General features: G+C 72.9%; 55 protein-coding genes (1 of these 55 cut by a window edge). 27 read left to right on the top strand and 28 right to left on the bottom strand.

Annotated features, from left to right (window positions below; translation table 11 throughout):
• The 9 genes from GMA12_RS09635 to GMA12_RS09595 form a co-directional block, all read right to left on the bottom strand.
• A protein-coding gene (locus GMA12_RS09635; RefSeq protein WP_156269312.1) for a hypothetical protein crosses the window boundary here: on the bottom strand, positions 1-56 show its 5' end (the start). The gene continues 676 nt to the left of window position 1, outside the view; the window shows 56 of its 732 coding nt (coding positions 1-56); it begins with the start codon at positions 54-56; the stop codon falls past the left edge of the window.
• A 26-nt stretch (positions 57-82) separates the two neighbouring features.
• Positions 83-808 carry a DUF5058 family protein gene (locus GMA12_RS09630; protein WP_156269311.1) on the bottom strand — a complete coding sequence of 242 codons (726 nt, stop codon included), beginning with the start codon at positions 806-808 and terminating at the stop codon, positions 83-85.
• Positions 809-887: 79 nt separating this feature from the next.
• Entirely contained in the window at positions 888-2,135 is a 1,248-nt protein-coding gene (locus GMA12_RS09625; protein ID WP_156269310.1) for a M20 family metallo-hydrolase, read from the bottom strand.
• Between the two features lie 291 nt (positions 2,136-2,426).
• A complete protein-coding gene (locus GMA12_RS09620; protein WP_156269309.1) occupies positions 2,427-3,494 on the bottom strand; it encodes a LacI family DNA-binding transcriptional regulator in 1,068 nt (355 codons plus the stop codon).
• A 115-nt stretch (positions 3,495-3,609) separates the two neighbouring features.
• Positions 3,610-4,185 (bottom strand): GIY-YIG nuclease family protein, encoded by a 576-nt coding sequence (locus GMA12_RS09615; protein WP_156269308.1) that lies wholly within the window; start codon positions 4,183-4,185, stop codon positions 3,610-3,612.
• Between the two features lie 234 nt (positions 4,186-4,419).
• A complete protein-coding gene (locus GMA12_RS09610; RefSeq protein WP_156269307.1) occupies positions 4,420-4,983 on the bottom strand; it encodes a hypothetical protein in 564 nt (187 codons plus the stop codon).
• A 76-nt stretch (positions 4,984-5,059) separates the two neighbouring features.
• Positions 5,060-5,851 carry a carbon-nitrogen hydrolase family protein gene (locus GMA12_RS09605; protein WP_156269306.1) on the bottom strand — a complete coding sequence of 264 codons (792 nt, stop codon included), beginning with the start codon at positions 5,849-5,851 and terminating at the stop codon, positions 5,060-5,062.
• 26 nt (positions 5,852-5,877) lie between these two features.
• Entirely contained in the window at positions 5,878-7,230 is a 1,353-nt protein-coding gene (locus GMA12_RS09600; RefSeq protein ID WP_156269305.1) for an APC family permease, read from the bottom strand.
• Positions 7,231-7,240: 10 nt separating this feature from the next.
• On the bottom strand, positions 7,241-8,119 hold the full coding sequence (locus tag GMA12_RS09595) for a carbon-nitrogen hydrolase family protein (protein WP_156269304.1): 879 nt from the start codon (positions 8,117-8,119) through the stop codon (positions 7,241-7,243).
• A 74-nt stretch (positions 8,120-8,193) separates the two neighbouring features.
• On the opposite strand from GMA12_RS09595, the gene GMA12_RS09590 reads away from it, so the two are divergent.
• Positions 8,194-8,988 (top strand): FadR/GntR family transcriptional regulator, encoded by a 795-nt coding sequence (locus tag GMA12_RS09590; protein WP_156269303.1) that lies wholly within the window; start codon positions 8,194-8,196, stop codon positions 8,986-8,988.
• Between the two features lie 101 nt (positions 8,989-9,089).
• On the opposite strand, the gene GMA12_RS09585 is transcribed toward GMA12_RS09590, so the two are convergent.
• The 7 genes from GMA12_RS09585 to GMA12_RS09555 all read right to left on the bottom strand — a co-directional run bounded on the left by GMA12_RS09585 (position 9,090) and on the right by GMA12_RS09555 (position 17,464).
• Positions 9,090-9,497 (bottom strand): PIN domain-containing protein, encoded by a 408-nt coding sequence (locus tag GMA12_RS09585; protein WP_162459701.1) that lies wholly within the window; start codon positions 9,495-9,497, stop codon positions 9,090-9,092.
• Between the two features lie 507 nt (positions 9,498-10,004).
• Entirely contained in the window at positions 10,005-12,641 is a 2,637-nt protein-coding gene (locus GMA12_RS09580) for an ATP-binding protein (protein WP_156269301.1), read from the bottom strand.
• A complete protein-coding gene (locus GMA12_RS09575) occupies positions 12,638-13,777 on the bottom strand; it encodes a metallophosphoesterase family protein (RefSeq protein WP_156269300.1) in 1,140 nt (379 codons plus the stop codon). Before GMA12_RS09575 ends, GMA12_RS09580 begins: the two co-directional genes overlap by 4 nt.
• A 339-nt stretch (positions 13,778-14,116) precedes the next feature.
• Entirely contained in the window at positions 14,117-15,058 is a 942-nt protein-coding gene (locus GMA12_RS09570) for a sugar kinase (RefSeq protein ID WP_156269299.1), read from the bottom strand.
• Complete coding sequence (locus GMA12_RS09565) at positions 15,055-15,690, bottom strand: bifunctional 4-hydroxy-2-oxoglutarate aldolase/2-dehydro-3-deoxy-phosphogluconate aldolase (RefSeq protein WP_156269298.1); 636 nt, start codon at positions 15,688-15,690, stop codon at positions 15,055-15,057. The genes GMA12_RS09570 and GMA12_RS09565 overlap by 4 nt, the downstream gene beginning before the upstream one ends.
• A complete protein-coding gene (locus GMA12_RS09560) occupies positions 15,687-16,442 on the bottom strand; it encodes an SDR family oxidoreductase (RefSeq protein WP_156269297.1) in 756 nt (251 codons plus the stop codon). Before GMA12_RS09560 ends, GMA12_RS09565 begins: the two co-directional genes overlap by 4 nt.
• A complete protein-coding gene (locus GMA12_RS09555; protein ID WP_162459700.1) occupies positions 16,439-17,464 on the bottom strand; it encodes a zinc-dependent alcohol dehydrogenase in 1,026 nt (341 codons plus the stop codon). Before GMA12_RS09555 ends, GMA12_RS09560 begins: the two co-directional genes overlap by 4 nt.
• Positions 17,465-17,618: 154 nt before the next feature.
• On the opposite strand from GMA12_RS09555, the gene GMA12_RS09550 reads away from it, so the two are divergent.
• The 7 genes from GMA12_RS09550 to GMA12_RS09520 all read left to right on the top strand — a co-directional run bounded on the left by GMA12_RS09550 (position 17,619) and on the right by GMA12_RS09520 (position 23,644).
• Positions 17,619-18,635: a TRAP transporter substrate-binding protein gene (locus GMA12_RS09550; protein ID WP_206064670.1), complete on the top strand. Its 1,017-nt coding sequence runs from the start codon at positions 17,619-17,621 to the stop codon at positions 18,633-18,635.
• Positions 18,635-19,168 (top strand): TRAP transporter small permease, encoded by a 534-nt coding sequence (locus GMA12_RS09545; RefSeq protein ID WP_156269296.1) that lies wholly within the window; start codon positions 18,635-18,637, stop codon positions 19,166-19,168. Before GMA12_RS09550 ends, GMA12_RS09545 begins: the two co-directional genes overlap by 1 nt.
• The gene (locus GMA12_RS09540) at positions 19,165-20,472 is read left to right on the top strand and encodes a TRAP transporter large permease (protein ID WP_370831014.1); all 1,308 of its coding nucleotides are present in this window, start codon (positions 19,165-19,167) and stop codon (positions 20,470-20,472) included. The genes GMA12_RS09545 and GMA12_RS09540 overlap by 4 nt, the downstream gene beginning before the upstream one ends.
• Positions 20,473-20,493: 21 nt before the next feature.
• Positions 20,494-21,327, top strand: a complete 834-nt coding sequence (kduI, locus tag GMA12_RS09535) for a 5-dehydro-4-deoxy-D-glucuronate isomerase (protein WP_156269295.1) — start codon at positions 20,494-20,496, stop codon at positions 21,325-21,327.
• A 7-nt stretch (positions 21,328-21,334) separates the two neighbouring features.
• On the top strand, positions 21,335-22,132 hold the full coding sequence (locus tag GMA12_RS09530; protein WP_156269294.1) for an IclR family transcriptional regulator: 798 nt from the start codon (positions 21,335-21,337) through the stop codon (positions 22,130-22,132).
• A 159-nt stretch (positions 22,133-22,291) separates the two neighbouring features.
• The gene (locus tag GMA12_RS09525) at positions 22,292-22,936 is read left to right on the top strand and encodes a maleylpyruvate isomerase family mycothiol-dependent enzyme (protein ID WP_156269293.1); all 645 of its coding nucleotides are present in this window, start codon (positions 22,292-22,294) and stop codon (positions 22,934-22,936) included.
• Between the two features lie 69 nt (positions 22,937-23,005).
• Positions 23,006-23,644, top strand: coding sequence for an HD domain-containing protein (locus GMA12_RS09520; RefSeq protein WP_162459699.1), 639 nt, complete (start codon positions 23,006-23,008; stop codon positions 23,642-23,644).
• A gap of 102 nt (positions 23,645-23,746) precedes the next feature.
• On the opposite strand, the gene GMA12_RS09515 is transcribed toward GMA12_RS09520, so the two are convergent.
• Positions 23,747-24,817, bottom strand: a complete 1,071-nt coding sequence (locus GMA12_RS09515; RefSeq protein WP_162459698.1) for a GAF domain-containing protein — start codon at positions 24,815-24,817, stop codon at positions 23,747-23,749.
• A 178-nt stretch (positions 24,818-24,995) separates the two neighbouring features.
• Here GMA12_RS09515 and GMA12_RS09510 point away from each other — a divergent pair, with 178 nt between their 5' ends.
• From GMA12_RS09510 to GMA12_RS09500, 3 genes are all read left to right on the top strand, one after another.
• Positions 24,996-26,804, top strand: a complete 1,809-nt coding sequence (locus tag GMA12_RS09510) for a flavin-containing monooxygenase (protein ID WP_156269291.1) — start codon at positions 24,996-24,998, stop codon at positions 26,802-26,804.
• A 145-nt stretch (positions 26,805-26,949) separates the two neighbouring features.
• The gene (locus GMA12_RS09505) at positions 26,950-28,044 is read left to right on the top strand and encodes a DUF8462 domain-containing protein (protein WP_162459697.1); all 1,095 of its coding nucleotides are present in this window, start codon (positions 26,950-26,952) and stop codon (positions 28,042-28,044) included.
• A gap of 98 nt (positions 28,045-28,142) precedes the next feature.
• Complete coding sequence (locus GMA12_RS09500) at positions 28,143-29,114, top strand: CapA family protein (RefSeq protein ID WP_156269289.1); 972 nt, start codon at positions 28,143-28,145, stop codon at positions 29,112-29,114.
• A gap of 9 nt (positions 29,115-29,123) precedes the next feature.
• Here the strand turns inward: GMA12_RS09500 and GMA12_RS09495 are convergent, their stop codons facing one another.
• A complete protein-coding gene (locus GMA12_RS09495; protein ID WP_156269288.1) occupies positions 29,124-29,945 on the bottom strand; it encodes a hypothetical protein in 822 nt (273 codons plus the stop codon).
• A gap of 641 nt (positions 29,946-30,586) precedes the next feature.
• Between GMA12_RS09495 and GMA12_RS09490 the strand changes: the two genes are divergently transcribed.
• Positions 30,587-30,790, top strand: a complete 204-nt coding sequence (locus tag GMA12_RS09490; RefSeq protein WP_156269287.1) for a hypothetical protein — start codon at positions 30,587-30,589, stop codon at positions 30,788-30,790.
• A gap of 246 nt (positions 30,791-31,036) precedes the next feature.
• On the opposite strand, the gene GMA12_RS09485 is transcribed toward GMA12_RS09490, so the two are convergent.
• From GMA12_RS09485 to GMA12_RS09465, 5 genes are all read right to left on the bottom strand, one after another.
• Positions 31,037-32,002, bottom strand: a complete 966-nt coding sequence (locus tag GMA12_RS09485; RefSeq protein ID WP_156269286.1) for a 5-oxoprolinase subunit C family protein — start codon at positions 32,000-32,002, stop codon at positions 31,037-31,039.
• Positions 31,986-32,894 carry a 5-oxoprolinase subunit B family protein gene (locus GMA12_RS09480; RefSeq protein ID WP_162459696.1) on the bottom strand — a complete coding sequence of 303 codons (909 nt, stop codon included), beginning with the start codon at positions 32,892-32,894 and terminating at the stop codon, positions 31,986-31,988. Before GMA12_RS09480 ends, GMA12_RS09485 begins: the two co-directional genes overlap by 17 nt.
• Entirely contained in the window at positions 32,891-34,291 is a 1,401-nt protein-coding gene (locus tag GMA12_RS09475) for an acetyl-CoA carboxylase biotin carboxylase subunit (RefSeq protein ID WP_162459695.1), read from the bottom strand. Before GMA12_RS09475 ends, GMA12_RS09480 begins: the two co-directional genes overlap by 4 nt.
• 3 nt (positions 34,292-34,294) lie before the next feature.
• Positions 34,295-34,534: an acetyl-CoA carboxylase gene (locus tag GMA12_RS09470; protein WP_156269285.1), complete on the bottom strand. Its 240-nt coding sequence runs from the start codon at positions 34,532-34,534 to the stop codon at positions 34,295-34,297.
• A 64-nt stretch (positions 34,535-34,598) separates the two neighbouring features.
• Complete coding sequence (locus tag GMA12_RS09465; RefSeq protein ID WP_156269284.1) at positions 34,599-35,351, bottom strand: 5-oxoprolinase subunit PxpA; 753 nt, start codon at positions 35,349-35,351, stop codon at positions 34,599-34,601.
• Between the two features lie 179 nt (positions 35,352-35,530).
• Here GMA12_RS09465 and GMA12_RS09460 point away from each other — a divergent pair, with 179 nt between their 5' ends.
• Positions 35,531-37,246, top strand: a complete 1,716-nt coding sequence (locus tag GMA12_RS09460; RefSeq protein WP_156269283.1) for a purine-cytosine permease family protein — start codon at positions 35,531-35,533, stop codon at positions 37,244-37,246.
• A 68-nt stretch (positions 37,247-37,314) separates the two neighbouring features.
• Positions 37,315-38,238 carry an aminoglycoside phosphotransferase family protein gene (locus tag GMA12_RS09455; RefSeq protein ID WP_156269282.1) on the top strand — a complete coding sequence of 308 codons (924 nt, stop codon included), beginning with the start codon at positions 37,315-37,317 and terminating at the stop codon, positions 38,236-38,238.
• A gap of 73 nt (positions 38,239-38,311) precedes the next feature.
• Here GMA12_RS09455 and GMA12_RS09450 read toward each other — a convergent pair whose 3' ends face one another.
• Complete coding sequence (locus GMA12_RS09450) at positions 38,312-39,268, bottom strand: AraC family transcriptional regulator (RefSeq protein WP_156269281.1); 957 nt, start codon at positions 39,266-39,268, stop codon at positions 38,312-38,314.
• Between the two features lie 125 nt (positions 39,269-39,393).
• Here GMA12_RS09450 and GMA12_RS09445 point away from each other — a divergent pair, with 125 nt between their 5' ends.
• Complete coding sequence (locus GMA12_RS09445) at positions 39,394-40,338, top strand: helix-turn-helix domain-containing protein (RefSeq protein ID WP_162459694.1); 945 nt, start codon at positions 39,394-39,396, stop codon at positions 40,336-40,338.
• A 183-nt stretch (positions 40,339-40,521) separates the two neighbouring features.
• Here the strand turns inward: GMA12_RS09445 and GMA12_RS09440 are convergent, their stop codons facing one another.
• Complete coding sequence (locus GMA12_RS09440; protein WP_156269279.1) at positions 40,522-41,154, bottom strand: hypothetical protein; 633 nt, start codon at positions 41,152-41,154, stop codon at positions 40,522-40,524.
• Positions 41,155-41,521: 367 nt separating this feature from the next.
• On the opposite strand from GMA12_RS09440, the gene GMA12_RS18900 reads away from it, so the two are divergent.
• The 5 genes from GMA12_RS18900 (at position 41,522) to GMA12_RS09415 (ending at position 45,274) form a co-directional block, all read left to right on the top strand.
• A complete protein-coding gene (locus GMA12_RS18900; protein WP_162459693.1) occupies positions 41,522-42,139 on the top strand; it encodes an excalibur calcium-binding domain-containing protein in 618 nt (205 codons plus the stop codon).
• Between the two features lie 41 nt (positions 42,140-42,180).
• Positions 42,181-42,888: a class F sortase gene (locus tag GMA12_RS19285; protein ID WP_162459692.1), complete on the top strand. Its 708-nt coding sequence runs from the start codon at positions 42,181-42,183 to the stop codon at positions 42,886-42,888.
• 74 nt (positions 42,889-42,962) lie between these two features.
• On the top strand, positions 42,963-43,724 hold the full coding sequence (nagB, locus tag GMA12_RS09425) for a glucosamine-6-phosphate deaminase (protein WP_162459691.1): 762 nt from the start codon (positions 42,963-42,965) through the stop codon (positions 43,722-43,724).
• Positions 43,725-43,978: 254 nt separating this feature from the next.
• Positions 43,979-44,485, top strand: a complete 507-nt coding sequence (locus tag GMA12_RS09420) for an excalibur calcium-binding domain-containing protein (protein ID WP_156269275.1) — start codon at positions 43,979-43,981, stop codon at positions 44,483-44,485.
• Positions 44,486-44,722: 237 nt separating this feature from the next.
• Entirely contained in the window at positions 44,723-45,274 is a 552-nt protein-coding gene (locus GMA12_RS09415) for a DUF6264 family protein (protein ID WP_156269274.1), read from the top strand.
• An 87-nt stretch (positions 45,275-45,361) separates the two neighbouring features.
• Here the strand turns inward: GMA12_RS09415 and GMA12_RS09410 are convergent, their stop codons facing one another.
• Positions 45,362-46,567 (bottom strand): MFS transporter, encoded by a 1,206-nt coding sequence (locus tag GMA12_RS09410; protein WP_370830994.1) that lies wholly within the window; start codon positions 46,565-46,567, stop codon positions 45,362-45,364.
• Between the two features lie 92 nt (positions 46,568-46,659).
• On the bottom strand, positions 46,660-48,192 hold the full coding sequence (locus GMA12_RS09405) for a GntP family permease (protein ID WP_162459689.1): 1,533 nt from the start codon (positions 48,190-48,192) through the stop codon (positions 46,660-46,662).
• A gap of 323 nt (positions 48,193-48,515) precedes the next feature.
• Between GMA12_RS09405 and GMA12_RS09400 the strand changes: the two genes are divergently transcribed.
• Positions 48,516-49,286: a FadR/GntR family transcriptional regulator gene (locus GMA12_RS09400; protein ID WP_156269273.1), complete on the top strand. Its 771-nt coding sequence runs from the start codon at positions 48,516-48,518 to the stop codon at positions 49,284-49,286.
• Between the two features lies 1 nt (position 49,287).
• Positions 49,288-50,064 (top strand): SDR family NAD(P)-dependent oxidoreductase, encoded by a 777-nt coding sequence (locus tag GMA12_RS09395; RefSeq protein ID WP_156269272.1) that lies wholly within the window; start codon positions 49,288-49,290, stop codon positions 50,062-50,064.
• Positions 50,065-50,178: 114 nt separating this feature from the next.
• Here the strand turns inward: GMA12_RS09395 and GMA12_RS09390 are convergent, their stop codons facing one another.
• Positions 50,179-50,634, bottom strand: coding sequence for an Lrp/AsnC family transcriptional regulator (locus GMA12_RS09390; protein ID WP_156269271.1), 456 nt, complete (start codon positions 50,632-50,634; stop codon positions 50,179-50,181).
• A 124-nt stretch (positions 50,635-50,758) separates the two neighbouring features.
• On the opposite strand from GMA12_RS09390, the gene GMA12_RS09385 reads away from it, so the two are divergent.
• The 5 genes from GMA12_RS09385 to GMA12_RS09365 form a co-directional block, all read left to right on the top strand.
• Complete coding sequence (locus GMA12_RS09385) at positions 50,759-52,189, top strand: DUF6421 family protein (protein ID WP_156269270.1); 1,431 nt, start codon at positions 50,759-50,761, stop codon at positions 52,187-52,189.
• A gap of 3 nt (positions 52,190-52,192) precedes the next feature.
• Positions 52,193-52,870 carry an SDR family NAD(P)-dependent oxidoreductase gene (locus GMA12_RS09380; protein WP_156269269.1) on the top strand — a complete coding sequence of 226 codons (678 nt, stop codon included), beginning with the start codon at positions 52,193-52,195 and terminating at the stop codon, positions 52,868-52,870.
• A gap of 1 nt (position 52,871) precedes the next feature.
• Positions 52,872-53,945: a threonine aldolase family protein gene (locus GMA12_RS09375; protein ID WP_156269268.1), complete on the top strand. Its 1,074-nt coding sequence runs from the start codon at positions 52,872-52,874 to the stop codon at positions 53,943-53,945.
• Positions 53,946-54,114: 169 nt separating this feature from the next.
• Positions 54,115-55,536: an NAD-dependent succinate-semialdehyde dehydrogenase gene (locus GMA12_RS09370; RefSeq protein WP_156269267.1), complete on the top strand. Its 1,422-nt coding sequence runs from the start codon at positions 54,115-54,117 to the stop codon at positions 55,534-55,536.
• Between the two features lie 109 nt (positions 55,537-55,645).
• Positions 55,646-56,002 (top strand): amino acid permease (locus GMA12_RS09365; RefSeq protein ID WP_442354866.1); only part of this gene is annotated, 357 nt, incomplete at its 3' end.

The raw sequence follows: 56,002 nt of genomic DNA, 5'->3' as shown, positions 1-56,002 counted from the left end.
GTGGTGCGGTCGTAGGCCGCGTAGGCGGCGGTTGCTGAGCTGGTGGTGGTGGCCATGGGAGCTCCTGGGGTCGCGACGGGAGTCAGGCGGCGGGGCCGAGGCCGGCGCCGTGGGCGAAGTAGGCGACGATCAGCCCGACGATGATGGAGAAGCCGAGGCCCCACTCGCGCAGCCACGGGGCGTTCAGACGCTTGGTGAGGACCAGGCACACGGCCATCACCAGCGCCGAGGTGGCCACGGTGATGATGTGCACGCTGCCCTTGGGCAGCTCGGCGACGCCCAGGGACGCGAACGCCGCGAGCAGGGCCGCCGAGGGCACGATGGCCATCAGGGCGGGGTTCACCGACCGCAGCTTGGTGTCCCCTCGTTTGAGCATGGGCGTGAGGATCAGGGTGGCCACCATCCACAGCCCGCCCGAGAGGCTCATGGCCATGAACGCGACGGCGAAGACCTCCGGGGTCCAGCCCGCGCCGCCGAGCTCGGCGTCCATCGTCCCGGCGGCGAGGTTGGCCGAGGAGGTCTCGGTCGCGGCCGAGCCGACGAGGCCGATGCGCACGAGCACGGCGGGCGCGCCGAACAGCGGCAGCAGCGCGATGGCCACGACGACCACCGCGAGGGAGGGGCCGATCGCGGCGATGCCGCCGGACTTGAAGGAGCGGCGCAGGTCCTCCCGGGTGAACCCGAGGTCCGCCCCGGCGGTCCGGGCGGCGCGCACGTAGATGACGGTCTGCAGGATGATCACGGCGAAGACGCCGAGGGCGCAGACCCACAGGAAGGGGAGGTTGACGTACTCGGACAGGGGTCTCATGCGGGTCCCTCCAGAACGGGATGACGGAACGGGGGCTCGAGGGTCGGGACGGGTGGGTCCTCCGGTGCGGGGTGCGCTGTCACAGCCGGGCGGTGTCGAGGGCGCGGAGGGTCTCCGCCAGGACGTGGACGCCGCGGCCGATGTCCGGGGCGTCGGTCCACTCCTCGGGGCAGTGGCTGCGGCCGTCGCGGGAGGGCACGAAGATCATCGCCATCGGCGCGAGCGAGGCCAGGTGCACGGCGTCGTGGGTGGCCCCGCTGGGCACGGGGCGCCAGGAGTAGCCCAGCTCCGCGGCGGTCGCCGCGACGAGGTCGTAGGCGCGCGGATGGGCCTGAACGATCTCGTTGTCCGAGGTCCAGTCGAAGTCCACGTCGACGCCGTATCCCCGGGAGGCGCTGAGGACCTGTTCGCCCAGGCGCCGCTTGGCCCCGGTCAGCCACGACCGGTCGATGCTGCGCAGCTCCCCGGAGACGTCCACCGCGCTGGGCACCACGTTGGGGGAGGAGGAGCGGTTGCGCACGTGCGTGGTGGTGGCGACGCCGGGGGCGCCGCACCCCTCGCTGCGCACGGTCAGGACGGCCTGGGCGGCGGCGACCATGGCGTCGTGCCGATCTGCGACCGGGCGGGTGCCGGCGTGGTCCTCGCGGCCGGCGAAGTGGGCGACGAAGCGCTCGATCCCGCAGATCGAGGTCACCACGCCGATCTGGGTGCCCTCCTTCTCCAGGGTGGGTCCCTGCTCGATGTGCAGCTCCACGTACCCGTGCAGCGGCCCGGGGGCCGTGCGGGCGGGGTCGAGCAGGGCGGAGGGGTCGAGGCCGAAGGCCTCGTAGGCGCTGCCCAGCGACCGCCCGGCGGCGTTGCGCCGGTTCAGGTCGGCGGCGGTCAGCTCTCCCGCCATGGTGCGGCTGCCCAGGCAGCTGAGCCCGTACTCGTTGGACTCCTCGCCGAGGAAGTCGACGACGAGCAGGTCCCGGCTCAGCGGCGTGCCGGACTCGCGGATGCTGCGGGTCGCTTCGATCGCGCCGAGTACGCCGACAACGCCGTCGAACCGGCCCCCGCCCTCGACCGTGTCGGTGTGGGAGCCCGTCATGAGGGCCGGGGCGGAGGAGTTCGTGCCGGCCAGCCGGCCGACGAGATTCCCGGCGGCGTCCCGGTGGACCTCCAGACCCGCGTCCCGCATCGTCGCGGCGACCCACTCGCGGGACTCCCGGTAGGGCTCGCCGAAGACCTGCCGGGTCCAGCCCGGACGTTCCTCGGAGCGCAGCCGGGAGAGCTGGCCGATCTGCTCCTCGACCCGCTGGGTCGCCTCCACCACGTCGAACGGCATCCAGGTCCTCCCTCGTCATCGGGGGTCTCGGCACGCCGGTGGGGAACGGCGCCGCGCCGGAGGTCTCCGGTGGTGCCCGCTCCCGGCGGCGTGCCGGTGGGCGGCGGCTCCTCCCGGTCTCGCGCCGGTCGTGGTCCGCCGCGGTGGTGCCCGGCGGGACGTCCCGCCCGGCGGCCGCCGCGGAGGTGAGCCGTGCCACGAACGCTATGGGGTGGGACGGGCCGGGTCAACGGTTTTCGCAATCGATTGCATTTTCGTCGTCGAGGGAAGTGCCCTCGACAGCAGCAGAATTCAGGCGCCGGGAGGCGCGTCCGGCCCGGTCAAGAGGCCGGGTCCGCCGGTCGAGGCGCGCACGAGCAGTTCGACGGGCATGACCTGAGAGGTGGGCCGGCCGCCGGCCATGAGCTCGAGCAGGGCGGTGGCCGCGGCGGCGCCGAGCTCCTGCATGGGGCTGGCCACCGTGGTCAGGGGCACGGACATCACCCGGGCGAGAAAGACGTTGTTGAACCCGACCACGAAGACGTCCTCCCCGGGGCGGGCGCCGTGACGCACGTACTCGCCCAGCACGCCGACGGCCGCGGCGTCGTTGACGGCGAAGATGCCCCGCGGAGGGTGGGGGAGCGCGAGCAGCCGCTCGGCCATCCCGAGCCCGTCCTCCGCGAAGAGGCCGCCGTGGAAGATCAGCTCCGGGTCGACCGCCCGGCCGGCGGCCCGGCAGGCGTCGAGGAAGCCGTCGACCCGGTGGATCAGGTTCTGGGCGTGGTTCATGGCGCCGTAGACGGCCAGCGGCCCCTCGACCCGGGCCAGGAGGTGCTCGGCGGCCATCCGCCCGCCCGCCCGGTCGTCGATGGTGATCGAGCGGTAGCCGCGCCGGGGCCGGTTGAAGAGGATGCAGGGGATCCCGGCGGCGCGCACGCGCGCCAGGAACGGCGAGCCGATGACGGCGTCGCCGACCAGCACGCCGTCCACGCGGCGCTGGAGGGCGATCTGCAGCTTGGCCAGCTGCACGTCGGGGTCGTCGCCGGTGGCGAGCACGACGCACTGGTAGCCGGCGGCCTCCAGGGTCTCCTCGATGCCCTCGTACATCAGCGCGAGCACCTCGTCCCGCAGCCGGGGGATGAAGACCGCGATGAGGCGGGTCAGGTTGGTCCGCAGCGCCGCCGCGGCGAGGTTGGGGCGGTAGTCGAGGGCGCGCGCGACCGCCCAGATCCGCCGGGCACGCTCGGTCCGGGCGCCGTCCTCGCCCCGGCGGAGCGTGCGGGAGACCGTCGACGGGTCCACCTCGGCGGCGCGGGCGACATCGGCCAGCGTCGGGTGCTTCGGCCCTCGGGAGCGGTGCGTGCTGGGGGTTCTCGGCACGCTCCGAGTGTAAGTGGTGAGCCGCCGGGCCGGCGGACTGCCGTGCGGTCCGTGTGGTCGTCGCAGCTGCTCCGGGACGCGGGGCTGGTGGCCTGCGGCGTCTCGTGCGCGGAGGTCAGGAACGCCGCGGCAATCCCTCGCGGAACGTCTCCTTCAGCGCGGTCAGCCGAGCGCCGTGATCGGTGCCGTCCGTGTTCAGCACCGGCCGGTGCTCGGCGATCCACCGCCGCTCCAGCGCGTCCACGTCGTCCTTCGTCGCGCAGACCGCCCAGCCGAGGAGCAGGTGCTCCTGCATCCAGGTCGTGAGCCGCTGCTCCTGCGCCTCCTCGAGGACCACCCTGCCCCGCCCGTCCAGGGCCGCGCCCTCCCGCCAGGACGGGTCTCCCGGCAGGAGGACGGCCAGCAGCGTGCGCCGCAGCGCCGAGGACCGGGTGCGCCGCAGGTGCTGGCCCACGATGCGCTGGTGCAGATTGCGGCGGGCCCGGCCCACGTAGAGCAGCTCGGCCCGGCCGGAGGCGTGCACCAGCCGCGGTACGTCCGGCAGCTGCCGCAGGCCCGCCGCCTCGGGGGTGGGACAGCGGGCGGTGTCCAGCCACCAGGAGTAGACGCCGCGCTCCCGGCCCGGCTCCGCCTGCAGCGGGGCGCTGAGTGGGAGGTTGGGCAGACTGAAGTCAGCGGGCTGCGTGCTCACGCGTCCTCCTCCAGCTCTCTCGATACAGCAGGTCCAATTCCTGCGCCACGTCTGTCTGCGGGGGCAGGACAGCCTCTGGCCGGTAGTTTGCGGATGCAATTTCCACTCCGACTCTAGGGGCAGTGTGCGGCATGACGCGGTGGGCGGCGCATTATTTTTTTGAAGTAGAAGTAGTGGCAGATATTCCGAAGGCCGTGCTGCCGCAGGGTGGAGCCGGGGAGGCGGCTGTCACCCTTACGGCCGCTGGCGGTGGTGGAGGATCAGCAGCCGCGCGTAGCCGTCCGTGAGGCGGTCGATGAGGTCGATCTTCAGGTACTCGTCCTCGGAGATCCGGCGCACGGTGTGCAGGGAGGCGCCGTCGAACGCCACGGGCGGTGGCAGCTCGCCCGGGCCGCCGGGCGGTTCCACCTCCAGCCGCCACGCGCCCAGGTCCTGGTGCGGAGTGGCGTCGGGGCCCGGTGTGCGCGCCCACAGCCGGCCGTCCGTGCCCACGACCAGGCCGCGGACGACATGCCATCCCTGGCCGCACCGGACCCCGGAGAGTGCTCGGCCGATCAGGGGATAGGACCGGGCGCCCCGGGGGAAGTGCACCAGGCGGGCCGGCTTCAGGCCCTCTGCGCGCAGCAGCTCGCTCGCCTCGACCCCGACCTTCCGCACCTCGGCCAGTGCCTGCTTCAGATCGGCGTTCCGGGCCTCGGCTTCCCGGGAATCAGCCTCGGGGCGGGCGCGACCGTGCGACGTCGGCTCCTGCGATCCCGTGGCCGCCGCCCGGGAGCGCGGTTGGTCCTCGATGCTCATGTCCGTCCCTCGTCTCCGTGGCCACGAGTCTAGGTGAGCCACCTCACGCGGGTGGTGCTCCGGACCCGAATGCGCGTCATTCGACGGTGGGAAGCCGCCGCTGCGCGGCCGTGGGGAAGCGCTGCCGTGCCGTGCTGATCAGCTCCGGCAGGATCTCCGCCACGGCGAGGGAGGGCCCGGTGCCCAGCTCGGCCACGGTTGCGCCCAGGGGGTCGACCACGAGGGAGTGCCCGATCGAGATCGGCTCTGCCTGGCACGACCCGACGACGTAGGCCCCGTTCTCGATCGCCCGCGCCGTGGACAGGGCCTGCCACTGCCGCAGCTTGTGCTCCCCGGGGACCCATGCCGCGCAGCTCAGCAGCACCTGCGCACCGGCGTCGGCCAGCGCCCTGGCCAGCTCCGGGAAGCGCAGGTCGTAACAGGTCAGCAGGCCGAAGCGCAGCCCGTCGACGTCGAAGACCACCGGTTCCGGGACGGGCGCCGCCTCGATGAACCGGGACTCCGCGTAGCCCTGGGCGTCGAATAGGTGGATCTTGCGGTAGCGCGCCAGCCGCCGCCCGTCGGGTCCGTGGACCACCAGGGTGTTGTGCGCGCGCCCGGGCGCGGCGGAGGCCTCGACCACGCCCGCCACCACGGTCACGCGGTGGCGGGCGGCGAGGCGGGCCAGCTCGGTGCCCACCGGACCGTCGAGCGGCTCGGCGACCTGCGGGAAGGTCTCGTCGACGGCCTTCTTCAGGTAGGTGGCGTACTCCGGCAGCACCACCATCCGGGCGCCGCGGCCGGCGGCGTCCTCGACCAGACCCGCGATGGCAGCCAGGTTCGCGCCCACGTCCGGGCCGGACCGGAGCTGGCCCACGGCGATCCGCATTCCGTCGTTCCTTCCGCAGCAGTGAGTCAGACGACCTCGTGGGTCACCTGCTGCTCCGTGGCGGCCATCTCCGGTGGCGCGACGCGGAAGCCGCGGGTGACCACGGCCAGGGCGATGATCCCACACACCAGCCAGACGGAGCCCAGCGTCAGGGCGTTCGCGTCGAGCTGGGACAGCAGGAAGGCGCACACGAGAGCGCCCCCGGCGGGCACCACCACGTAGCTCAGGACGTTGAGCCGGCGCCCGGCGCGGCGTTCGCGCACGAAGTGGAAGATCACGGCGAGGTTCACCAGGGTGAAGGCGGTAAACGCCCCGAAGTTGATGAACGAGGTGGACGTCGCCACGTCCAGGAAGATCGCGATCAGCCCCACGGCGCCGGTGATGACCAGGTTCAGGACCGGGGTGCGGAAGCGCGGGTCCAGCCGGCCGAACACGCCCTTCGGCAGCACCGCGTCCCGGCCCATGGCGTAGAGCAGCCGGGAGGCGCTGGCCTGCGCGGCGAGGCCGGAGGCGAACTGCGCGACGACGAGACCGGCGAGGAAGACCGCCCCGAACAGCTGGCCGCCGATCTGCAGGGCGATCTGGGACGCGGCGGAGGCGGCGTCCTCGAACCGGCCACCGGGGTGCACCAGCTGCGTCACGTAGGAGACGACCACGAAGATGCCGCCGCCGATCAGGGCGATGAGCATGATCGCCCGCGGCATGTTCTTGCGCGGCTCGACCGCCTCCTCGGTGAGCGTGGTGACGGCGTCGAAGCCCAGGAAGGAGTACGCGGCGATGGCGGCGCCGGCCGTGACCATCCCGAGGTCGGAGGTGCTGTTGAGGAACGGCTCGGCGCTCACCAGGCCGCCCGGCCCGGCCGCGGAGACCACGGAGCCGATCGACAGGACGACGAAGAACGCCAGGACCAGGAGCTGGAAGGCCATCAGCACGTAGTTGGCCTTGTCCGCGACCTTGATCCCCAGCACGTTGAGCACCGTGGTGATGACGACGAACCCGAGGATCCACGCGGCGAAGGGCACGCCGGGGAACTGGGCCCCCAGGTAGGAGGCGCCGATCAGCCAGATGACCATGGGCAGGAAGAGGTAGTCCAGCAGCACCGCCCAGCCGACCAGGAACCCGGCGCGGGAGTCGATGGAGCGGCGGACGTAGGTGTAGGCGGAGCCGGCCACGGGGTGGGCCGCGGCCATCCGCCCGTAGCTGTGCGCGGTCAGCAGCATCGCCGCCAGGGCCACGAGGTAGGCCGCCGGCGCGGCCCCGCCGGAGGTCTCGGCGATGACGCCGAAGATGCCCAGCACGATGATCGGGGTGAGGTAGGCCAGTCCGAAGAGGACCAGCGAGGGCAGCCGCAGCGTGCGGGTCAGGGTCGTCGTTTCCATGCTGGTGTCCTCAGGGTGTGAAGGGTCGTGGAGTCCAGGTCGCCGGATCCATCCGGCCCCCGTAGACGGGAAGTTCGATGGGGGTCTCGCCGGCGCGGAACTGGGACCACATGCGGTTGATCCCCTCCGTGCCCTCGGCCCGCACGCGCTCGACGTGCGTCAGGTCCAGGTCCGCCGCGAGCAGCTCCGGCCGGTCGTCGGCGGAGGACGCCAGGACCCGGCCCTCCGGGTCGACGATCAGGCTCTGCCCGGCGCCCACGGGACCGGCGCAGTTCACGCTGACCATGAACACCTGATTGGTGATGGCGTTGGCCTGGGCCAGCACCACCTCCTGGCGCCGGTCCGGGGTGGTGGTCTTCACGACGTTGAGCACCACCTCGGCGCCCATCCAGGCCAGCTGGCGGGTGACCTCGGGGAACCACGCGTCGTAGCAGATGTTCAGCCCCAGCCGCCCGACGCCGTCGATGTCGACGGTGGTGAAGCGGTCGCCGGGGTCGTAGGGTTCGTGCGGCCGCCAGGGGAAGACCTTGCGGTAGTAGCCGGCGAGCTCGCCCTCGGGGGAGAGCACCAGCTGGGTGTTGAACAGCTGGCCCTCCGGGCCGCGCTCGCAGACGCTGCCGGGCACCAGCCAGATGCCGAGGTCCCCGGCCAGCTGCCGGAGCTCCCGGGTGCGGGGACCGTCCAGCGGCTGGGCGCTGTCCTGCAGGGCCTCGGTGCGCTGCAGGTCGGGGTCCCCGTCCCCGAACAGGTGCAGCTCCGGGAAGACGACCAGCTGGGTGTCCGGGCGGGTCCGGAGGATCTCGCCGACCTCGTCGGCGAAGGCGGACACCGGTTCACCGATGAGGCGCGGGGCGGCCTGCGCAGCGACCAGGGAGAGCGTGCGGTGCATGTGGGGTCCGATCTGGTGGGTCCGGGTACGCGGGCTATATTAGATCTGAATGATCCAATAAAGGAAGGGGCGCGATGTCGAGCCGTACAGTGGACGGCGTGGCCCACGACGACGCACCGGCAGACACCCTCGGCACCGGGGTGCTCGGCGGTGTCGCACGGCGCAACGCCATCGACGCCGTGCGCCTGCGGATCGGCATGGCGATCTCGCTGGGCATGCTCCAACCGGGAGAGCGGCTGCCGGACCAGGAGGAGGTCGCCCGCGGGCTCTCCGTCAGCCCGATGACCGCCCGGCGGGCGCTCATGAGCCTCGCCGACGACGGCGTGCTGGTCCGGCGGCGCGGGCGCAGCGGCGGCACGTTCGTCGCCGACCAGCCCTGCGCCGAGGCACTGCGCCGGCTCGTCGTCCCCGCCGCCGAGACCGTGGAGGTGCACGGCCTCATCGACCGCCGCCTGCTCATGGAGTGCGCGCTGGCGCACTTCGCCGCCCTCCGGGCCACCGACGAGCACATCCGGCACCTCGACGAGCTGACCCGCCGGATGGCGGAGGCGCAGAGCTGGTCCGTCTACCACCAGGCCGACGACGAGTTCCACCGCGCGGTCGCCGAGGCCGCCGCCGTCGGCAACGCCGCGGCGGAGTACCTCACGGTGCTCGAGCAGCTCTACGGCTACTTCATCCCGTACCCGATAGACCAGCTGCACCTGGCCAACCACGACCACATCGGGCTGGTCCGGGCTCTGGCCGCCCGCGACTGCGGAACGGCCGTGGACCTCTCCCACCAGCACGTGGACCGGCTGCACCGGACCATGTTCGTCGGTCTGCTGGAGGCGCACCGGAGCGCGGACTCCACCGGGAACGCCCGCCCGTAGCGGCTGCGGCTCACATCTCGATCCGGCGCCGCTGCTGCACGGTAGGCACCGTGCTGTCAGCGAGAACCTCAGGTCGCCTGGCACGGTACCGGGCGCACCGGTTACCGCTTCGCCACCTCCACCAGGCCGGTCAGATGCTTGAAGTCGTCGGTGTTCCGCGTGACCAGGGTGAGTCCATGCACCATCGCCGTCGCCGCGATCATCCTGTCGATGACATTGCTGCGGTGCGATGCGCCGTTCCTGACCGCTTCCTCGACCACAAGGCCGAACGCCAGGGCACATCGATCGTCGTAGGGGATGCCGGCGCCGAAGGTGGCTCGAGTCCTCGCGAGCTCGTTCTCCCGCAGCGCCTTCTTCGCCCGGTCCCTGATCATGGCGGACACACCCATGTGCATCTCCGACAGGGACAAGGAGCTGATGGTCAATCCGGTGAACCCGCTCAGATCAGGGGTCTCCTGCCCCGGATCCACGAGAGCGATGAGGATGTTGGTGTCGAGCAGTCCCCTCACGGGCTTTCCCAGGGATCGTGCGCCACGACGTTCTTCCGGTCTTCCGCGAGCTCCTTGCCCCAGCCGGTGCTCTCCGGAGACGGAGACATGAGGCGGTACACGTCCTCAGGGCTGACTTCCCGCGGTTGCTCATTGCCCAGTGCCTGCAGGGCCGCCTTTCCGAGAGCAGGTGGAAAGGAAGGACCGGGCCGGGCGGCCGGCTGAGACGTCACCACGTACGTCTCCTGATCGGGGCGTGCCATTCGCAGCCGTCGAGCAACGCCCGAGGTGAGGACACGGGGTGCCTTGGACCCGTGCGAACGACGCTGCAGACTGCCTCGCTTTGGCTGACCTCGATCCAAGCTCACGGCGGCCTTCCTCTCTGGTGGAAACTGGAAGCACTCACGACTTACCTGAAGAGCGTAGAGATACCGGCTGGGACGCACCAGGGCAATCGGTGCCGAGAGAGATCTCATCCGGACCGATCGGCCCAGTGGCAACACGGGTCCTGGCGGAGCCGGGGTCGGCTCACATCTCGATCCGCCGCGCCTCCCGCAGGTTCGCGAAGCGCTCGGGGTTGGAGGTCAGCACGATCACCTGGGTCCGCTCCCCGGCGGTGGTGATGGCCGAGGCCAGCCGGCGCAGCCGCTGCGGATCGGAGTGGCCCAGGGCGTCGTCGAGCAGCACCGGCACCCCGTCCTCCGGGTCCACCAGCAGGGCGGTGGCGAGCCGGATGAGGATCACCAGCTGCTCCTTGGCCCCGGTGGACAGGGCGGCGAAGGGCAGCCAGTCGCCGTCGAGCTTGCGGTGCTCCACCTCCAGGGTGCCGCTCACCTGGACCTCGAACTCCGGGCCGTAGACCGCCCGGCCCAGCTGCTCCACCGCGGTGCGGAAGGGCTGGACGTACTGGGCGTGGGCGCGCTCGCGGTGGGCCAGCAGGGTGCGCTCCAGCAGCAGGGCGGCCTCGGCGCGCCGCTCGATCGCGGCGAGGTGGCGCCGGGCGGCCTCGAGCCGGGTCTCCGCCTGGTCGTGCTCCAGCTGCACCCGGTCCCGGCCCATGCCCTCGAGCTTGCCGAGCAGGGCGCTGCGGCGGCCCTGCCGGTCGGTGAGCAACCGCTCGAGCCCGGCGACCTGGTCGGCCACCAGCGCCCGGTCCGCGAGCACCCGGTCGGCGTCGAGGCCCGTCAGAGCCGCGTCGTGGGCGTCGACATCCTCCTGGACGGCGGCCAGCGCCTCGCCGGCGGCCGTGACGGCGCGCTCGAGCTCCTCGTCCGGCAGCTCGTGGCGGGCCTCCTCGAGCCGGGCCCGGGCGGCGGTGAGGGCCCGCTCCTGCTCGAGGGCCGCGCCCTGCAGGGAGTGCAGCCGCGTCTGGGCCTTCTCCAGGGTCGCCCGGGCTGCCTGGGCGGCGGCCTCCGTGCGGCGGGCGGTGTCCTCGGCCTCGGTGAGGGTGTCCTCGGCGGCCTGGGCCGTGTCCTGCGCCGCGTCGGCCGACTCCGGCAGCGGGAGGTCGCCGCTGCGCCGGTCGCCGTACTGCTCGATCGCGGCCGCGAGGCGGTCCCGGTCGTCGCGCAGCCGGCTCTCGTCCTCGCCGTCGAGGAGCCGGTCGCGGTCGGCCTCGGCCTCGCGCACCTGCCGGGCCAGCTCCTGGGCGTCGCGCCACGCGGCCCGCGCCGCGGCGACCGAGCCGACCCCGTGCCGCGCCAGCAACATGGCGAACGCCTCGGCGGCCTGCTGCGCGGCGTCCCGGCGGGTCTCGATGCCCTGTTCCGGGGAGATCCGCACCCGCCACTCGCCGGGGATCTCGACCTCGACCTCGTCGGTTACCGGCACCGACCACGGCTCCTCGGGGTGCACCTCCTCGGTGGCGCCGCAGCGCACGATGGGTCGCGCGCGGCCCAGCGCGGTCAGCTCCACCCGGGCGCTGCCGGCGGCCAGCTCCGCCTCGGCCCGCTCCGCGGCGCGCTGGGCCCGGTCCAGCTCGTCCAGGACGTCCTCGTCGAGCTCCGTGGCGGGCCGGGACTGCAGCTCGGCCAGCCGCGCCCGGACCGCCTCGAGCGAGTCCAGGATCGAGCTGGCGCGGCGGTGGCGCTCGACGTTATCGAGGTGCTTTTGGTCCTCCCGCGCGGACCGGTGCGCCGCCCGGGCCTCCTGGACTGCGGCCTGCGCTGCGGCGCGGCGCTGCTCGGCCTCCGCGGCGTGCTCCCGCACCGGCGCGAGGTCCTCCTCGCAAACGCGCAGGTCCCCGGCGAGGGCGGCGCTGCGCTCCTCGTCGGCAGCGAGGGCGGCCACGAGCTCCGTGCGGCGGGTCGCGCGCTCGCGGGCGCGGTCGAGCTCGCCCTGGGCGGCGTTCCGGCGCCGCTGCGCCTCCTGCTGCTGCCGCTGGACGGCCTCGATCTGCTCGGCGGCCCGGTCCAGCTCCGCCCGTTCGGCCCGGGCCGCGGCGAGCTTGCGGCCGGAGTCGGCGATCTCCTCGGTGAGCTCCGTCAGCTCGTCCTCGACTCCGGCGATGCCGCGCAGCGCCTCGGCGGCCGCCGCGGCGGCGGTCTCGGCGTCCCGGCAGTCGGTCTCGGCCTGGACGTACTTGGCGTTCCTCTTCCGCGTGGAGGTCCAGTACCTGTCGCACTCCGCGCCCACGCGCTCCAGCAGGGTGGTGACCTCGCGGTCGTCGCCCTGGGCCTCGCCGGCGCGGGACTCCAGGGCCCGGCGCAGCGCGGCGCTGTCGGTCAGGGCGTTCTGGTCCAGGCCGCTGGCCTGGAGGTAGCGCAGCGCCTGCCACAGGGTGGTGTCGGCGGTGGCCCACAGCTGCTCGGCGGCGTCGTGCGCCTCGCGGCCGGTGACCGTGCGCCCGGCCGAGGCGCCCGAGACGTGGCGCAGGGTCGTGGTGGGCCGCTTGAGCCACTGCTTGGTGTAGACCACCCGGGTCGGCCCGATCGAGAACTCCGCCTCCACGAGCACGGGCACGTCCCGGCCGGCGGGCTTCGCCTCGAGGATCGTGCGCTTCTTGCTGCTGTCCGGCAGGGCGATCAGCGCGTCCAGGGCGTCGATCATGGAGGTCTTGCCGATTTCGTTGCGGCCGGTGACCACCACGACCCCGGCGTCGGGGAACTCGATCTCGCGGGCGGTCACGCCGCGGAAGTTCTCGAGCTTGAGGCGGTGCAGCTTCATCGGGTCGCTCCTCCCACGAGGCGGTACAGGAGCCGGAGCGCGTCACCGGCGGCGGGGGCGTCCTCGGCGTCGGAGGCGGCTTTTGCGCGCAGTTCGACGACGGCGTCCGCGGCGTAGCCGCCGACGTCGAGGTCCTCGAACTCGTGCTCGTCCGGGACGACCACCAGGTCGGTGTGCCGCTCCCACGCGTTGAGGCTCGCGAAGACCTCCGCCTGCTGGGCGAGCAGGTTCTCCAGCGCCGCGGAGGCGGACAGGCTCAGGGTGCCGGTGAACACGGTCTGCAGGATGATCCGCTCCTTGGGCGTGAGCGCGGAGAGCTCGGCCCGCAGGGCGTCGACGTCCTCGGGGCCGTCGAGCCGGCGCTGCAGGCGCAGGTGCTCCCACCGGCCCACCTCGTGGGCGGTGACCTGCGCGCCGGCGTCGTCCAGGGCGACCTCCAGGGCCTGCCCGCGGCCGTGCTCGCGGAAGCTCGTGGACTCGTGGGTGCCGGAGTACTGGAGGGCGCCGCGGCCGTCCTCGGGCCAGCGGATGTGCCGGTCGCCCAGGGCCACGTAGTGGATCGCCCCGCGGCCCAGCGCCTCGTCCAAAGGCGCCCGGCGCACGGTGGTGAGCGAGGTCTGGTCCGGGTCCAGCTCGTCGAGCATGCCGTGGCCCACCACGATGCGCAGCGTCCCGTCCGCCGTGAGCCCTTCCAGGGCCGGGGCGACCGGGTCCGCGTCGGGCCGCTTGCTGCGCCAGGGGGCGGCCACCAGCTCCACGCCCTCGGCGGCGGGCCAGGGGCCGACGTCGTCCAGGAGCACGACGTTGTCCGGTTTCAGCTGCTGGAAGGCGTCCTGGGCGTAGATCGAGCCCGGTCCGAGCGGGTCGTGGTTGCCCGGCAGCAGGTACACCGGCAGCTGCACGGCGCCCATGGCGTCCAGGGCGCGGCCGACGTCCCGGCGGCTCAGGTTGGCGTGCTCGAAGACGTCGCCGGCCACCACCACGAACGCGCATCCCCGCTCGCGGGCCAGTTCCCCGATCCGGCGGATCGTCTCCACGCGGTCGCCCGTGTACCGGGACTGGGCCTCGCCCTCGAGGTAGTGCCGGGTCATGCCCAGCTGCCAGTCGCTCGTGTGGAGGAAGCGGGTGCTCGTCATCGAAGCTCCTCGGTGGGTCGCGGGCGGGCTGATGTCACAGCGCTCGTCCTCTCCTCGGGGACCGCCGGGGTTCCTGTGCTGGGACGTCCGCCGGAGAGGGGGCCCCGCGGCGGAGCGGGTCGCGCTGTATGAATTTCCATCTGCGTTTCCCTGCCCGACTGTAGAAGCACGGTAGGACATCACACCGAGGTGGCGCACCGCACTCCTGAAGTATCAGGCATGGGACCCTCCAGCCCGGATTCCCGCGCGGCGGGCACGCCGGGGCCAGTGCAGCAGGCGCCGCCACCCCACCGGGTGCCCGGGCGACGACGGACAGGTCGTCGCCCGGGCACGTGGGCCTCAGCGCTGCACGGGATCGCCGGCGTCGAGGAATCTCGCGATGGCACCGCGATCGGGCGCGGCCTCCCAGTCACCCGGTGCAGTGCAGGCGATCGCACCGCATGCGGCGGCCGTGCGGAGCCGTTCCGGCAGCGGCGCGCCCGCGATCAACTCGGCGAGGTACCCGGCGACGAAGGCGTCGCCGGCACCGACGGTGTCGAGGGCCTGCACCGCGAAGGCCGGGACCTCCACCCGCTCACCCTCGGCGAAGCCGATGGCCCCGTGCTCGCCGCGTTTCACGACGACCTGCGTCGGTCCCATCGCGGCGATCGCGGCCGCCTGCGCCGCCGGCTCGTGCTCGCCGGTCAGGAGCTCGGCCTCGTCCTCGCCGGCGAAGACGAGGTCGGCGCGTGCGGCCAGCGCACGGTAGACGGGCACCGCCTCCTCTGCGCTCCACAGCCGGGAGCGGTGGTTGACGTCGAACGAGACGACGGCTCCGGCCTGGTGTGCGGTCTCGACGGCGGCATCGAGGGCACGGCGTGCGGACTCGCTGACGGCGGCGGTGATGCCGGTCAGGTGGAGCACGCGCGCGGCGCGGACGCGGTCGAGGTCGAGGTCTGCCGGTTCGATGCGGGAGCCTGCGCTGCCGGCGCGGTAGTAGCTGATGGCACTGGCCCCGGACGCAGGCCGTTCCTTGAGCATGAGCGCGGTGGGCGCGCTCGTGTCGCGGGTGACGCTCGGCTGGACGCCCTCGGCGCGCAGTTGGCGTTCGATGAGCCGCCCCATCGCGTCGTCGCCGAGTCGCCCCATCCACGTCACGGGCACGCCGAGGCGGGCGAGCCCGATCGCGACGTTGCTCTCCGCCCCGCCGAAGCCAAGGTCCATCGACGGCACGAGCTCGAGGCGACCGATCCGGGAGGCGACGAGCAGCCCGAGGGACTCTCCGAGCGTGACGACGCTCATGCCGCAGACTCCTGGATCGTGACGGCCTGGCGCGCGGCGGCCGCGACCGCCTCGGCCCCGGCCGCGACCCGCTCGCTCGACGCGATCCAGGAACCGCTGGCGGCGAAGACGGCAGGATGCGCCAGGTACTCGGCGAGGTTCTCCGCGTTCACACCGCCGCTGGGCATGAAACCGACGCCGGGGAAGACGGGCGCCAGCGCGCTGATGAGCGCGAGGCCACCGGCGACCCCGGCCGGGAACAGCTTCAGCCGGCGGAGCCCGAGGCGAAGTCCGCGCTGCACGTCGCTCGGCGTCATGATGCCCGGCAGCACGGGCACTCCGGCGGCGAGGGCTGCCTCGACGATCTCCTCGTCGAGTCCCGGTGCGACGACGAAGGACGCACCCGCGTCCAGGCTGCGCCGCAGCTGCTCGTGAGTCAGCACCGTCCCGGCGCCGACGGCCACGTCCCCCCTGGCTGCGATCCGCTCGATCGCCGCCAGGCCGTAGTCGTTGCGCAGGGCCACTTCGAGGACCGGCAGACCACCGCTCACCAGACCGTCGGCGATCGTGTCGGCGGCCGCGGCGTCGCGAACGGTGGCCAGCGGCACGACCCCGCTGAGCTCGCAGGTGCGCGGTGCCGAGAGATCGCTCATCGTGCCATCCATCCGCCGTCGACGGGCAGTGTGACGCCTGTGACGTAGGCGGCGGCCGGACTCGCGAGGAACACCGTGGCCCCTTGCAGGTCCTCCGGCCGTCCCCACCGGCCGGAGGGGATGCGCTCGAGGATCGCCTCCGAGCGGTCCTCGTCCGCGCGCAGCGCCGCGGTGTTGTCGGTGGCGATGTAGCCGGGGGCGATGGCGTTGACGGTCACCCCTCGCCCCGCCCACTCGTTGCTCAGCGCCTTCACGAGCCCGGCGACACCGGACTTCGCCGCGGTGTAGCCGGGCACGTTGATGCCGCCCTGGAAGCTCAAGAGGCTGGCCGTGAAGATGACACGGCCGCTGCCGCGCTCCAGCATCGAGGCGCCGACCGCCTGGGTGAGGACGAACTGGTTGCGCAGGTTCACGTCCAGCACCTCGTCCCACCACTCGAGGGGATGCTCTGCGGCGGGCGAGCGGCGGATGGTCCCGGCGTTGTTCACCAGGATGTCGGTGCGGTCCCGCACCGCCTCGCCGAAGGCCTGGACGGCCTCGCGGTCGGTGAAGTCGACGGCGTGGCCGTCGAACGCGCGGCCGAGCTCGCGCACGCGCGCACCGATCGCACCGCCGTCGGCCTCCTGGGCGGCGGATACGGCAATGATGTCGGCACCGGCCAGAGCGAGTGCCTCGGCCATGGCGAAGCCGATGCCCCGGCGGGCGCCGGTCACGACGGCGGTCGTGCCCGTGAGGTCGAAGGAGATGCTCATCGGGTGCCCCCCTGAACGTCGACGAGGATCTTCATGGCCGCTGCCGAGAGCAGGTCGTCGAAGGCGGTCATCGTCTCGTCGAGCGGAACGACCCGTGTGATCAGCGCATCGGCAGGCACGGACCCCTCGGCGAGGAGCCTGACGGCGTGCTCGAAGTCCTCCCGTTCGTAGACCCGAGCACCGAGCACCTCGAGCTCCCGCCAGAAGACGCGGTGCAGGTCCACCGGCACCGGCTCGGGGTGGATCGCGACGAACACGACGCGGCCCCGGGTACGGGCATGACGGGTGGCATCGAGCGCGGTGCCGCGGGTGCCGGCCACCTCGAAGACCACATCGGCACCGGCGCCGCCGGTGCGCTCCTCGACGACCGCGGCGAGGTCCTCACCGACAGGGTCGACGACGACGGCGCCCTGCTGCTCGGCGAATCCGCGGCGGGCGGCGTCCGGCTCGGCGAGGATGACGTCAGCGCCGGTGGCGCGAGCGACGACGGCGATGAGCTGGCCGATGGGGCCACCGCCGATGACCACGGCCGTCTCCCCGGCCGCCAGCCGTGAGCGCCGCACGTCGTGCACGGCAACAGCGAGCGGCTCGACGAGCGCGGCGTGCTGGAGCGAGACCCCCTCGGGCAGCGGCACCACCAGAGACGCCGGCACGGTCCACAGCTCCTGCAGGGCCCCGGGCGAGTCGATGCCGACGAAGTCCAGCCGCTGGCAGATGTGCTGGTGCCCGGCGCGGCAGGAGGCGCACTCGCCGCACCAGCGCAACGGCATCACCGTGACGGGCTGACCGGCCTTCAGGTCGTCGACGCCCTCGCCGACCGCGTCGACGACCCCGCTCATCTCGTGCCCGATCACCGCCGGGGTGGCGACCCGGGCGTCCATGTGCCCCTGCACGATGTGCAGGTCGGTGCCGCAGATGCCGTTGTAGGCCACCCGGATGGTCACTTCATCGGCCCGGGGGGCCAGGGACTCGGCGCCACCGACTTCGATCACTCCGCCGCCGAGATATCTCGCTGCTCGCACTGCCGTCTCCTCCGTGAGTCCAGTTCATTTCGTGAAACTCGGTTCTGTTGTGAGTTCCGTCTGGTGCAACTCCGTTCTGTCTGGTTAGAGTAGCCCCTGATCCCGATAGTGGCGCAAATCACGTCGCACACAGCGACTCAACGAGGAGGAACTCATGCAGGGACGACGGATGCTGGGCACGCTGAGCGCCGCAGTGGTCATCACGATGGGGCTGGCGTCCTGCTCGGCCGGGGCCGAGGACGGCTCGGCCGACGGCGCGGAGACCGTTTTCCGGGTCGCGTTCAACCAGGACATCAACCACCCGCAGGCTCGGGCGCTCACCGAGCTCTCGGACGAGCTCGAGACCCGCACCGACGGCCGGTACGCCCTCGAGCTCTACACCGACGAGACGCTCGGCGACCAGGCGGCCACGATCGAGCAGGTGCAGTCGGGCACGATCGACTTCGCAGTGGTCGCGGGGCCGCTGCTCGAGAACTTCGAACCCGACTTCTCGACCGTGAACCTGCCCTACCTCTACGAGTCGCCCGAGCACCAGATGTCCGTGCTCAACGACCGGGAGGTCGTCGGCGAGCTCTACGACACCCTCGTCGACGACAACATCCAGATCCTCACCGCCTACCACGGCGGCGTCCGCAACGTGTACTCGACCGACGGGCCGGTCAAGACGCCGGCCGACCTGGCCGGCCAGAAGATCCGCGTCATCGGCTCGGACACCAACGTGCGCATGATGGAGCTCATGGGCGGCGTGGGCACGCCCATGGCGCAGGGCGAGGTCTTCACCGCGATCCAGTCGGGTGTGCTCGACGGCGCGGAGAACAACGAGCTCATCTACTCCTCGCTCTCGCACGACGAGATCGCCCCGTACTACTCGCGCACGGAGCACCTGATGATGCCCGACTACCTGGTCACGAATCCGACGGTCTGGGAGGGCATCTCGGAGGAGGACCGTGCCGTGTTCGAGGAGCTGCTCGCGACATCGGTCGACACCGAGCTGGAGCTGTTCAGCGCCGCGGTCGACGAGGCCACCGCGGCCGCCGAGGAAGCCGGTGCGCAGTTCGGCGACGTCGACGTCGAGGTGTTCCGTGAGGCCGTGCAGCCGCTGCACGAGGAGAGCGTCACGAGCGACACCGCGCGCTCGGTCTACGACGCGATCGAGGCGGCGCGCGGCTGATGAGCAGCAGGACAATCATGCCGACCGCGCGCACGTGGCTGGACGGGGTGCTCCGCACCATCTGTGTCGGTCTGTTCGCGCTGCTGGTCCTGCTGGTGGCGTGGCAGGTCTTCACCCGCCTCGTGCTCGGCCAGCCGAGCGCCTGGACCGAGGAGGCGGCCCGGCACACCTTCGTGTGGGTCAGCCTGATCGGCATCGCGATCGCGGTCGGGGAGAAGGCCGACGTCATCATGGACGTCCTGGTGGAGCGCCTGCCGCTCCCCGTCCAGCGCTGCGCCGACCTCATCGCGTACCTCGCGACACTGGCGTTCGTGCTCTACGTGATGGTCTACGGCGGGTTCCAGCAGTCGGCCCTGGCGTGGGGGCAGCAGAATCCGCTGCTGCCCCTCACGCAGGGCCAGCTCTACCTCGCCCTGCCGGTCTCCGGCGTGCTGTTGACCATCTACCTGACGATCCACATCGTCGGCACCTTCTTCCCCGGCTATCAGGGGCACGTGGGCGTGGACGAAGACCTCGAGGCGGCGGCACTGTGATCGATCCCGGTACCATCAGCGCCATCCTGATCGGCGGACTCGTGCTGCTGCTCGCGGTCGGTGCCCCCGTCTCCATCTCCATCGGCTTGCCCTCGGCGCTGTGCATGCTGCTCATCGTCGACTTCGACCGGGGCGCCATCACCGCTGCGCAGCAGATGGTCGGCGGCGTCGACTCGTTCGCGCTGCTCGCCATTCCGTTCTTCGTCCTGGCCGGGGTGATCATGAACACCGGCGGGATCGCCGAGCGGCTGATCAACCTCGCTCGCGTGCTGGTCGGACGCACACCCGCCCCGCTGGTGCAGACCAACGTGATCGCCAACGCGATCTTCGGCTCCGTCTCCGGCTCCGCCGTCGCGGCGGCCGCCGCCGTCGGCTCCACCATGTCCCCGATGCAGCGGAGGTCCGGCTACGACCGCGCCTTCAGCGCGGCGGCGAACATCGCCTCGGCCCCGGCCGGCATGCTGATCCCACCGAGCAACACGCTCATCGTCTACTCGCTCGCCGCCGGCGGCACCTCGATCGGCGCGCTGTTCGTCGCCGGTTATGTCCCCGGCATCCTGTGGGCGCTGGCGTGCGCGGCCGTCGGGTTCGCCTACGCCCGTCGCCACCCCGAGCTGCGCGGGGAGCCATGGCCCGGATCCTCCGTCTTCCTCGGCACGCTCTGGCGTGCGGTCCCGTCCCTGGGACTGATCGTGGTGGCGATCGGCGGCATCGTGGCCGGCTTCTTCACCCCGACCGAGGGGTCGGCCGTGGCCGTGGTCTACGCGCTGCTGCTCTCGTTCCTCTACCGCACCGTCGGGGTCCAGGACCTGCCGCGCATCCTCTTCGACGCGGCCCGCACCAGCGCGATCGTGATCTTCCTGATCGCGGTGTCCACGATCATGTCCTACGTCATGACCTACGCCCGGCTGCCCCAGCTGATCGCCGAGTCGCTGTTCGGCTGGACCGACTCGAAGGTCGTCGTGCTGCTGATCATGATGCTGGTGCTGCTGCTGATCGGCATTCCGCTCGATCCGACGCCGGCGATCCTGATCTTCACGCCGATCTTCCTGCCGATCGCGGTCTCCTACGGCATCGACCCGGTGCACTTCGGCATCGTGATGGTCTTCAACCTCTCGATCGCCGTCATCTCGCCGCCGTCGGCACCCGTGCTCTTCGTCGGCGCCCAGGTCGCGAAGATCAAGCTCGAACCGGTCATCGTGAAACTGGTGCCGTTCCTGCTCGTGCTGATCGCGCTGCTGTTCATCATCGTCTTCGTCCCCCAACTGTCCCTGTGGCTCCCGGGCCTCATGGGCCTGCTCTGACCCCCACCGGAAGGAACCACCATGCCCGCCGTCCACGGCCCCACAGCACCCGAGCAGATCCCCGGCGCCACCCAGCAGCAGCTGCGCGACCGGTATCTCGTCGAGGACCTCTTCACCCCCGGCAGCGTGCGCACCGTCGTCACCCACTACGACCGCGTGGTCGCGGTCGGCGCCGTGCCGACCGACGCGCCGCTGGCACTGGAAGCGGTGCCGGAGATCCGCAGCGAACAGTTCCTCGACCACCGCGAGATCGGCATCGTCAACATCGGCGCGGGGGGCACGGTCGTCGCCGACGGCGAACGCCACGCGATGGTCACCGGTGCGTGCCTCTACCTCGGCCGCGGCACCCGGGACGTCACCTTCGAGTCCGACGACGCCGAAACGCCCGCCCGCTTCTACGGCTTCTCGGCACCGGCCCACACCACCTACCCGACCGCCCTCGTCGAGCCGGGGCAGGGCACCGTGCGTGAGCTCGGCGACCCGTTGACCTCCAACCGGCGCACGCTCAACCAGTACATCCACGAGAACGGTGTGCGCAGCTGCCAGGTGGTCATGGGCGTGACGCAGCTGCACCCCGGTAGCATGTGGAACACGATGCCGGCCCACACGCACGACCGCCGCACCGAGTTCTACGTCTACTTCGACGTGCCCGAGGACGCCCGTGTCGTCCATCTCATGGGGGAGCCGGCCGAGACCCGTCATTTGCTGGTCGGTGACGGCGGGCTGGTGCTCTCGCCGTCCTGGTCGATCCACTCGGGAGTGGGAACCTCGAACTACTCGTTCGTGTGGGCGATGGCGGGGGAGAACCAGTCCTTCGACGACATGGACGGCGTCGCGATCGTCGACATGAAATGAGGTGGCCATGATCACGGAGCCCAAGGACCTCGACACGAGGCCGGCACCCTCCACCGGGGCCAGCGAGAAGACGCTGCGGGTGCTCGAGGCCGCGATCCTCTACGACCGCTTCACCGACATCGTTGAGGAGACCGGGCTGGCCAAGGCCACGGTGCACCGCATCCTCGCCACACTCGTGGAGCAGAAGTTCATCACCGGCGACAGCGAGCGCGGCTACCACCCCGGGCCCCGCTTCCTGGGCCTTGCCGGCCGTGCCATCTCACGGCTCGACATCTCCTTCATCGCCGAGCCGATCGTCGATGCGCTCGTGCGCGAGGTCGACTGCACCATCCACGTCGGCGTCGTCAACGGTTTCGAGATGGTCTACGTCATCCGGAAGGACTCCTCGAAGCCGTATCGGATGGCTTCCCGTGTGGGCCTGTCGATGCCCATGCACTGCTCCGGCATGGGGAAGGCTGTCCTGGCGAGCTGGCCGCGCGAACAGGTGGACCGGCTCGTCGACGAGGTCGGCCTGCCGGCGCGCACAGAGAACACCATCACGGATCCCGCACGGCTGCATGCTGAGCTCGCGGAGGTGCGGCGGCGCGGCTACGCGCTCGACCTCGGGGAGAACGAGAACGGCACCGTGTGCGTCTCCGCGCCGATCCGGGACCACCTCGGTCATGTGACGTACGGCTTGTCGATCTCGTCGATCGCCCTCGAGCACCCCGGCGCCAGCATCGAGCAGTTCGCGCCCCAGGCCGTCGCTGCCGCCGACGCGATCTCCCGGGCTCTCGGTGCCTCGATCGAGGGCGCCCGCGGGTAGGGCCGCAGCGTCCTCCGCGCACGCCGCCGCGGTGGAGGGGCAGCGGCAGAGCCCGGCACGCCTGCCGGGGCGGTCCGCCCGTGCACATGTCGCCGAACACGTCGGTGACACCCTGACGTGCAGGCAGCGGAACCCATCGGGATGTGCTTGAGTACGGCCATGGTGCGCACCGGTGCGAGCGATCTGTGGCCGGCCGTCCACGCCGAGCGCGCGGCCCTGGCCGAGGACCTGGCCGGCCTGGACGAGGAGCAGTGGGCGGAGCAGTCCCTGTGCGGGCGGTGGTCGGTGGAGGAGGTCGTCGCCCACCTGACCGCGGCCGCGAGCCTCGGCCGGCTCCGCTGGCTCCGGAGCATGCTGGGCGCCCGGTTCGACGCCGATCTGCACAACCAGCGCCGGCTGGCCGAGCACCGGGGCGCCACGCCGGTCGAGACGCTCCAGCGGTTCCGCGCCGTGGCCGGGAGCAGGACAGCACCGTCCAAGGACACCGCGGCGTGGCTGGGCGAGGTCGTCGTGCACGGCCAGGACATCCGCCGCCCGCTCGGGCTGCCCCGCACCCCGCCGGTCGGCACGGTGACCGAGGTGGCGCGGTTCTTCGCGAGCCGGGACTTCGCCGTGGCCAGCCGCAGCGCGGCCGAGGGCCTGCACCTGGTGGCGACCGACGGCCCGTTCGAGACCGGCGCCGGCCCGGAGGTCCGCGGGACCACGCTGGCGCTGACCCTGGCGATGGCCGGCCGCGCGGCGTACTGCGACGACCTGACGGGGGAGGGCGTCCCGCTCCTGCGCTTCCGCTGCACTCCTGCCTGAGAGAGTGAGGGGAGGAGCGGCCACAGGCCGCTCCCGCACGCCACCACCCACCCGAGCAGAGGAGACACCGTGCCCGAGACCATCGCCGGCATCACCGTTCCCGATTCGCCCCTCGCCCGCGAGACCACCGAGCTGGTCCGCCGGGCCGCCGACGAGAACCTGTTCCACCACTCCCGCCGGGTCTTCCTCTTCGGCATGCTCAAGTCCGCCGCCCGCGGGATCGAGGTGGACCCGGAGCTCGCCTACGTCGGGGCGATGTTCCACGACCTCGGCCTCACCGACGAGTACCGCACCCGGGACCGGCGCTTCGAGATCGACGGCGCCGCCGCGGCCCAGGCGTTCCTGCGCGACCACGGCCGCTCCGCGGAGGAGGCCCGCACCGTGTGGCTGGCGATCGCCCTGCACACCACACCAGAGATCCCCCTGCACCTGGAGCCCGAGGTCGCCGTGGTCACCCTCGGCGTCGAGACCGACGTGCTGGGCCTGGACCTGAACCGGATTCCCGAGGCGCACCGCGCCGAGGTCGTCGCCGCGCACCCCCGGCCGGACTTCAAGAACAAGATCCTCCGCGCGTTCTACGACGGCATGGCCGACCGTCCGGAGACCACCTTCGGCACCATGAACGACGACGTGCTCGCCCACTTCGACCCCGACTTCCACCGGGAGGACTTCGTGCGCATCATCCAGGGCAACGCCTGGCCCGAGTGAGCCCCGCCGGACCGGAGCGCAATCCCCGGGATCCACCGCGTCCACGGGGTCCTGCGCGGCAGGACGCGCCGGCTCGGCAGGCGTCGTCGCCCCCGCCCCAGCTCATCCGTGCCGGTACGCCTGTCCCATCTCGGTGTGGGACCAGCGGGCCTCGATCCGGGCGTCGCCGCTGCGCCGCACGGCCGCCGCGGTCTCCCGGTCCAGCTCGGAACGCCACTCCTCGATGGTGAGCAGGTCCGAGGACCGCAGCAGCGGCTGCCGGTAGATGTTCAGGGCCCGGGCCACCTCACCCTGTTCCAGGGCGGTCCGGAGCCGCGAGACGTCGCTGGTGACCGCGGCCGGGTCGGTGAAGCGGTACGGGCCGGTGGTGATCACCGCGCCGAGCCGGCGGCGCACGCGGTGGATCTCCGTGCGGACCGTGCCGGGGGTGCCGCGCTCGCCGTAGAGCGCGTAGGCCATCTCCTCGGCGCTCCACCCGCGCTCGCGCAGGCTGAGCAGCGCGAGGATCTCCCCCGAGCGCGTCGGCAGGGGGAACCAGTCCCCGCCGCCCACGCGGGCCGTGGCCGGCTCGGCCAGCAGGCGCAGCTCCAGGGACGGGGTGGCGGTGCCGCGGGCGGCGCGCGGCGGCGAGGGCGCCTGGGCGGCGAGCAGGGTCTCGACGACGCGCGCGGCCGAGCGCACCAGGCCCCGGGTGTCCGGGGTGGCGGTGCCCCGGGGGCCGGAGAGGTCGATGACGCCGAGCACCTCGCCGCTGCCCGGGTGCCGCACCGGGGCGGACGTGCAGTCCCAGGCGCTGTGGGACCGGGCGAAGTGCTCCGTGCCCCGCAGCTCCTCCGGGGCTCCGGTGCGCAGCGCCTGGGCGATCGCGTTGGTGCCCACGCCGTGCTCGTCCCAGCCGGCGCCCTCGACGAACCCGAGCTGGTCGGCGCGCCCCAGCGGCGAACGTCCCCCGCGTCGCCACAGCACCGTGCCGTCGGGTCCCGTGAGGACCGCGACCCGGGCCTCGGCGGCATCGCGGGCGACGCCCAGCAGATCGGCGACCACGTCGACGTGCGCTCCCAGCGGGGAGAGCGCCCGCTGGTGCTCCACCTCGTGGTCCGGGAGCACCTCCCGCGGACCGTCCAGGTCCCGGGACATGCCCCGGGCCGCGCACCGCTCCCAGGCGGAACGCACCCGTTCCGGTGCTCCGGTCGATCCGCAGCTGTCCACAGCGCACTCCTCCGCCCTCGGTGCCCGCGCTCCGCGCGCGTCCTGATGCAACGTCGCGGAAACCCCCACGGCTCCACAGTGGTGACACGCATCACACCGGACCCTATGCCACCGGGCGTCCGGCGTACATGGAGGAGGAACCATGACCGACATCGACACCGGCGTGCGCGCCGGAACAGAGACCGCCCGCACCTGGCTGGCGTCCCTGGAGCACGCCCTCACCGCCGGGAACGCGGACGCGGCTGCGGGACTGTTCGAGGAGGACGGCTTCTGGCGCGACTTCCTGGCGTTCACCTGGAACCTCAAGACCCTGGAGGGCCGCGAGCAGATCTGCCGGATGCTCGCGCAGACCCTGCCGCACGTCCGGCCCTCCGGGTGGGAGGTCGAGGGCGAGCCGACCACGGCGGACGGCGTCACGGAGTGCTGGGTGCGCTTCGAGACCGCCGCCGGCTCCGGATGGGGCTATCTGCGCCTGCGCGACGGGAAGGCGTGGACCCTGCTCACCACGCTGCAGGACCTGCGCGGGTTCGAGGAGCGGAAGGGCCCCCGCCGGGACCGCGGCGTCGTCCACGAGATCACCCGGGAGCGCACCACCTGGCTGGAGCGGCGCCGGGCGCGGGAGGAGGCCCTGGGCCGCAGCGAGCAGCCGTACTGCCTCGTCGTCGGCGGCGGGCAGGGCGGGATCGGCCTGGCCGCCCGGCTGGGCCGTCTGGGCATCCCCACGATCGTGGTGGACAAGCACGAGAAGGCCGGCGACGCCTGGCGCAACCGCTACAAGTCCCTGCACCTGCACGACCCGGTCTGGTACGACCACATGCCCTACCTGCCGTTCCCCGACGACTGGCCGGTGTTCCCCGCCAAGGACAAGGTCGCGGACTGGCTGATGCACTACGCCGACATCATGGAGCTCAACTACTGGGCGAGGACGGAGTGCCGGTCGGCCGAGTGGGACGAGCAGACCGGGACCTGGACCGTCGTCGTGGACCGCGACGGCGAGGAGATCGTGCTGCACCCCACCCAGCTCGTCTTCGCGCTGGGGGTCTCCGGGTACCCGCGGATCCCCGAGTTCCCCGGTGCCGACGTCTTCCGGGGTGCGCAGCACCACTCCTCCGCCCACGCCGGCGGCGACGACTGGGCGGGCAAGCGGGCCGTGGTCATCGGCTCCAACAACTCCGCCCACGACATCTGCGCCGACCTCTGGGAGCACGGGGCCGAGGTCACCATGGTCCAGCGCTCCTCGACCCACATCTCCCGCAGCGAGTCCCTCATGGACCTCGTCCTCAAGCCGCTCTACTCCGAGGAGGCGCTGGAGGCCGGCATCACCACGGAGCAGGCGGACATGCTCTTCGCCTCCTGGCCCTACCGCGTCCTGCCGGACGTCCAGCGGCCCGCGTTCCAGGAGATGGCCGAACGGGACCGGGACTTCTACGAGGCGCTCGAGGCGGCCGGCTTCGACCTCGACTTCGGCGAGGACGGCTCCGGGCTGTTCCTGAAGTACCTGCGCCGCGGCTCCGGCTACTACATCGACGTGGGCGCCTCCCAGCTGATCATCGACGGCCGGGTCCGGCTGGCCTCCGGGCAGGTCGACCACCTCACGCAGGACGCCGTGGTCCTCGACGACGGGACCGAGCTGCCGGCGGACCTGGTCGTCCACGCCACCGGCTACGGGTCCATGAACGAGTGGCTGGCCGACATCGTCTCCCCGGAGGTCGCCGACCGCGTGGGCAAGTGCTGGGGCTACGGCTCGGACACGACACGGGACCCCGGGCCGTGGGAGGGGGAGCTGCGGAACATGTGGAAGCCCACCAACGTGGAGAACCTCTGGATCCACGGCGGGAACCTGCACCAGAGCCGGCACTACTCGAAGTACCTCGCCCTGCAGCTCAAGGCCAGGATGGAAGGCCTGCCCACGCCGGTCTTCGGTCTCGAGGAGTCCCACCACCCCCGGTGACGCCGATGGTTCCGCAGAGGAGCCGCGCCGGGACCCGGGGTGAGCACGAGGGCGACATCGTCCCCGCTCCGGGTCCCGCCGCAGTACGCTGGACTCGCCGGATTCACAAGATTCACACGATTCACCGACATACACAGGGAGTGCCGTGGACAACCCCTTCCGGCCCACTGCCGGGGCCTCCCCGCCGGAGCTCATCGGCCGGGCCGGGGTCCTGGACGAGTTCGCCTACGGGCTGCGCCTGCGCTCCGGGGCGCCCGGACTGCTCACCATCTTCACGGGCGCCCGGGGCGTGGGCAAGACCGTGATGCTGGGCGCGGCCGAGGACCTGGCCCGCACCCAGGGCTGGGCCGTGGTCTCCGAGACGGCCACGAAGGGCTTCCTGGGCCGCATCGGCCACGCCATGCGCCGGCTGGCCGAGGAGCTCGGCAGCGGGCCCCAGGGCCGGCGGCTCACCGCCGTCACCGCGGCGGGCTTCGGCTTCACCACCCAGCTGCCGCCCCAGCAGCAGCTGGAGTGGCGCGAGGAGGGCCTGCGCCTGCTGCACCTGCTGGAGGAGCAGCGGACCGGCCTGGTCATCACCGTGGACGAGATCCACGCCGCCGACCGGCAGGAGATCGCCCAGCTGGCCGCGGACGTGCAGCACTTCATCCGCGCGGACCTGCCCGTCGCCCTGCTCTTCGCCGGCCTGCCGGCGGCGGTCTCGGACCTGCTGAACGAGGGGGTGGCCACGTTCCTGCGCCGCGCCGACCGGATCGACCTGCACGCCGCCGCCGTCGACGAGGTCCGGCAGTCCTACGCGGACACCTTCGCGGCGGGCGGGTTCACGCTCACGGAGGACCAAGCCGGCCGTGCCGCCGAGGCCACCGGCGGCTACCCCTTCCTGATCCAGCTGGTGGGGTACTTCCTCTGGCAGGAGGCCGAGAAGGTCGCGCCCGTGCTCACCGACGCGATGGTGGACCAGGCGGTCGCCGCCGCCCGCCGCCGGAACGAGCGCGTGGTCATCGAGGCGGCGCTCTCCACGGCCTCCCCGCGGGACCTGGACGTCCTGCGGGCCATGGCCGAGGACGACGGGCCGTCCACCGCCGGGGACATCGGCGCCCGGATCGGGGCCCGGCCGAACACCGTGGGCAACTACCGGACCCGGCTGATCGACGCCGGGCTGATCGAGCCGGCCGGCTACGGGCTGGTCCGCTTCGCCATCCCGGGCCTCCGGGAGCACCTGCGCCAGGGCCGCGCGTAGACCCCGAGCATCCGGTCCGCAACCGCCCCGCCGACTCCGTGCGTCTTGTCCGTGCCGGGGCACCGGCGCACCATGGGAGCAGGCCGAGGAGGTGGGTCATGCGGATCGTGATGGTCGGCGACGTCATGCTGGGCCGCCTGGTCAACGAGCGGCTCCGGCAGGAGGACCCGGCCTATCCGTGGGGCGACGTCCTGCCCCTGTTCGCGCAGGCGGACCTGCGGTTCGCGAACCTCGAGTGCGTGCTCGCCGACGGCGGGACGCCGTGGCCGCGCAAGACCTTCCACTTCCGCTCCGACCGCCGGAACATCGCGAGCCTCGAGGCGGCGCACCTCGACGTCGTCTCCCTGGCCAACAACCACGTGCTCGACTTCGGCGTCCCGGCGCTGCAGGAGATGCTGCCCCTGCTCGACGCCCACGGCATCCGGCACACCGGGGCGGGGGAGGACGCCGCGGCGGCCCGCGAGCCGGCGCTGGTCGGCGTGCACGGCACCACCGTGGGCGTCCTCGCCGTCACGGACAACGAACCGCGCTGGGCGGCCGGGCCCGGCGCCCCGGGGATCTTCCACGTGCCCGTCCGGCTCGGCGATGCCCGCGCGCAGCAGCTGCTGGAGCTCGTCCGGCAGACCCGCCGGCGCACCGGCCTCCTCGTCGTCTCCGCCCACTGGGGGGCCAACTGGGGCGTCGAGGTGCCGGAGGAGCACCGCGCCCTCGCCCACGCGCTCGTGGAGGCCGGGGCCGACGTCGTCGTCGGGCACTCCGCGCACATCTTCCGCGGTGTCGAGGTCGTGGCCGGCCGGCCGGTGGTCTACAGCGCCGGGGACTTCGTCGACGACTACGCGGTCGACCCCGAGGAGCGCAACGACCAGTCGTTCGTCTTCCTGCTCGACGTCCGGGACGGCCGTCCCCGGGACCTGCGCCTGGTCCCCACCGTGATCGCGGACTGCCGGGCGATGCGGGCCGGCCGGGAGGCGCCGGCGATCGCCGCTCGGATGGAGGAGCGCAGCGCCGCGCTGGGGACCCGGTGCCAGTGGCTCGAGGAGGAGCGGTGCCTGCGGATCCCGCTGGCGTGACGCGGGGGCTCACTCCTCGATCTTCCGGGCCTGTTCGTCCCAGGCGGCGTGGGCGTCCCGGTTCTCGGTGGGCGAGTAGGTCTCCCGCAGCGCCCGCAGCGCGGCGTTGCGCTGCTGGGCCAGGGACTCCGCGGCGGCCCTGGTCGCGGCGTCCTCGCGGGCCTGGGCCCGGGCGGCGGTCACGGCGTCCATGATGGCCTCCACGCCCAGGGCACCGCCCTCCAGGTAGGCGGTGCGGACCTGCCGGTCCGGGTGGTAGAGGTACTGGTCGTTGACCTGGCCGAGGCTGGTGTCGAACTCGTCGTCGGTGCGGTCGGAGATCATGGCGACCGTGCGGTCCAGGCAGGCATCGACCTGCTCGAGCAGGTGGTGCACCCGGGCGCTGGTGCGCAGCGACCACAGGGCCCGCCCGTGCTGCCGCAGCCGGTCCGCGTCCCAGTCCGCCTGCGGGACCACGGCCAGCGTCCCGGCGAGGAGGCGGGGGTCCCGGTTGCCGTCCTGCGGGGGTAGGGAGCGCAGGTGCCAGGAGATCCACGCCGTGCGCATGTTGGACGCCCCGGTCGCCCGGGCGTCCTCCACCGTCCGCTGCCCGGTCCGCCGGTTCACGACCGGCGGGGGGTCGGCTGCGGGGTCCGGGACCCCGATCTCCTGGGCCGCCCGGAGCTGGCTCCGGATGAAGCCCGCGCTCAGCCAGACGAGCAGGCCGAGCAGGGCCAGGGCGATGACGACCACTCCGCCGAGGATGAGGAAGCGGAACAGGCCGAGGAAGACGATCACGGCGAGCAGGACGAGCCACACGGTCGCGCTGCTGCTGCCCTGGGTGTTCTTCATGGTGGGTCCCCCCGAGAACCACGAGTCCTGAGCACCCAGTGTAGTCGTCACCGGCGCCGGGGGACCGGGGCCGGACCGGCCGATCCAGGCGTGCTCGCCCCGGACGGTCACTCCCCGGCGCGGCGGGCCTCCTCGTCCCAGGCGGCGTGGGCGTCCCGGTTCTCGGTGGCCTGCCGGGTCTCCCGCAGGGCCCGCAGCGCGGCGTTCCGCTGCTGGGCCAGGGACTCCGCGGAGGCGCGGGTGGCGGCGTCCTCGCGGGCCTGGGCGCGGGCGGCGTGATGGTGCCCATGATGGTCTCCACGCCCTGGGCACCGCCCTCCAGGTAGGCGGCGCGCACCTCGCGGTCGGGGTGGTAGAGGTACTGCTCGTTCGTCTGCCCGCGGCGGGTGTCGAACTCCTCGTCGGTGAGGTCGGAGATCATGGCGGCCACCCGGTCCAGGCGGGCCTCGACGTCCGCCCGCGACGAGTGACCGGCGGCTGCGCCGCGGCGGGCCCAGACGGCGCGCCCGTGCATCCGCAGCTGGGTCAGGTTCCACCCGGCCTTGGGGATCACGGCCAGCCGCTCGACGACGGAGGCGGCGTCGCCGCTCCGCTGCGCGGTGGTCCCGGGGCGGATCTGCCACTCCAGCCAGGCGGTGCGCATGTCGTTCCGGCCGGCGCGCCGGGCGCCCTCGAGCACGGCGTTCCGGCCCCGCCGGGTCTTCTCCGCGGCCGCCGCCGCGGCACGCTTCCGGCCCACCGTGCTGCGCAGCAGGGCCCTGGCGACCAGCGCGACCACGGTGAGCGAGCCGAGGACCACGGCGGCGCCGACGAAGAACTCCCAGTGCTCGACCACGAAGGAGTAGATCCAGCCGAGGACCCCCAGGACGACCAGGGCCAGGCAGCCGACCCCCGTGGCCCCGCCGGTGCTGCTGTCGCTGCTCGCCATGCCGCGCCTCCCCCGCCGAGTTCGCTGAGGACATCAGGGTAGGCGGGGCGCCGCACGCGGCAGCGGTGCCACCGGTTCATGACGGCCCGGAGCGCTGACGGCCCCGAGCGCTGACGGGCCGGAGGCGCCGGCGGCGGCCTGGGCGACGGCGACTCCGCCTCGGCTACAGCGCCCAGAGCTCCTCGAGGCGCTGGGCCCGCTCCCGCCGGGCCGCGTGGGCCTCCTCCAGGTCCACCGCCCGGAACCGGGTGACGGTGCCGGGGGTGGCGCGGGCCAGCAGGTCCATGTCCGCGGAGATCACGGTGCCCACCATGGCGTAGCCGCCGCCGGAGACCGCGTCCCGGTGCAGCACGATCGGCTGGGTGCCGCCGGGGACCTGGATCGAGCCCACGGCGTAGCCGGCGTCGACGATGTTGGAGGGGTCCGAGCCGGCCCCGAAGGGCTGCTCCCGCTCGATCCACTCCACGCCGGGGCCCTCGAAGCGCAGCCCCATGCGGTCGGCCACCGGGGTGAGCTTCCACTCCTCCTCGACCAGCCGGCGCCGCCCCTCGTCGGTGAGCAGGTGGTCGTAGAGACCCCACACGATCCGCAGCTCCAGCGGCCCGCCGAACGCGGGCCGGTGGGACGGCGGGATCTCCTCGATCGAGGGCAGCAGACCGGTCGGCTCGCCCACGGGCACCACGTCCCCGGCCTCCAGCTTCCGGCCGTGCAGCCCGCCCAGCCGCCCGATCGCGTAGGTGGAGCGGGAGCCGAGCACCTCCGGGACGTCGATGCCGCCGCGGACCGCCAGGTAGAACCGGGCGCCGCCGCGGATCACCCCGAACTTCACGGCGTCCCCCTCGGCCAGCTCGATCCGCGTCCAGGGCGGGCGCTCCTGCCCGTTGACCAGCAGGGGCACGTCGGCGCCGGCCACCGCGATCGTCGTCGGGGCGTCCACCGTGAAGGAGGGACCCATGTAGGTGCACTCCAGCACGGCCTCCTCGGCGGAGTTGCCCACAAGCTTGTTGGCCGCCTGGGCGGACTCCTGGTCCATGGCCCCGCCCTGCGGGATGCCCACGTTGTAGTAGCCGAACCGCCCCTGGTCCTGGACGGTGGTCAGCAGCCCGGGCTGCTCAATTCTCAGCGCCATCGAGGGCCTCCAGGAGAGTGCGGTTGTAGGTGTCGGGGTCGGCGAGCGCGGCTTCGACGTCGAAGGTCACGGGCGCCTGCTTGAACCGCCAGATGCCGGCCTCGACCTGCTCCTGGATGGACCGGTACTCGGCCTCGTCGACCGGCCGGAACTTCACGAGGTCCCCGGGCCGGAAGAGGATGAGGAAGTCCCGGAAGTCGGGCAGCTCCTGGGCTGGGTCGTAGATCGGGGCGGCGGCGATGCCGAACATCTGGTACCCGCCGGCCCCGCGCACGGAGTAGATGCAGGCGAAGCACCCGCCGTGGCCCACGGTCAGCGGGGGCGTGTCCGTGCGGGGGCTGAGGTACTTGGGCACCTCCAGCTGCTGCTCCCGGGGGACGAGCTGGTACATGAACGGCAGCCCGGCCACGAACCCGACCATGGACACCAGCCACGGGGACCCGTGGTGGCGGCGGATGAACTCGGCGGCGTCGGCCAGGCCGTTGACGTGGGCGGCGTAGTCGAGGTCCGTGCCGGAGGGGTCCTGGTGGTAGCCCTCGCGGAAGCGCTGGACGACCTCGGCGGTGTAGGGGTCCTGGTACCAGACCGGGACCTCGATGATCCGGGTCTGCGCCCGGTGCTGGGTGGAGGTGCGGGCCTGGCTCTCCAGCTCCTGGGTGCGGCGCTTGAGCTCCTCCGGGGCGAGGACGTCGGGGTCGAAGCGCACCAGCAGGGACGCGTTGGCGGGGCAGACGTCCACCACGCCGTCGAGCGCGAGCCCGGTGAGGCCCTGGGCCACCGTGGTGGCCAGGTAGTTGGCGGTGAGGTTCATCGCCTCGTCGAACTCCACGAACAGGAACTCGTCCCCGCCCCAGGTGTAGCGGGCGGTGGGCAGGTGCAGGGTCTCGGTCACGGTGTGCTCCCCTCGCCGGGCGTCTCGTTGCGCTTCTCGCGGGCCGGTCCGCCGAGCAGCTCGGTCTCGATCCAGGTGGTGTGGTGCTCCACGGCCGCGAACACCGGGTCCAGCACGAGCCGCTGCAGCAGCGGCACCGTGGTCCGGATCCCCTCGATGTGCGTGGCGGCCAGGGCCGCGCCCATCCGCTGCACGGCCGTGCCGCGGTCCTCGGCGTGCACGATCAGCTTGGCCAGCAGCGAGTCGTAGTACGGGGCCACGGTGTCCCCGGCGCGCACCCCGCTGTCCACGCGGTAGTGCTCGCCCTCGGGCCAGTCGAGCCGGCTGATGGTCCCGGGGCTGGGCAGGAAGTTCCTCTCCGGGTCCTCGGCGTTGATCCGGCACTCCACGGAGTGGCCGGTGAAGGTGATGTCCTCCTGCCGCAGCTCCGTCCGCCCGGTCGAGGCGATCCGCAGCTGCTCGGCCACGAGGTCCACGCCGGTGACGAACTCCGTGACCGGGTGCTCCACCTGCAGACGGGTGTTCATCTCGATGAACGCCGCCTCGTGCCGGACGGGGTCGTAGAGGTACTCCACCGTCCCCACTCCGGTGTAGCGGCAGAGCCGGGCCAGGTCCACGGCGGAGTCCCGGATGCGCTCGCGGACCGCGTCCGGCAGGTCCGGGGCGGGGGCCTCCTCGACGATCTTCTGCGAACGGCGCTGCAGGGAGCAGTCGCGGTCGCCCAGGTGCAGGAACGTCTCGCCGTCCCCGAGCACCTGGACCTCCACGTGCCGGGCCCGCTCGACGAAGCGCTCCAGATACACCGTGGTGTCCCCGAAGCTCGCCCCGGCCTCGGACCGGGCGGTGTCCACGGTGCGCAGCAGGTCCTCCTCGGCGCGCACCAGGCGGATGCCGCGCCCGCCGCCGCCGGCCGAGGCCTTGATCACCAGCGGGTACCCGACCTCCCGGGCCAGCGCCAGGACGGCGTCGTCGTCGCCCTCCAGGGGCCCGTTGGACCCGGCGAGCACGGGCACCCCGGCGGCGATCGCGGCCTCCAGGGCGCGGGTCTTGTGACCCATGAGGTCGATGACCTCGGGGGCGGGACCCACCCACGTCAGCCCCGCCTCCTGGACGCGGCGGGCGAATGCGGCGTTCTCGGAGAGGAAGCCGTAGCCGGGGTGCACCGCGTCGCAGCCGTGCTCGAGGGCCGCGGCCACCAGCGCCTCGGCGTTCAGGTAGGACTTCTGGGCGGGGGCGGGCCCGACGACGGCGACCGCGTCGGCGAGGCCCGCCGCCATCGAGTCCTGGTCGGCCTCGCTAACGGCCAGGACCGTGCGCAGGCCCGCGCTGCGGGCGGAGCGCAGGATCCGGACCGCGATCTCGCCCCGGTTGGCCACCAGCAGCGTGGAGATCGCCACGGCTCAGCTCTCCGCGACGACGGCGATGACGTCCCCGGGGTGGACCATGTCCCCGTCCTCGATCCGGAAGCCCTCCAGGGTGCCGGCGGACTCGGTCTGGACCTCGGAGAACTGCTTCATCACCTCGATGAGGCCGATGACCTGACCGGCCTCGACCCTCTCGCCGTCCTGCACGAAGGGGTCCTTGTCGGGGGAGGGGCGGCGGTAGAAGACGCCGGGGAGCGGGGACTGGATCTCGGCCATGTCGGTCCTTTCGGTCGGTGCTGCGGCTGGTTCCTGCTGGTGGTCTCCCGGGTCGTCCGCCGGATCAGCCGGCGGGGACGTGGGCGTCGATCGCCTCTCGCACGGCGCGGGCGACCGCCGGCGCGCCGGAAGCGTCCGAGTGCACGCAGACGGACTCGAAGCGCATGGGCAGCTCCGTGCCGTCCTCGGCGCGCACGGTGCCCTGCTCCAGGGCCTGCGCCACCCGCTCGGCGGCGGCGCCCGGGTCGGTGGCGTGCGGGGTGCGCTGGATGATCAGCCCGCCCTCGGCGTTGTAGTCCAGGTCCACGTAGAGCTCGGCCACGAACGGCACGCCGCGCTCGGCGCACACCGCCTCGTGGGCGGTGCCGGCCATCCCGAGCACCGCCACGCCGTAGTCGGCGGCGACCGCGGCCACGGACTCCATGAGCGCGGGGTCCTTGGCGACCATGCCGTAGAGCGAGCCGTGCGGCTTGAGGTGGTGCAGCTCCGCGCCGTGCTGGAGCAGGAAGCCGGTGAGGGCGCCCACCTGGTAGCGGACCAGGGACTCGACCTCCTCCGGGGTGAGCACCATGGCGCGGCGGCCGAAGCCCCACTGGTCCGGCAGGGAGGGGTGCGCCCCGATCCGCACGCCGTGGGCCACGGCGCCGGCGACCGTGGCGGACATGATGTCCGGGTCCCCGGCGTGGAAGCCGCAGGCGACGTTGGCGAGGTCCACCACCTGCAGCAGCTCCGGGTCGTTGCCGAAGCGGTGCAGGCCGATGCCCTCGCCCATGTCGGAGTTGACGGTGGGCCGGGTGCGGGTCTGTGGTGTGGCCATGGTCACAGCCTAGGGATGAGACGGGCTCGGGGGAACTGGCAGAACCAACAGCGACGCGCGGCGGATGGGCGGGTCTGGGGACGCCACCGCATTTACGGCCGTGAAACAGCGAGGACACGGCCCGGCCTCACGGCCTCCCTAGGTTCGCAGGCGAGACCCCTCGACCGAAGGAAGCCGCCATGTCCGAGAAGCTCCTCCCGCCACCCGCCGGTCCCACCGCGGGAGCACCCGCCCCTGTCGGGACGCACGCCCCCGGCGCCCCCGACCGCGACGTCAGCCAGGCCACCAGGGAGTCCCTCGAGGACTACACGCTGCGCTTCGCCCCGCGCTCCTACCGCAAGTGGGGCCCCGGCGTGGTGGCCACCAGCGCCCTGGGCGGCATCGCCTACCTCGCCGACTTCTCCATCGGCGCCAGCATCGGCATGGCGCACGGCACGGCCAACGCCCTGCTGGGCATCCTCGTGGCCGCGGTCATCATCTTCACCACCGGACTGCCCCTGGCCTACTACGCGGCCCGGTACAACATCGACCTGGACCTGATCACCCGCGGCTCGGGCTTCGGCTACTACGGGTCCGTGGTCACCAACATCATCTTCGCGACGTTCACCTTCATCTTCTTCGCCCTGGAGGGCTCGATCATGGCCCAGGGCCTCGAGCTGGTGCTGGGCATCCCGCAGGCGATCGGGTACGCGATCTCCACGCTCGTCGTGATCCCCCTGGTGATCTACGGGATGAACACCCTGGCCAAGCTGCAGGTGTGGACCACCCCGCTGTGGCTGCTGCTCATGGTCTTCCCGCTCGCCTTCCTCGTGCTCACCAACCCGGGCTCGGTCGAGACCTTCTTCGCCTACCAGGGCGAGAGCGGCGACGGCGGGGTCAGCATCGCCGCGGTCATGCTCGCGGCCGGTGTGTGCCTGTCCCTGATGGCGCAGATCGCCGAGCAGATCGACTACCTGCGCTTCATGCCGCCCAAGACTGCCGCCAACCGCCGCGCGTGGTGGACCGCCGTGGTCCTGGGCGGACCCGGCTGGGTGGTCTTCGGCGCCCTCAAGCAGGCCACCGGTCTGTTCATCACCGTCTGGCTGCTGGCCAAGCTCGACCCGGCCGCCTCCGCCACCGCGGACGAGCCGGTGCACCAGTTCCTCGGCGTCTACGAGGAGATGATGCCGACCTGGCTGGCGCTCACCCTGGCCCTGATCCTCGTGGTGGTCTCGCAGCTGAAGATCAACGTCACCAACGCCTACTCCGGCTCCCTGGCGTGGACCAACAGCTTCACCCGCCTCACCCGGCACTACCCGGGCCGGATGGTCTTCGTCCTGGTCAACCTCGCCATCGCCCTGGTGCTGATGGAGGCGAACATGTTCGACTTCCTCAACACGATCCTCGGCTTCTACGCCAACTGCGCCATGGCCTGGGTGGTCACGGTCGCCACGGACATCGCCGTCAACAAGTACCTGCTCAAGCTCTCCCCGAAGGTCCCCGAGTTCCGCCGCGGCATGCTCCACGCCGTCAACCCGGTCGGCTTCGTCTCGATGCTGCTCTCCGCCGGCATCTCGATCGCCGTGTTCTTCGGCGCCTTCGGGGCCGGCGTGCAGCCGTACTCGCCGATGTTCGCGATCGGCCTGGCCCTGGTCTGCCCGCCCCTGCTCGCCGTGGCCACCCGCGGGAAGTACTACCTGCGGCGCACCGACGACGGGATCGACCTGCCGATGTTCGACGCGGACGGCAACCCCTCCGACGCCAAGCTCACCTGCCACGTCAGCGGCCTGGAGTTCGAGCGCCCGGACATGCTGCTCTCCGCCGAGCCCGGCCCGCACGGGGAGAAGCAGTACATCTCCTCCCTCGCCCTGGCCACCGACCGGACCGGCCGGTACGTGCTGCCCGCCCAGCCTTGACCGCCGGCGGAGGCCCCGCCCCCGGGAGATCGCACCCGGGGGCGGGGCCTCCGCCGTACCCTGGTGGCGTGCCCGCACCCGAGCTCCGTCCGACGACGACGCTGGTGCGCCGCCTCCTGCAGGAGCAGCTGCCCGCCGCGCTGCGGGCGCTGGCCGAGCTGCCGCCGGTCCCGGCCGCGCAGGGCTGGGACAACGCGATGTTCCGGCTCGGGCCCGCCCATGCGGTGCGCCTGCCCGTCCGGCGAGCCGCCGTGGCCTGCCTGGTGCACGAGCGGCGCTGGACGGCCACCGCGAGCGCCCCGCTGGGCGCCCTCGGGATCGAGGCGCCGGTGCCGGTGTTCCCCGGCCGGCCCGGCGCCGGATACCCCTGGCCCTGGCTGCTCACGCGGTGGGTCGAGGGGGAGGCCGTCGCGCTGCTGCCCGTGGCCGACCGCGCCCGGCTCGCCACCGACCTGGCCCGGGCGCTGAGCGCCCTGCACGTGCCCGCCCCGCCGGAGGCGCCCCACAATCCCTACCGCGGCGTGCCCCTCGCCGAGCGGCTCCGCACCGTGCCCGCCCCCTGGCCCGCCACGGCGTCCGCGCTCGGGTGGGAGACCGCCGAGCGGCTCCGGGGCGTCGTCGAGGACGGGGCGCGGGCCGCGCCCTGGTCCCGGCCGCCGGTCTGGCTGCACGGCGACCCGCACCCCTGGAACCTCGTGCACCGGGCCGGGCGGCTGGCCGGGTTCATCGACTTCGGCGACGTCTGCGCCGGTGACCCGGCCTCGGACCTCGCCGCCGCGTGGCTGGTCCTCGACGCCCCGCAGCGCGCCGCCTTCCGGGCGCTCGCCGACGGCACCGGGCGCTACGACGCCGGCGTGTGGCGCCGCGCCGCCGCCTGGGCCGCCCTGTACGCGAGCGCGCTGACGGCCGGACCGGTGGGCGCCGCGCCGGGGTTCGGCCCCGTCGTCGAGCACGTGGTCCGCGAACTCGGTGCCGCCGGCGGGACTCGCTAGGACGCCGGTCCGGGCGCCGTCGAGGGACGCGCGCCGACGGCCGGCGGGTCCGACCTCGCGCGGGACGGCCGGGTCAGCGGCGCAGGGTGTCCCCGGGCGCCTCCCCGTACTGGTCGCGGTAGGCGGCGGCGAAGCGGCCGGGATGGGCGAAGCCCCACCGGGTGGCCACCGCGGTCACGGTGGTGCCCGGGGCGCGGTCCGCGGCGAGCAGGTCGCGGCGGGCGGCGTCGATCCGGGCCGTGCGCAGGTAGCCCGTCGGCGTGGTGTCGAGGTGGCGGCGGAAGGCCGCCTGCAGGCCCCGCGGACTCAGCCGGGCCGCCGCGGCGATCTCGGGCAGGCCGATGGGCTCGGCCAGGTGGGCCTCGATGAAGGCGATCGCCCGGCGCAGGGCCGCCGGCTGGGCCGCCCCCGGCGGGTCGGGCTCGTTCCCGGCCTCGAGGAAGGTGCTGGGGAAGGTCTGCAGCACGGCGGTGGCCAGGCTGCGCAGGCTCTGGTCGAGGAGCAGCGGGCCGGCCGCGGCGACGTCACCGCTCAGCACGTGCTGGACGACCTGCCCCGCCGTGGCCCGACAGTACTTCGCGTGCGCCTCGGTGCGCGCGTGGTGCCCGGTGAACCGCAGCCGGAAGTCGGAGCGGCCGGTCAGCGCCCGGGCGTAGTCCTCCACGACCGCGGTCTGCACGGTCAGGGTGCTCAGTCCCAGGCTCTCCCACCGCGCCTCGTAGCCGCCCGTGGGGAACAGGAAGACGGGTCCGCCGGTGATCTCGTCCCGGTCGGACCGGACGAGAAAGCGGCCGTGGGTCACGCAACCGATGCGCAGCAGACCCGTGTTGTCGTTGGCGCCGTTGCTGTCCCAGCCGATCAGGCGCAGCCGCTGGGCGGTCAGCGGCCCGAGGGCGGTGTGCGCCAGCGACATCTCGAACCCCGCCACCGGCTGCGGCAGGCGCAGGCTGCGGTAGGCCCGTTCCAGCGCCGCACGGCCCTCCTCCGGGTCCCGAGTCCTCAGGACCGACCATCCCTGCGGTGAACCCATGCCCCCAGGTTACTCAGACCGGTCCCGCCCCACAGCGCGTCCTGTCCGTAGACTGGAGGGGAGGTCCGGTGGGGGCAGTGCCGGACGTCTCACCCGCACGCAGCGAGTCGATGGGGAGAACACCGATGAGCGCACCGTTCCACCGCGTGGCCACGGTCAGGGATCCGGACGCCGTCGCGTCCCTGTTCGCCGAGGTGCGCGTGCCCTTCTCGTTCTCCCCGGCCCGTCCGGAGTTCCGCTACCGGCATTGCCACGACGGCGACGAGCACCTGTCGGTGGTGCGGCTGGGCCTGGACGGCCCGTTCTCCGCCTGGGGTGACACCGAGGTCTTCGGTGTCACCGACGGCCGGGCGACCTGCTACGAGTGGTCCACCGGCGCGGAGAGCGGCACCGGCCTCGGGACCCCGGTGCTGTTCCGCCCCGGTCACCCCACCCTGGTCGTCGGGGACGCCGTGGAGGTGACCACCATCAACGTCACCCGCCCCCTGCTGCAGGGGGTCGCCGACACCGTCTACGGCACCGAGACGCCCGTGGCCTTCGCCTCCGCGCGGCCGGTCACCGACCGGCTGGGACGGTACTGGGCCGACCTGGCCGGCATGGCCCGTGACACGGTGGACTCCGCGGCCTTCGCCGAACCCCTGGTGCGTGCGCAGCTGACCCGCCACCTGGCCGTGGCCATGCTCGAGTGCTTCCCCCTGGTGGGGGACCGGCAGGAGCGGACGCTGTCCATGGAGGCCCAGACCCGCGTCTACCGCACCGCGGTGGCCTTCTTCGACGGCCACGCCTCCCTGCCCGTCACCGTCGAGGACGCCGCCCGCGCCGCCGGTACCACCACCGAAGCCTTGGTGCGCGCGTTCCGCGCCAACCATCCGCGAAGCCTCACCCCGGCCGCCTACCTGCGCACCACCCGCCTGGCCGCCGCCCACGCCGACCTGCTCGCCGGCGACCCCGCGCGCGGGGACACCGTGCGGGAGACCGCCGCGCGCTGGGGCTTCGCCCATCCGGGCCGGTTCGCCGGGGTCTACCGGGCGGTCTACGGCGTGCCGCCGAGGCGAACCCTCGAGCGGTGACTTTCGGGGCGCGGGGGCGCGGCGGTCCTCGCCCGGGGGCGCGCAGGGGCCAGGAAGCCGCCGACCCAGGAGCGGACCGGCCACCGGGTGTCCGCTGGAGCGTCGCCGAGATGCCTCACGGGCCCCGGACGGCGGTCGTCACCGGCCCGGGGGTGTGCCGGTCCCGGTCTCCGGGGGCCGGGACTACCGCAGCCGGTAGCCCAGCACCGCGGCCGCGACGAGCAGCCCCGCGGCCAGGCGGGGCAGGATCTCCTCGAACCACGGATGCACCAGGACGCCCAGCAGCACGCCGACCGGCCAGGCCACCACCCCGGCGAGGACCAGCAGCAGGATCCGCCGCGTGACCCTCTGCCGTCCGGCGGCGTCCTGCGGCAGCGGCGCGGCGCGCTCCTGGTCGTCCTCCTGGTCGAAGAGCATGAACGGCAGAGTCGCGAAGAGATTGGCGAACATCGTCCGGTACCCCAGGGACGCGTCGAACGTGCTGCCCTCCTCGGCGGGAAGGGTGGTGAAGAAGACCGCCATGCCGACGACCACGACCGTCATGGCGGCCACGGTCAGCAGGCGCTTCCGGTCCAGGACCAGCACGATGTCCTGGCCCTTGGACCGGCCCCGGACGAGCCATGCTCCGCCCGCGGCCAGGCCGAGCCCCCAGAGGAAGAACGCCCAGATGGTCAGCTGGTCGCTGCCGGACGTGGTGGTCAGGTACGGCAGGGACGAGATGACGCACACCAGGCTCAGCCCCAGGGTGATCGCCCCGCAGAGGGTGCGGAACCACGGGCCCGGTGCCCGGGTGGTGGATCGTGTCTCGACTGCCATGGCGCCGTCCCGTCCTCCACGTCGACTCTCGCGGCCCAGTCTTGCCGGTCGATGCACGCGGCCACCAGGTGTGCACCCGTAAAGGGGACAGGCTTTCCTGTCGGACGAGCTGGCAGCGGACGAGGTGGGCGGGGTCTGGCAGGACCGGTTTTGTTGTCATGTCCCCCGCCTGGGGGATACCTGACGGCCGTTGTGAGGCCGGCGAGCGGCCGGAAGGCTCGGCGGGCGTGCCGACACGCTCGCTCGAGGCCCGGATTTCCGGGATTCTCGGCCGCTCCACGACACGGCCGGCGACCTGTCCCCACAACGGCGGCCTGTCGTTCATACGATGCGTCTGCAAACAACGGAACGATCCAAGGGGACCCCCATGAAGAAGATCGCAGCAGGAGCGGCCGTGCTCACCGCCGCCGGATTCACCGGCCTGTCCATGGCGCCGGCAATGGCAGCGCCTTACGCGAACTGCTCGGCCGCGGCAGAGGCCGGCGTCTACAACATCCAGGCCGGAGACTCCCGCTACGGAGCGCACCTCGACAGCGACCTCGACGGCGTGGGCTGCGAGAACAGCGACTACGGTCTTACCCCGCTGAACACCGTCCCTGGCACTGTTTCGCCGGAGGTGGCCGACCCCACGACGATCGCCGTCTTCGAGACCTGCGCAGACGCCCTCGCGGCCGGTCGCAGCAACATCCTTCTCGGCGACCCGGCCTATGCCCCCCACCTGGATCGTGACCTCGACGGCATCGCGTGCGAGATGGGCACCGACGAGGTGGAGATCGGCACGCACGAGATCGTCGACTGGGTGCCCGAGTCCTGGAACACCGGCCAGTACTCCCAGATGGGCCAGGTGCCCGCGGGCGCGGCCGACACCGGTGTCGTCGTCGAGGACGACTCCCCGGCCGGCGGCGTCGCTCTCGGTGGCGGCCTGGCCCTGGCCGCGGCCGCCGGTGCTGCCGTGGTCGTGCGCCGTCGCGCCGCCCGGGCCTGAGACCGCCCGGGACGTCGAGCTGATCGGATAGGTTGTCGTCCGTGAAGAGCTCGTCCAGCGACCGCCGCAGGGGCCACCTGGCCTCCGCGGCGGTCGCTGTCCTTCTGCTGGCCGGCTGCGCCGGCACCGACCCCGCGCAGCCGGGCGAGTCGCCGTCTGCTGGTGTGTCGGCCGTCCGGTCGTCTTCGCCCACCCAGGCGGCCACCACGGTCCCGGGAACTGCCGCTCCGAGGCCATCCGCGTCCGCTGAGCCGACGTCCCCCGCGCCGACTTCCGCCGCCGACCCGGCGGGCGCGGCAGTCTCCGCGCCCGTGTCGGTCCGCATCCCGGCCGCAGGCACCGACTCGGAGCTGCTCCACCTCGGCCTGCGCGACAACGGCTCCCTGGAGGTCCCTCCGGGAGACCCGGGTGCGCCGGCCGCCTGGTACACCGGCTCGCCCGCCCCGGGGGAGGTGGGTCCGGCGGTGCTGCTGGGTCACGTCAACGCCACCGACGGCGGGCCCGGGGTGTTCGCCGGTCTGCGCGGCCTGGTGCCCGGGGACCGGGTCGAGGTGGCGCGGGAGGACGGCAGCACGGCGGTCTTCGCCGTCGAGCGCGGGGAGCAGTACGCCAAGGACGCCTTCCCCACGCTGTCCGTCTACGGCAACACCGAAGGCCCCGAGCTGCGGCTGATCACCTGCGACGGCTACGACCCCGCCACCGGGGAGTTCGACGACAACTACGTGGTCTACGCCCGGCTCGTCGGCTGATCCTGCAGGACGCCCGGCGGGCGGTCCGTGCTCCGGGGGACAATGGAGGTCCTGCCGAGCGAAGGAGGCCCGGAGTGGACGTGGTCGTCCTGCCCACCGCCGCGGCCGTCGCGGCGCACGCGGCCGGCGTCGTCGCCGACCGGATCGTCGCGAAGCCCGCCCTGGTGCTGGGCGTGGCCACGGGCTCCTCTCCTGTGGGGCTCTACCGGGAGCTGGCCCGCCGCCGCAGGCAGGAGGGGCTGGACCTGTCCCACCTCGAGTGCTTCGCCCTCGACGAGTACGTCGGTCTGCCCGGCCACGACCCGCACAGCTACGCCGCGTACCTGCGGCGGGAGGTCGCGGAGCCCTTCGGGCTGTCGGCCGAGCGGGTCCACGTGCCGGACGGCGTCCGCGAGGACCTGGAGGGTGCGGCCCAGGACTACGAGCAGTCGATCGCCGGGGCCGGTGGAATCGACCTGCAGATCCTCGGCATCGGCACCAACGGCCACATCGGCTTCAACGAACCCCTCTCGGCCCTGAGCTCCCGCACCCGGGTCCTGGCGCTGTCCGCGCAGACCCGCGCCGACAACGCCCGGTTCTTCGACGCTCCCGACGACGTGCCCACGCACTGTCTCACCCAGGGACTGGGCACGATCCTGGAGGCCCGGCAGCTGCTCCTGGTCGCCCAGGGCGAGCGTAAGGCGCAGGCCGTCGCCGCGGCGGTGGAGGGGCCGGTGGCGGCCCGGTGCCCGGCGTCGGTGCTGCAGTTCCACCGCCGCACCACGATCGTGCTGGACGAGGCCGCCGCGCGCCGGCTGACCCTGGCGGGGCACGAACGTCCCGGCACCGGGGCCTGAGCGGGTTCGGGACCGGGACCTCTGTCCCGGGACCGGGGGATGCCGCCGCGGCGGGCAACGCAGGACATCCGTCATCCACGCGCGGGGGAGCGTCACAGAGTGCCCGGTCAGGCCGGACGTCCGGGATGCCGCGGCGGAATCCGCGCTGTCGTGACGGGCCCGGGAACGGCGCTCGACGTGACCCGTGACGCCGCACTCCGGCCCTGCCTACGATGCCTTCGCAAACCCTTCCTCTGCGAGATTGTGGGGACTCCATGAACAAGAACACAACTGGTGCGGCCCTGATGGCGGCCATCGGGTTCTCGGCCCTGACGGCGGCACCGGCGACGGCCGCGCCGGGTGATCCGATGGTCTTCACCGACTGCGCCACGGCCGCCCAGTACGGCGTCCACAACATCCCCGTCGGCTCGGTCAGTCACAGCCCGAGCCTCGTCGACGACGACGGTGACGGGGTCGTGTGCGAGAGCGCCGACTGGACCTACGACCCCACGCGCATCCCCGTGGAGAACGAGCAGGGCGGGTACAGCCACACCATCATCGACTGGATCCCGGGTGCGGGCCCCGGCCCCGACGCCCAGCCCGGAGAGGTCCCCGGGGTGGACCAGTACACCCAGATGGACGAGGTGCCCGTGGGCGGCGCCGACACCGGCGCCACCGTGCAGGACGGCTCCGGGACGACCGGACTCGTCCTCGGCGGCGGCCTGGCACTGGCTGCCGGGGCCGCGGTGGCGGTGCGCCGGCGCAGCACCGAGCAGGCGTAGCGCGGGGCCGTCCGGCGCACCGCGAGCCGGTGCCCGTGAGGGATGCGACCACCGGACCGCCGTGGGGACCGCCCGGCCCCCACGGCGGCCCGCCGCGTCGCCGGGGGCACTGCCTCCCACGGGGGAGGGCCGGCGCAGAAGTGGGGGCACGCCTCGGCCGCGCGGCGGAGGTGCATTCGTGAATTCCCGGGCAGGATGGGAGAGCGTGCTCTGTCCGTTCCACCGAAGGAGATCCCCGTGAGCAACCCGTACCCCGACCGGCCCGGCCATCCCTCCGGTCCGCCCAGCTACAACGCGGCGGGGGGCGACCAGTACGGCGCCGGCCGGCCCGCCGCGGCCCCGCCCGAGCTGGGCCGGCTCCTGACGCTGACCCTCGCCTCGGCGGGGATCTACCTGCTCAACCAGCTCGTCGGGCTGTACGCGAGTTCGACCGCGGACATGTCCGCGACCTACGAGCAGCTGGGCCTGTCCGCCGACCAGATCGCCCAGGCCCAGAGCACCGGGATGGTCACCTCGATCGTGGTGCTGCTCATCGCACTGGGCATCTACGCGCTGGTCTACGTGTTCCTGAAGAAGGGCAAGAACTGGGCCCGGATCCTCGGCATCGTCCTGACCATCCTCAGCATCGTCACCAGCGCCATCGGCCTCCTCGGCGCCCTGACGTACGGCGGGGTGGGCATCGTCCTGCTGATCCTGGGCCTGCTGCTCATCGTGGTCAACGTCCTGTGGCTCGTGACCGCGTTCAAGGCCCCGGTCAAGCAGTGGTTCGCCCAGCCGCACATGGCCTGATCCGCACCACCGGGTCCTGACCGCAACGCCGCCCCGCCGCCCGGCCGGGCGGCGTCGCGCTGTCCGATCGCGCTGCCCGGCCGGGCCTCAGGCGGGCGGGGCGATGACGCGGTCCCGGCCCACCAGCAGCGCGACGCCGCACAGCACCGCCATCAGGCCCGCCATGATCAGCAGCGGCGGTTCCCAGCGCCCACCGGCGTCGTAGAGGGCGCCGAAGACGGCGGGCCCCACCGCGGCCAGCCCGTAGCCCACGGACTGGGCCATCCCGGACAGCGCCGCGGCCTGCTGGTGACTGCCCGAGCGCAGGCTGAACAGGGACAGGGCCACGACGATGAGACTGCCGCAGCCGGCGGCCCCGAGCACCACCCACAGCAGGACCAGGCCCGGGGCGGCGGCCAGGCCCGCGTAGGAGGCCAGCGCCAGTGCGGCCCCGCTGAACGCCACGACCCGCTGGTCGCCGAACCGGTGCATCAGCGCCCCGGAGCTCAGGCTGGCCACCATGCCGACCAGCAGGAACAGGGCCATGTGCGTGCCGGCGGTGGTCGCCGAGACCCCGTGGCTGCGCTCGATGCTCGGCAGCCAGGCCATGTAGACGTAGAACGCCACCGACTGCAGGCCCATGAACAGGGTGACCTGCCAGCCCAGCGCGGAGCGCCAGGGGGAGCGGAAGCGGCCCACTGCCGTCCCGTGCGGGCCGGCGGCGGCGGTCCGCTGCCGCAGCCACGGGAGCAGGAGCACCAGCGCGAGCACGGCGAGCACCGCCCACACCGCCAGGGCCAGGCGCCACCCGCCCGCCCCGGCGTGGGCGATGGGCACCACCAGGGCGGAGCCGGCCGCCGCGACCGCGCTCTGGACCGACGTGTAGAGCCCGGTCACCTGGCTCACCCGCTGCGGGAACTCCCGCTTCACGAGCGAGGGCAGCAGCACGTTGAGGAACGCGATGCCGACGCCCACCAGGGCGGTGCCGACCCACACCGCTCCGGGCACCGGCGCGGAACGGCCGACGATCCCGGCCGCGAGCAGCAGCAGGGACAGCCACAGCGCCCGGTCCAGGCCCGTCCGGGCGGCCACTCCGGGCGCCACGGGGGAGAACAGCGCGAACATGGCCAGCGGCAGGCCGGTCAGGAGCCCGGCCTGGGCGGCGGAGATGCCCAGGTCGCGGCTGATCTCCTCCAGCAGCGGGCCCACGCTCACGAAGCCGACCCGCAGGTTCACCCCGATCAGCAGCACGCCGAGGAAACCGAGGCCCAGGCGGGCCCGCCGGGTGGTGGCCGGTGAGGCGTCGGTGAGCACGGTGCATCCTTTCGGGACGGGAGGCGGGGACCTCCGGACAGCGTACGGGGCGGCGCGCCCCCGGCGCGCCGCCCCGGCGTGGTCCGCGCGGATCAGCTGAGGATCAGGTTCGCCACGAACAGCAGCGGGATGGAGCCGGCCCACACCGCGGTGGTGATGCCGGACCAGCCGCGCAGGGCGTCCGTGCCCTGCAGGCCCGTGAAGCGGGTGACCACCCAGAAGTAGGAGTCGTTGAAGTAGCTGAAGACCATGGACCCCGCGGTGCACGCCAGGGCGGCGACGACGGGGTCGATGCCCAGGGTGCCCACCAGCGGCGCGGACACGGAGGCCGCGGTGATCATGGCGACCGTCCCGGAGCCCTGTGCGATGCGCACGAGCGTGGCGACGAGGAAGGGCACCAGGAAGGCGGGCAGCGGGGTCGCGGCGATGGCCTCGGCGAGGGCGTCGCCCACCCCGGAGCTGCGCAGCACCTGGCCCAGCGCGCCACCGGCGCCCGTGATGAGCAGGATGAGCCCGGCCGAGGCCGCGGCCTCGGCGAACCAGCCGTGCGCCTTGTTGCGCGGCGTCCACCGGGGCAGCAGGACGTAGAGGGCCAGCACCATGCCGATGATCAGGGCCACGACGGGGTTGCCGATGAACGCGAACGGGACGGCCCAGTCGGAGGGCTCGTACTCGTCACCGCCGATGACGCCCTGGGCGTTCTGGTCGATGGCTCCCGTGACGGTGTTGAGGATGATCAGCGCCAGCGGGACGAGCAGCGGCAGGGACGCCACGATCGCGCCCACCCGGTGCGGCTTCGCCCCGGCCGGCGGCTCGCCGAGGTCGACGACGGGGTCGGCGCCGACCGGCTCACGGGCCTCCTCGTCCAGGCCGTCCCGGAGCCCGGCGTCCGCGGTGCCGGCATCGGAGGTGCCGCCGCCCGAGGATCCCGTCCCGGCCGCGGCGGACCCGCCCACGCCGGCGGTGGCCACCGCGCCGTAGACGGCCTCGCGCACGTGCTCCTCGACCCGGGGCTCGAGCTGGGGGCCGATCCAACGCGCGTAGAGGACCACCACGGGCAGCAGCACCACGGTGAAGGCCAGACCGGCGAGGATCAGCGCGCCGAGGTCCACCCCGAGAATGCCGGCCACGGCCAGCGGGCCCGGGGTGGGCGGCACGAGGTGGTGGGTCAGGGTCATGCCGCAGCCCAGGGCCAGGGCGAGCGTCACGTAGCCGGCGCGCTTCACGCGGGCGATCGAGCGGGCCAGCGGGTTCATGATCACGTACCCGGAGTCGCAGAACACCGGGATGGACACCAGTGCGCCCACGCTGCCCATCGCCCAGGGCTCGCGGCCGTGGCCGAAGACGCGCAGGAAGGCCAGCGCCAGGGCGTTGGCGGCCCCCGAGACCTCGAGGATCTTGCCGATGCCCACCCCGAGGCCGATCACGATCCCGATGGAGGCCAGCGTGTTGCCGAAGCCCGTGGTGATGGCGTCGACGATCTCGAGCACGGGCTGGCCCGCGACCAGCCCCGTGACGAGCGCGGCGATGAGGAGGGCCACGAAGGCGTCCAGGCGGGTGCGCAGCACCAGGACGATGATGGTGGCGATGCCCAGGACCAGGGCCAGGAGGAGTTGGAGATCCACGGTGATGCAGCTCCTTGCGGACGGCGGAGGACGCGCGGCACCGGGCGGCGGTGCCCGGTGCCGGGGAATTGACGGGCGGAACGGTTCATGTGAGGCTAATCACAGATAAGACATCTGACAAGAGGACGGGGCTGCTGTGACGTCTGCCATCTTCGTGCTCGGCGACGGCGCCACCCGCCGCCGGACCGGTCCCCGCCGGTCGGTGCGCACCCGCTGCGATGCGCCAGACCTCGTCCGGGCGCCCGGCGCAGCGGCCGGCCCGCTCACGCTCGCAGTGTTGGACCCGGCGCGGCGGACGGCACCGGCTCCGGAGCGACGCGCCGATGGCTAGGAGGTCGCTGGTCGAGTCGGTCGCGGAGGAGCTCCTCGAGCGCATCCTGCGCGGTGAGGTCGCCCCGCACGAGGCCCTGCCGCCGGAGGCGCAGATCGCGAGGGAGCACGAGGTCAGCCGGCTCACCGTCCGGGAGGCGCTCAAGGCTCTGCAGGCGCAGAACATCGTCCAGGTCCGGCGCGGGCTCGGGACCTTCGTCAACCCGCCGGACGCGTGGACCGGTCTGGAGGCCATCCTGAAGGCGGCCTCCCGCGGCGTGGCCTCGAGCCAGGTGACCCTGCGGCTGCTGGAGGTCCGGCGCATGGTGGAGACCGGATCGGCCGAGCTGGCCGCCCAGCACGTGACCGACGAGGACCTCGCCGCCATGGAGACCGCCGTCCAGGAGCTGGAGCGTGCCCACGCCGTGCAGGACCTCGACGCCGTGACCGCCGCGGACATGGCCTTCCACGACGCCGTGCTGCGCGCCTCCGGCAATCCGTTCGTGCCCGTCCTGCTGGGCCAGCTCTCCCAGCTGCTCTACACGGAACGGCGGAACACCTCGGCCTTTCCCGAGGTCCAGCGCCACGCCATCCGGCACCACCGGCTGGTCCTGGCGGCCATCGCCTCCCGCGACCCCGCGGCCGCCCGCACGGCGATGGAGGAGCACCTCGACCAGACCTACGAGGACTACGAGCACTACATCGGCCGCCCGGCCGGCACCGTCCCCGCACCCGACCACCCGACCCCGAACCCGCTCGACCAGCCCAGCACAGGAGATGACTGACATGCCCGAGACCCCTGCCTTCCCCGCCGAGCGCACCGCCGTGCTCACCGGCGCCGCCTCCGCGCGGGGCATCGGCCGCGCCACCGCGGACCTGCTCGCGAGCCAGGGCTGGAGCGTGGCCGTCCTGGACATCGACGGCGACGCGGCCGCCGAGGCCGCCCGGGACATCGCCGCCCGGCACGGCGTGCCGACGCTCGGGCTGCGCACCGACGTGTCCGACGAGACCTCCGTGCACGAGGCCGTGGCCCGGGTGGAGGCCGAGCTGCCCGCGATCGTGGCCCTGGTGAACTGCGCCGGGATCAGCTCGCCCACCGACTTCATGGACGAGACCCGCGAGACCTGGGACCGGGTCTTCGCGATCAACATGACCGGCACGTTCCTGGTGACCCAGCGGATCCTGGCCGGGATGATCGAGCGGAAGCTGGGCCGGGTGGTCAGCATCTCCTCGATCTCCGCCCAGCGCGGGGGCGGCACGTACTCCAAGTCCGCCTACAGCGCCTCCAAGGCCGCGATCATCGGCTTCACCCGGGCCGTGGCCCGCGAGATGGGCGAGCACGGGATCACGGTGAACTGCATCGCCCCCGGCCCCGTGGACACCGACATCATGGGCGGCACGCTGACCGAGGAGCGGAAGGCGGGGATGGCCGAGGACATCCTCGTGGGCCGCGTGGGCACCGTGCGGGACATGGCCGCGCTGCTCGCCTTCCTCGTCAGCGAGGACGCCGGATACATCACCGCGGCGACCTACGACATCAACGGCGGGCTGCAGATCTCCTGACCTGCTGAGGTCGCCCGCCCCGGCCGCGGGGCGCGGCGCCGTCCGGACGGACTCCGGGCGGCGCCGCCGCTCGGCCCAGGGACGCCCGCGGGGCCGGCGGCACCGGTGCGGGCGTCAGGCCTCGACGGCGGGGAGCATCGGCCGGTGCTCGTAGAAGGTCTGCAGCACCACGGTGGTGCGGGTGTTGACGGAGGCCGTGTGGCGGACCTCGTTGACGAGCGCCTCGAGCTCCCTGGGCGAGCCCACCCTGACGAACAGCATGTAGGCGGCGTCCCCGGCCACCGAGTGGCAGGCCTCGATCGCCGTCAGGGGCTCGAGGAGCTCGGGGGCGTTGTCGGGCTGACGGGGATCGAGCGGGGTGATCTCGATGAACGCCGACAGCGGCCTGCCGACGGCCTCGGGGTCGAGGATCGCCTGGTAGCCGACGATCACCCCGCTGCTCTCGAGCTTGCGCAGGCGTGCCTGCACGGCCGAGGTCGAGAGACCGACCCGTTCGGAGAGCTGGGCGAGGGTGGCGCGCGGGTCGTGGGACACCTCGGTGGCCAGCCGTACGTCGACAGGGTCGTCCATGCGCCGAACGCTACCAGCTGATGGGGCTGCGGGGGTTGACACCTCTGCATGCGCATGTGAATGTTCCTGTGTGTGATCCACTTCACCGGAAAATTTCCGTTGACTACACGGCAGGAGGGTTCTCATGTCCACGTCTCTGCAGGCGGTGCAGGCCATCATCGGCGAGCCTGAGGTCGTCGAGGACGCCCGCGGTGTGGAGACGCACCCCGCGTGGCTCCGGCTCAGGTCGGCGGCCACGGACCTGCAGGCACTGCAGGTCAAGGACGGGTCGATCCCGGAGCCGGCCGACCACCCGGCCGCACGCGAGCTCGTCGAGCTGATCACGGCGTCGATCATGGAACTGGCTCCGCTGTTCCCGCACGACGCGGGGTACCTGGCCGCCCTGCCCGGCGACTTCGCGCGCTGGGCGGACGGGGGCTTCGGGGTGCCGGACTTCCTGGACTCCCTCGTCGAGTTCCAGCCGCAGCAGCACCGGGTCGACGGCATCCGGCACCTCGTCGTGTTCCCGATGTACACCCAGAACGGATCGGCGAACAGATACGTCGAGGCCCTGATCGTCGAGGCGATCTGGCCGGAGTTCGTCGCCGAGCTCGAGGCCGGGCACTACGGCAACACAGCATTCGTGTCCCTGCGGCTGATCGACTTCACCCCGGGATACGACACGAACTCGGCGGTGCTCTTCCCCGAGACCGTGGCGATGCGGGAGATCCCGCCGTTCACGTGGGGGGCCATCTTCCAGGACCGCGAGGCGGCGCGCTACCGCCGTGTGGTCACCGCGGCCGCTGGCATCACGAAGCTGGACCTGCCCGAGGAGGCCGCGGCACTGCTGGCGGACCAGGATCTCGCCGAGAAGACCTTCGTGATGTGGGACATCATCCACGACCGCACGCACATGCGCGGCGACCTGCCGTTCGATCCGTTCATGATCAAGCAGCGGATGCCGTTCTTCCTGTACTCCCTGGAGGAGCTGCGCTGCGACCTGACGGCGTTCCGCGAATCGGTCAGGATCGAGCGGGCGCTCACCGCGCGCGCGGCGGCCGGCGAGGAGCTCACCGCGCTCGAGGAGCAGACCCGACGCCACGCCGCGCTGGTGCAGTACGCGGTGGTCTTCGACCGGATCTTCCGTTTCGCGATCACCGGGTCGCGGGTCCGCAACTACGACGGGCTGGGCGGGCAGCTGCTGTTCGCCTGGCTCCACCGCCGGCACGTGCTGCAGTGGCGCGACGTCGAGCTCAGCGTCGACTGGGACCGGGTCGCCGATGCGGTGGTCGAGCTCGGCGACGCGATCGACCGGCTGTACTGGGAGTCGATCGACCGGCCGAAGACAGCGCACTGGCTGAAGGCCTACGAGCTCGTCGCCTCCGTGGTCACCCCGCATCCTGCGTCGGTGTGGGCGCAGGGACTCCCGCGCGAGGTCCTCGCCGGGCCGCCGAAGGGGTACACGGACCTGGTGCTGGACGACGAGTTCCCGCTGTCGATGTTCTTCGAGGCGCTCGAGAAGAAGATGCGAGGCGTCATCGCGTCGACCACCGGCATCCGCGCCTCGGACGACTGAGCGATGACCGATCCGAGCGGCCGCACCGTGCTGATCGCCGGCGCGACCAGCGCCGCCGGGCTGGCGGCGACGCGGGCCCTGACCGCTGCCGGGGCCCGCGTCGTCGCCACGGGCCGCAGCGCGGAGAAGCTGGCTCCCCTCGCCGCCCTCGGGGCGGACACCGAGGCCCTGGACCTGACCGACGAGCACGCCGTGCGCACGCTCGCCCGCCGGCTGCACGAGCGCGGCCTGTCGGTCGACGGGCTGCTGCACCTCGTGGGCGGCTGGCGCGGCGGCGGCGGGCTCGCCGGGCAGACCGAGGAGGACTACCGCGCACTGGAGGCGTCCTTCACCGCGCTGCGGCACCTGAGCCGCGCCTTCGACGACGACCTGCGGGCCTCGCCGGCGGGCCGGCTGGCGATCGTGTCCTCGACCGCGGTGGCCCGGCCGCTCGCGGGCGGGGCGAACTACGCCGCGGTCAAGGCCGCGAGCGAGGCCTGGACCCGGGCCGTGGCCCAGGGCTGGGCGAAGGCCGCCCGGGAGGCGGGCGAGCCGCAGCGCGCCGCCGCGGTGATCTTCCGGGCGAAGGCCCTGGCCGGCCTGGAGGACCGGCTGGCCGAGGCCTATGCCGAGCTGTGGACCGCCGACCCGGCCGAGCTCAACGACTCGATCCTGACGATCCCGGAGAAGGAAACGGACTGACATGCAGAAGATCCACGACCCGCAGGTGCGGGGGTTCGCCTCGGACAACTACTCCGGGGTCCACCCGGAGGTCCTGGACGCGCTGGCCGAGGCCAACGGCGGCCACCAGACCGCCTACGGCGAGGACGAGTACACGGCACGTCTGCAGGAGGTGATCGTGCGGCACTTCGGCGAGGGCGCGTCGGTGTGGCCGATGTTCAACGGCACCGGCGCCAACGTCGTCGGACTGCAGTCGATGCTCCCACGCTGGGGCGCGGTGATCTGCGCGGACACCGCCCACATCCACGTCGACGAGGGCGGGGCGCCCGAGAAGTCCGCCGGCCTCAAGCTCCTCCCCGTGCCCACGGCGGACGGCAAGCTCACGCCCGAACGGATCGCCGCGGAGGCCTGGGGCTGGGGCGACGAGCACCGCGCCCAGCCGCTGGTCGTGTATCTCACCCAGTCCACCGAGCTCGGCACCCTCTACACGCCGGACGAGATCCGGGCGATCACGGACCACGCGCACGCCCACGGCATGTCCGTCTACCTGGACGGGGCCCGGCTCTCGAACGCGGCGGCCGCCCTGGGCCTGCCCCTGCGCACCTTCACCACCGACGTCGGCGTCGACGTGCTCGCCTTCGGCGGCACCAAGAACGGGGCGCTGGGCGCCGAGGCCCTGGTGGTCCTGAACGAGGCCGCGTCCCAGGGCCTCGTCTACCTGCGCAAGCACCAGATGCAGCTGGCGTCGAAGATGCGGTTCGTCTCGGCCCAGCTGCTGGCGCTGCTGGACGGGGACCTGTACCTGCGCACCGCCGGCCACGCGAACGCGATGGCCCGGCGCCTGCGCGAGGGCATCGAGGCGGGCATCGCCGACGGGTCGATGCCCGGGGTCGCCTTCACGCAGCAGACCCAGGTGAACGCCGTCTTCGCAATTCTGCCCGAGGGTGTCGCCGACCGCCTCCGCCGGCGCTTCCGGTTCTACGACTGGGACGCCGCGACGGGCGAGGTGCGCTGGGTGTGCAGCTTCGACACCACGGCGGAGGACGTCGACGCCTTCGTGGGCGCCCTCCGCGCGGAACTGGTCCCGGTCGGCTGAGCCCACCGGGCGTTCGCCCGCTCCACTCCGCTGTGCCCGCGGGGGCAGGTTCCTGCCCCCGCCGGTCGAGCACATCCTCGCTCGTTCTCCGAGCTCGTCCGGCCGCGGCTGTGTCCGCCTCTGCGGCGAGCCCGGAGCCACCCTCCCCTGCCCGAAGGAGAACCACCTCATGACTGCCGTCCCGTCCCTGCCCACCCGGCCGGACACCGTCCGGCCCGCTTACCGCAGCATCGACCCCGCCACCGGGAAGCTCGTGGCCGAGGTCCCCACCGCCACCGACGCCGAGGCCGAGGAGGCTCTCGCCGCCGCCGACGCCGCCTTCCGCGCCTGGCGCTCCCGTCCGGTCCAGGAGCGGGCCGCCGTCGCCGCCCGGGTCGGTGAGCTGTTCGCCGAGCGCGCCGACGAGCTCGCGGCGATCGCCACGCAGGAGATGGGCAAGCCGCTCTCCGAGGCGCGCGAGGAGGCGCAGTTCTGCGCCGAGATCTTCGCCTACTTCGCCGAGCACGGCCCGGCCCTGGCCGCCGACCAGCCCCTGCCCACCCCGCACCGGACGGGGCGGGCAGTGCTCCAGCGGCGCCCGGTCGGGGTCCTGCTGGGGATCATGCCGTGGAACTATCCCTACTATCAGGTGGCCCGCTTCGCCGCCCCCAACCTCGTGCTCGGCAACACGATCCTGCTCAAGCACGCCGAGTCCTGCCCGCGCTCTGCCCAGGCCCTCCAGCAGCTGCTGGACGACGCCGGGGTCCCCGCCGGCGCCTACCGCACCCTCTTCGCCACCCACGCCCAGATCGAACGGCTCATCGCCGACCCCCGAGTGCAGGGCGTGTCCCTGACGGGCTCCGAGCGGGCCGGGTCGGCGGTCGCGGCGATCGCCGGACGGCACCTGAAGAAGGCCGTCCTGGAGCTCGGCGGGTCCGACCCCTACGTGGTGCTCGACACCGACGACGTCGCCGCCTCCGCGCAGGCGGCCTTCGCCACCCGGATGGGCAACACCGGCCAGGCCTGCAACTCCAACAAGCGCATGATCGTCTTCTCCGGGATCTTCGAGGAGTTCGTGGCCGAGCTGACCCGACAGGCCGCCGCGCTGGTGCCCGGCGACCCGTCTGACGGGGCCGAGGGCACCTACGCCCCGATGGCCTCCCGCGCCGCCGCCGAGACCCTGGCGGCCCAGATCCGGGAGGCCGTCGAGGCCGGCGCGACCCTGCACACGGGTGGGACCCTCGCCGAGGGCCCCGGCGCATACCTCGCCCCCGCCGTGCTCACCGGCGTCACCGCGGAGATGGCCGCCTACCACCAGGAGCTCTTCGGCCCGGTGGCCGTGGTCTACGAGGCCGACAGCGACGAGGAAGCCCTCGCCCTGGCCAACGACACCCCCTACGGGCTCGGCGGTGCGGTCTTCAGCACCGACCCAGCCCGTGCCCGGGAGCTCGCCGAGCGGCTGGAGTGCGGCATGGCCAACGTCAACGCCGCCGAGGCCGAGGGCGCCGGGATGCCCTTCGGCGGGGTCAAGCGCTCCGGCTACGGCCGCGAGCTCGGCCCGCTGGGCATGGACGAGTTCGTCAACAAGCGCCTGCTCTACATCAACGACTGACCCCCGGGGCCGGGGCGCAGCGCCCCGCCCCCTCTCCCGGCGTGCAGACGCGCACCTCCAAGGAAAGGTTCCCGTGGACACCATCGCACCATCCCAGAGCACCGCCCCGATCCGGCCGCCCGCACCGACGCCCGCGGAGGCGCACGCCCGGCTGCGCCGCAGTCTCAAGCCGCGTCACCTGACCATGATCGCGTTGGGCGGGGCCATCGGCACCGGGCTGTTCGTGGCCTCGGGCAACACCATCGCCACGGCCGGGCCCGGCGGGGCGCTGCTGGCCTACGTCGTGATCGGGTTCATGGTGTTCCTGCTGATGCAGTCCCTGGGCGAGATGGCCACCTACCTGCCGGTCTCCGGGGCGTTCGAGGAGTACTCCACCCGCTTCGTGAGCCCCTCCTTCGGCTTCGCCATCGGCTGGAACTACTGGTACAACTGGGCGATCACCGTGGCCGCCGAGCTGGTGGCCGCC

Source organism: Kocuria sediminis, assembly GCF_009735315.1.
Classification (GTDB): Bacteria; Actinomycetota; Actinomycetes; order Actinomycetales; family Micrococcaceae; genus Kocuria; species Kocuria turfanensis.
Note: the sequence above shows the minus strand (reverse complement) of the source record. Positions and strands in the feature narration are given on the sequence as shown.

Coding starts and splice junctions, on each gene's coding strand:
- GMA12_RS09580 (WP_156269301.1), bottom strand. CDS start 12,641: ATGAAGCTGCACCGCCTCAAGCTCGAGAACTTCCGCGGCGTGACCGCC.
- GMA12_RS09445 (WP_162459694.1), top strand. CDS start 39,394: ATGAGCGCACCGTTCCACCGCGTGGCCACGGTCAGGGATCCGGACGCC.
- GMA12_RS09530 (WP_156269294.1), top strand. CDS start 21,335: ATGATCACGGAGCCCAAGGACCTCGACACGAGGCCGGCACCCTCCACC.
- GMA12_RS09500 (WP_156269289.1), top strand. CDS start 28,143: ATGCGGATCGTGATGGTCGGCGACGTCATGCTGGGCCGCCTGGTCAAC.
- GMA12_RS09450 (WP_156269281.1), bottom strand. CDS start 39,268: ATGGGTTCACCGCAGGGATGGTCGGTCCTGAGGACTCGGGACCCGGAG.
- GMA12_RS09440 (WP_156269279.1), bottom strand. CDS start 41,154: ATGGCAGTCGAGACACGATCCACCACCCGGGCACCGGGCCCGTGGTTC.
- GMA12_RS09470 (WP_156269285.1), bottom strand. CDS start 34,534: ATGGCCGAGATCCAGTCCCCGCTCCCCGGCGTCTTCTACCGCCGCCCC.
- GMA12_RS09485 (WP_156269286.1), bottom strand. CDS start 32,002: ATGGCGCTGAGAATTGAGCAGCCCGGGCTGCTGACCACCGTCCAGGAC.
- GMA12_RS09495 (WP_156269288.1), bottom strand. CDS start 29,945: ATGAAGAACACCCAGGGCAGCAGCAGCGCGACCGTGTGGCTCGTCCTG.
- GMA12_RS18900 (WP_162459693.1), top strand. CDS start 41,522: ATGAAGAAGATCGCAGCAGGAGCGGCCGTGCTCACCGCCGCCGGATTC.
- GMA12_RS09460 (WP_156269283.1), top strand. CDS start 35,531: ATGTCCGAGAAGCTCCTCCCGCCACCCGCCGGTCCCACCGCGGGAGCA.
- GMA12_RS09545 (WP_156269296.1), top strand. CDS start 18,635: ATGAGCAGCAGGACAATCATGCCGACCGCGCGCACGTGGCTGGACGGG.
- GMA12_RS09510 (WP_156269291.1), top strand. CDS start 24,996: ATGACCGACATCGACACCGGCGTGCGCGCCGGAACAGAGACCGCCCGC.
- GMA12_RS09565 (WP_156269298.1), bottom strand. CDS start 15,690: ATGAGCGATCTCTCGGCACCGCGCACCTGCGAGCTCAGCGGGGTCGTG.
- GMA12_RS09385 (WP_156269270.1), top strand. CDS start 50,759: ATGTCCACGTCTCTGCAGGCGGTGCAGGCCATCATCGGCGAGCCTGAG.
- GMA12_RS09395 (WP_156269272.1), top strand. CDS start 49,288: ATGCCCGAGACCCCTGCCTTCCCCGCCGAGCGCACCGCCGTGCTCACC.
- GMA12_RS09625 (WP_156269310.1), bottom strand. CDS start 2,135: ATGCCGTTCGACGTGGTGGAGGCGACCCAGCGGGTCGAGGAGCAGATC.
- GMA12_RS09375 (WP_156269268.1), top strand. CDS start 52,872: ATGCAGAAGATCCACGACCCGCAGGTGCGGGGGTTCGCCTCGGACAAC.
- GMA12_RS09420 (WP_156269275.1), top strand. CDS start 43,979: ATGAACAAGAACACAACTGGTGCGGCCCTGATGGCGGCCATCGGGTTC.
- GMA12_RS09595 (WP_156269304.1), bottom strand. CDS start 8,119: ATGCACCGCACGCTCTCCCTGGTCGCTGCGCAGGCCGCCCCGCGCCTC.
- GMA12_RS09570 (WP_156269299.1), bottom strand. CDS start 15,058: ATGAGCGTCGTCACGCTCGGAGAGTCCCTCGGGCTGCTCGTCGCCTCC.
- GMA12_RS09525 (WP_156269293.1), top strand. CDS start 22,292: ATGGTGCGCACCGGTGCGAGCGATCTGTGGCCGGCCGTCCACGCCGAG.
- GMA12_RS09550 (WP_206064670.1), top strand. CDS start 17,619: ATGCAGGGACGACGGATGCTGGGCACGCTGAGCGCCGCAGTGGTCATC.
- GMA12_RS09380 (WP_156269269.1), top strand. CDS start 52,193: ATGACCGATCCGAGCGGCCGCACCGTGCTGATCGCCGGCGCGACCAGC.
- GMA12_RS09400 (WP_156269273.1), top strand. CDS start 48,516: ATGGCTAGGAGGTCGCTGGTCGAGTCGGTCGCGGAGGAGCTCCTCGAG.
- GMA12_RS09370 (WP_156269267.1), top strand. CDS start 54,115: ATGACTGCCGTCCCGTCCCTGCCCACCCGGCCGGACACCGTCCGGCCC.
- kduI (WP_156269295.1), top strand. CDS start 20,494: ATGCCCGCCGTCCACGGCCCCACAGCACCCGAGCAGATCCCCGGCGCC.
- GMA12_RS09390 (WP_156269271.1), bottom strand. CDS start 50,634: ATGGACGACCCTGTCGACGTACGGCTGGCCACCGAGGTGTCCCACGAC.
- GMA12_RS09610 (WP_156269307.1), bottom strand. CDS start 4,983: ATGAGCATCGAGGACCAACCGCGCTCCCGGGCGGCGGCCACGGGATCG.
- GMA12_RS09630 (WP_156269311.1), bottom strand. CDS start 808: ATGAGACCCCTGTCCGAGTACGTCAACCTCCCCTTCCTGTGGGTCTGC.
- GMA12_RS09560 (WP_156269297.1), bottom strand. CDS start 16,442: ATGAGCATCTCCTTCGACCTCACGGGCACGACCGCCGTCGTGACCGGC.
- GMA12_RS09600 (WP_156269305.1), bottom strand. CDS start 7,230: ATGGAAACGACGACCCTGACCCGCACGCTGCGGCTGCCCTCGCTGGTC.
- GMA12_RS09465 (WP_156269284.1), bottom strand. CDS start 35,351: ATGGCCACACCACAGACCCGCACCCGGCCCACCGTCAACTCCGACATG.
- GMA12_RS09490 (WP_156269287.1), top strand. CDS start 30,587: ATGTCGTTCCGGCCGGCGCGCCGGGCGCCCTCGAGCACGGCGTTCCGG.
- GMA12_RS09590 (WP_156269303.1), top strand. CDS start 8,194: ATGTCGAGCCGTACAGTGGACGGCGTGGCCCACGACGACGCACCGGCA.
- GMA12_RS09605 (WP_156269306.1), bottom strand. CDS start 5,851: ATGCGGATCGCCGTGGGCCAGCTCCGGTCCGGCCCGGACGTGGGCGCG.
- GMA12_RS09575 (WP_156269300.1), bottom strand. CDS start 13,777: ATGACGAGCACCCGCTTCCTCCACACGAGCGACTGGCAGCTGGGCATG.